Below are 46,741 nucleotides of genomic sequence, written 5' to 3' on the forward strand. Positions count from 1 at the left end.
TGTTGTTAGTTTCAAATTTCAATTCTTATTTTTGACTTTTGACTTCCGCAAGGTTTTCCTGGTGTCTATGGCGCGGTGGAACCACACTGATCCCTTCCCGAACTCAGAGGTGAAACGCTGCTGCGGCGACGATAGTTTAGGGGTAGCCCTACGTCAAAATAGCTCGATGCCAGGTTTATTATTCCAACTAAAAAACCCTTCTCTATGAAATAATAGAGAGGGGTTTTTTATCATTTATACAGGTAATTTTAATATCAAAACCACTTTATATTAAAAAAATCGTCAACCAACTTATTAAACCACCTATCCATCCCTATGATGGATTTGCCAACATCCATACTGAAAAACCTCCATATTGGTTTGATTATTAGTGTATTGATAATCATAGATATGGAAATGAACAATAACATTAATAACAAACAAACTAAGCTAATTGGGGAAATTAAGGGATAAAATAACCATACTGACGGACTATGTTCAATAGTGTTAAAACCCCGCCAGGAATAACCTTTACTAGTATCAAAAAATAAAAGATTGCGACAATCTAATCCAAGAGCAACGGTGGCACTTAAAATACACCCAACGGGACTTCCTATGACAAAATACTGTATTGAATCAGAAGTTACAGTTTTATTTTGTAAGGACATCAAAAGCAGGATTGCATTTCCTATGAATAAACCAAGTATTAGCCAATTGAAGATAAATTTCCACCGAAATCCGACTTTAACTTCATCCATTTTGTGTTCTCCTTGTGAATCATTATAATTAATTTTTAGGTGAACTTTAAGCAGGGAAGTAGAATTTTACTTTTCTTAAAATTCACCCTTTATTAGTTAGCAATAAATCAATCATTGCTTCACTAAGTTTGCCTCCTGCAAGCTGATCAACCCATTGCCATTGACCATTACAATTATTTTCTAGAAATATATATTGATAATCAGGTGTAACAATAAAATCCATAGCTGAAAAAGCTAATCCTTGATGTTTGACAAATTGAAAGATTTGTGTTTTTAATGTATCAGGAATCTTCACTAATTCCTGCTTCATTTTTGCAGGTGCTAAACCTCGAAAATCAATTTGTGAAAGTTCGTTATCCTGAGAGTACATTGCTAAGGCAAAAATTTGATCACCAATTACATTAACTCTTAATTCATAAAGTTTTTCTATGTATTCTTGAAATAAAGTAGGACATATTTTAATACTTTCTAAATTTTCTTTAACCTCATGTAAATTAACGATATGTGTATATAAAGGGAAAATATGGCCATCAATTTCAAAACTAGCCTCATCTAAACTTTTTGTACAAACTTTAGGTACTTGTTCAAAAAAATTCAGCACTTCTTGAGGATTATTAGTTACTAAAGTTTTAGGAGTTTTCATTCCTAAGTTTTGAGCTAATTTTATTTGCTGTAATTTAATTCTAGCTCGATGCAAAGAAGGTAAAGGATTAACCCAACGTGCTGTATCATGGGTGCAAAAATAAAAACCTCTTAAAAGAGCAGTACATTGTGATTTTATAAAAGCTGAAGTTCCCTCTTCTAGATGAGAAACTTCTATTTCTTTTGGTCTTCTAAACCAGACACTCAAAACTTCTTCAGAATTAAAACTACGTTGAGAGTCGAGAATTTTAACTTCAAAATTAGAACCATTTGTTGATATTTCTGTGTTTAACCATAAATCTTCTGTATTTAGTCTAATAACTCGATCTTGCAAATTACGTTGATTTAGTTTATAAATTACTAAATCAGCATGAGAATCTTGCTTGGAGGTTACAATTAAAACTATTTTTCTTGACATATAAAATTTCCTTTATTTAATTTAAGTTTTACGGATAATTGATAAATACGACTGTTGACAAATTCAGATGCTAATAAAGAGTAATTTTTAATATCTACAAATTCTTGTATTTGATCGTTAAAAGCGTGTTGTCTCAAAATTCCTTCTAATATAAATCCAGATTTTTCTAACAGTTTAAAACTGGAAGAATTAAAATCATATACCTGACAAGTAACTTTATTCATTTTCATTTCTGAAAAGATAAAGTTTAAAAATAAGTAAAGACCTACTGAACCATAGCCTTTACCTAATAAATCAGGATCTACTCCACCAAATAAAGAACATCTTCTTGTTTTATGATCATCTATCAAAATGCTGCAAAATCCTACTCTTTGATTAGTTTCCTTATGATAGAGAATCAGACGAATTAAATCAGGGTAATCACCATAAATCTTCTGATTGATGTACTGTGTTTTGTCAATCTCAGAATTATATAAATTCAAGTCAAACATTAATGACCATTCAGGAGAGAAAAAACATTTGAAATAAAAATCTTGATCTATTGTTGCTAACGATTTCCTAATTCTTAGATTTTTAAACATAATTTGTTACTGAAACCCTGTTTGTAAGAATCAGGTTGGTTATTATTATTAAATTAAAACCAACCAAAATAGATTAAAACTTAATTTTAATCAGTACCTTTATCATCATTATCTTCATCTGAATCTGATAAAGGGAACCCGGTTGTCTTAGCAACCATGCTTGTAGTAGTTGGTTCACTTGGTCCGCCCATTTCTATAAGAGATGAAACTTGAGTTTGCGGATTATAATCCCACTTATCAGGAACAGGTTCATATCCTCTTTCCTTAAAGTCAACGTGATCACGATAGAGCATTCCGATTGGTGTTGTCGTTTTCATAATAGGTTATTTTTTGTATGTACCTATACTTTATACTTTAGTGTTAAGTCTTGTACAACCGGATTTTACCGGAAGTTTTATAAAAGAATATTCAGCAAAAAACCGGAAAACCCAGAAAAAACCGGATCAAGTTCGGGTATAATTACACCAAACCTTTACCCGGTATAAAATCAATGGATGTAAATGAAGCGTTACAATTTGCTGATCAGTTAGTTTTTGAACATACTGGTAAGCACTTAGATGGTATTCAAAAGGCTGTAGTGGAGGGAACTTGGCAAAGAGACACTTATGAAGATATTGCTAAAAAATATAATTTAACCGAAAAGCATTTATCAGATGTAGGTTATAAGTTATGGTCACTTTTATCTGAATCATTAGGTGAAGATATTAAAAAAACCAATTTTCGTTCTACATTTGAAAGATTAAATATTGAATCATCTCAAAATCCAAATATTTGTATTGGTAATAATTATTATTATAGTTCGCAAACATTAAATCAACCTAATAAAGAAGATGATAAAATTAATATAAATACTGAATCTAAATTATCTGTTTACGATTTAACTTTAGCTCCTGAAATTATAAAATTTTATCAACGTGGGACAGAATTAGAAAAACTTTCTGATTGGATATTTAAGCAAAATACTCGTTTGATTTCAGTGTCAGGATTATATGGAACTGGTAAAACTACTTTAGTTAAAAAATTTATTGATTTAAACTTACATGAATTTGTAGTGGTTATTTGGAGAAGTTTAAAATATCCTCAACCTTTAGATTTATTTATTTCCGATTTATTGAATGTTTGTCAACAAGAACCTCAAGCAACTTTAGATAAACGATTAAAACAATTATTTGATATTCTTGCGAATCAAAAATGTTTAATTATTCTTGATAATTTACAAAATATATTTATTCCTGGTAAATTTGCAGGACAATACAAAGTTGAATATCAAGATTATCAAAACTTTTTTACTATGATTACAGAGGTTAAACATCAAAGTCATGTAATTGTTATTAGTCAAGAACAATGTCCAGAAATGGAATGTTTAGATGATGAATTATGTCCGATTAAGTCTTTAGAGCTATCAGGATTATATAATGTTGATATTCTCCAAAATAGAGGATTAAAAAATGAAAATACTTGGTTAAACTTAATTGATTTATATGCAGGTAACTTGATTGATTTAAAAAGTGTGAGTATCTTAATTAACAAGAATTACGATGGTCAAGTTGCTGATTTTTTAGCTGAGAATACTTTGCATATTACTAATCAGATGCAATCTCGTTTTCGGGATGTGTTTAACCATTTATCACTCCAAGAAAAAGAAATAGTGTTGCATTTAAGTAAGTTTGACATACCTATTACTAGAGACTGTTTAAAAGAGGGTTTAAATTTATCTGTTGTTGATTTTAATAATGGGTTACAGTCTTTACAACAAAGGTATTTAGTCACGAAAATAAGAAATAATACAATCTTGTTTCAATTATATTCAGTTTTTAAGGAATATGTTAAAAACTCTTCTAAAGTTGACAATCATCAATTTTAGAATAATAAGCTCTAATTTGTTAAAGCGACTTGAGGTAAAACCTGATTTAATTTACCACTACGATAGCCTTCTAAATCCAAGGTGACATAGATAAATTTCGGCTTTAGTTACCCCAGTTTTCGCCAAAGAACGCAAATTTAATAACCTGCAATCCTGATTTAACCTGGAATGGTGCGTTACGCTGTCGCTAACACACCCTACTTTTGCACTACTTTTGGGGAGGTGAAATTTGGTAAATACAATTTATGGTTGTTGACCTTTTGATGTATATTACCTAATGGCACAATTAAACTAAAATCATGGATGTTTTACTAATTACATAGGAATCCTATTTGATTTCTAAACAAGACTCAGAGAGAATAGGGTGAGGTATATCAAGTCTAACAAGGAATAATAATAAGTCAGCATTCACCAACTGCAATACGTATTAGAGTATCAGCCGTGATCATATATCAAACTCCACCAAGATTATTCCTCTATCAAACGGTAATTATCAGGAACTTTGGGAATGAATAAATTTACTTTATCTGTTATTTTGTTGAATAGTCTATTTGTTTCTATAGAAACTGCTCATGCTAAATCATTAATAAATAATTACAATAATGCAAATCTAGAAATAGAGAAAAAAATCGCTAATGCGAATGAAATTTCTCAAAAATTAAAATTACCATCGGCAAAGATAGCAGTTATTGATCAAAATAATCAGGTAAAACAACAAAATTTCGTTTGGGTATTTAGAGATTTAAAGGAGGTGGGAAAACAACCATTTCTCCAAGTTAAGACGGTAACAGAGAAACCAAAAACTAAACCTGAATCTAAATCACCGAAAGAAGATGAATTAGAGGATTTTGCAGAAGTTACGAAGGATACTCAAAAATCAGAGGGAATCTTTACTATTTATCGTCATAAGCATAAGAATAAAATCTATCTAGAAATTAAACCAGAACAACTTCAAAAAAACTTTATTGCAACTTCCACTTTAGAATCGGGAATCGGTGAAAAAGGTATTTATAGTGGAATGCCATTGCAAGACTTTTTATTCTATTTTCAAAAGGTAGATAATCAGTTACAATTTGTAGTTCGTAATGTTAATTTTCGGACTCGTGAAGGAGATCCTCAAGCTAGATCAGTAGCTAGATCATTTAGTGATTCTGTGCTGTACACTATTCCTATTAAGAGTATTAATTCACAACAAAAAACAATTCTAGTTGATTTAGGTGATTTATTACTGACAGATTTAGCAGGATTAGCTACTAATTTAGAATTAGCTGCTAGTCCTGATCAAGGTTATCTTGGTAATGCGAAAGTATTTCCTGGTAATTTAGAAATTGAGGCGATTTTCAATTTTACTAGTGCTGGTAAGGATTTGGATGTTTTAGCTGATAGTCGCGGTTTTACCTTAAAGGTGCATTATAGTTTATCGGAATTACCACAAACTAAATATCAACCTCGGTTAGCTGATGAACGGGTGGGTTATTTCCTCACAGCTTATCAAGATTTATCTAAAGATAAACGAAGAGATCCTTTTGTTCGTTATATTAATCGTTGGAATTTAGAAAAACAAGATCCTACAGCCGCAATTTCTCCACCGAAAAAACCGATTGTTTTTTGGATTGATAATGCTGTGCCTCTAGAATATCGTGAGTCTATCAAAGAGGGAGTTTTGATGTGGAATCAAGCCTTTTTGAAAGCGGGATTTAAGGATGCTATTCAAGTTGAACAAATGCCTGATAATGCTACTTGGGACCCAGCCGATATTCGCTATAATACTATCCGGTGGATTAATACGGTGGATGGTTTTTTTGCGATGGGTCCATCTCGTGTTAATCCCTTAACTGGGGAAATTTTGGATGCAGATATTCTGATTGATGGTAGTTTTGTCCGATTATTAAAAAATGATTATCGGCAAATTATTCAACCTCAAAATTCACAAACTAATACTTCTTTATCAAGATTAGTTAATAATGAAGGTTTGTGTGGACAAGGTAAGCAAAAATCGCTAAAATCATTAGGCAATTTGTCTAAATTGGCGACAGATTATGATTTATGCTACGGTATGGAGGCATCTAATCAGTTGGCTTTTGGTTATTTGGCAATGTCTATGTTAGGAAATAGTCCACCAAGTCCAAAGCAGTTAAAAGATTATATCCATCAATATTTACGTTTAATTATTACCCATGAGGTTGGTCATACTTTGGGTTTGCGGCATAATTTCCGGGGTAGTACCTTACTCTCTCCGATTGAGATGAATAATCCAGAAATTACTCGGACTAAAGGGATGACAGCATCGGTCATGGATTATATTCCTCCTAATATTGCTCCTGATGGTGTCAAGCAGGGAGATTATTTTCCCAATCAGGTGGGACCTTATGATGAATGGGCAATTGAGTATGGTTATACTCCCAGTCAAGCGATAACTACCCTGGGAGAAAGGTCGTTTTTAGCGGCAATTGCGGGACGATCTAACCAACGGGAGTTGAGTTATGCTCCTGATGAGGATTTATCTAATAGTGATCCAACTGTGAATCCTTGGGATCATAGTGGTAATGTGTTGGTTTATTCTCAGTCACAATTGGCTAATACGCGGCGGATGTGGGAACGATTAAATCAGGGATATTCTATAGATACAGAGAATGCTAGTGATGTAGAGGAGCGTTTCAATAGTATTTTGAGGAATTATTTACAGCATTTATACTATATAAGTAAGTATATTGGTGGGCAGTCTTTTTACCGAGTTAAGCCCAGTGATGCTAAGGGACAAGTACCATTTGTGCTGGTGCCGGTAGAAGAACAGCGACAAGCATTAATGATTATGCAAAAGTATGTTTTTGTGGAAGATGCTTTAAAGTTTCCCCCGGAATTACTGAATAAGTTAGTACCTTCGCGGTGGTTACATTGGGGGACTAATATTCAAGTCGGACGGTTAGATTATCCGATTCATGATTTAGTGTTGTTGGTGCAGACTGCGGTTTTACGGGATTTATTGGCAAGCGATCGCCTAACTCGGATTAAGGATCTAGAATTAAAAAGTGCATCAGGAAAATCTCTCACTTTGCCGGAATTATTTGATACTTTACAAACGGGGATTTGGTCGGAGGTTTTAAAACCTCAAGGTAAAGTGCAAATTTCTAGTTTGCGAAGAGGTTTACAACGGGAATATCTGAATGTACTGATGGGAATGGTGTTGCGAAAAGAATCTGCTCCTGAAGATGCGCGAACTTTGGCTTGGTATAAACTCAAACAGTTAAATAATCAATTAAGACGGGTGAATTCTGAAGATAAATATACTCAAGCTTTTTTATTAGAAACACGCGATCGCATTGAGAAGACTTTAAATGCACCTTTGGTAGGGAATTAATCTGCTACATAAGATCCCCTATTTCCTCTTTTACCAATTATCAATTGATATAGGAAGTAGGGGATATCAGCCTTTTATAGAAAAAAAGCGGGAAAGAGTCGTTTTTTCTTTAGCTAAAAATTTATGTTAGCATATATTAGTATGCAATGAAAAATTAAATTATTTATTAAACCTATGACAATTACACTGCAAGCAAGAGATATCAATTTACGTTATTTGATTGATAATTTTGGAATTGAATTAGTTTTTGATCCCGAATTTTTCCGGGAATGGCAAGCAGATTTAACAGAACTAACAGATTTAGATAAACAACTTTTGGATAAAGTCAAGACAGGTTATTTTAATTTATTAAATTATCCCCCATTATTAGAAGATGTGGTAAGAATGGCAATTGTAGATCCTATACTGTTTATTGGCGATTTTTATCTTGCTCCACTATATATTAAAGCAGAAGAAGCTGTAGAAATTGTTAATGAAGATGAAGGGGTGATTATCAAAGGAAAAATAGATACTTTAATCTTAAAAGATCAATTTTGGGTAATGGTGATAGAGTCAAAACAAGCGGAGTATTCGATTGAAAAGGGGTTAGCCCAAATTCTAGTTTATATGTTAGCTAATCCCCATCCAGATAAACCTTGTTTTGGCATGATTACAAGTGGTGGTGAATTTATTTTTGTGAAATTAGTCATGGGAAATCCACCTCGTTATGGTTTATCAAAAGGGTTTTTAACTCGCAACCCTGGAAATGAACTTTATGATGTTTTTCGTATTCTCAAGCGGTTAACTCATTTGGTGATGGGTTAGAATTAGTAGCAAATATAACCCAACCAAAACCCCCGCCAAAGTCTGACATGGCTACAAAAAAAGCCCACCTAAGTGGACTCATAAAAAATTAATTATTTTCAACCCACGCAGGCGGTCACTGAGCTTGTCGATAGCGTAGCGTGGCGTTAGCCATAGTGTGGATTTCGTCTGTGTAGACGCGGTTTCTAACCGCCCCAATTACTTAATGATGGTGATGGTGGTGAGTAATAGCTGATTGCGAATTAACAGCCATACCTTCAGTTGACATCAACTCTGCTATATGTGCATTTGCCCATTCAGCAACCATAGCTAAAAATTGTGGATTATCATTAACACAAGCCATTTGTAAATAATCTACATCTGGATGTTGTTTTTCTAAATCATGAATAATGTGATGCACATCTAACAAAGTTTCATGATTTTCTGTGGCAAAACCAATGGGCATAAATAGCAACGCTTTTGCACCCAATTGAATCAAATTTTGAGCAGCTACTGTAGCATTTGGTTGAGTCCATTCAATTAACGGTGTATCATGATTCAACCAACCCACAGAAATTAATGGGTAATTGTTAATTAACTTATTTCTCACTAACTCATACATGGCTTGACTTTCATCAATTCCAGATGTAAAGCCTTTAGCTTTGTGAGGACAACCATGATTCATCAAGATAATCCCAATTTGCGAAGGTAAATAACCTTTAGCCAAATCAGTATGAATTTTTTCTTCTACCAAATGCGCCATCAAATCAATATATTTTGGCTCATTGTAGAACGAAGGAATATATCTTTGGGCTTTGATCCAATGTTCATCACCATCAGCTAATTCTACCAAAGCATTATTTACTTGTTCAATAGCGATACCACTGGTAAAAATGGAATCAACAACTAATAATGGATAAATCAGAAGTTTGCTAAAGCCTTGATCTTTAATTTCGGCTAAAACTTGGTTTGGTAAAAAAGGAGCGCAAAAGTTAAAAGCTTTGAAAACTTGAACACCATTACCCCATTTATGTTGTAATTCGTGTTCAATACCCGCTCTTTGTCTTTCAAAAATGGCATTATGTGGGGAGATAAAATCATGATGTGTGTGTCCCCATTCATGACGATCAAATAATGCCAAAAGCTTGGCTAAGGGGGGATAAATCCAAGTAGGAACAGGAGCGAATTTAGCCGTCAGTAAATTTAAAGCTTGTTCGTTATAGTTAGCAAAATCTTCGTAGCTTTCGACTTCGCCATAGCCCATAAGTAATACGGCTACACGGTCTTTACTGGGTAGATGATCGTGGCTATGGGTAGCGTGCAGTTTTTCCGGGGTTGCAACCACAATGAGTTCCTCAAGATAACTGAAACAGAGAGACAAGCCTAGACAATTACTAGATTATCTCTATCAATTTGTAGCATAATATCCTATCCAGGGGGATGGGATAAAAATAAAAATAAAAATACACATCTAACTCAATACATTAAATCACATTAAGGTTTAATACAAGATTGTAATCATTAATGTGTTAATATTACTTGATTCTATGCGTCCTCTACATTTTTTCTGTCTGCCCTTAAACGTGCTAAACTATCAATGGCATCACCTAAAGCTGTCGTGAGACTTTTCCGAGTTTGAGCGTGATTTTCTTGCTCAAGTTTCAAAGCTTGTAACAGACAATCACGTTCCTGTATGACTTCTAACAATTGAACTTGTAACTCTTCTATAGAATTAAACTGGGAAATTTCTTGCTGAATAGCTGTAGTAATATCAGTTCCCGTTTCAGCATTAACACCCGAAAATTTTTGGACTTCAGCCTTTATAGATGCGATCGCTTCTTGGTGAATTTTCGCATCTGCACGCCGCTGTTCTGCTTCAGTATTATAAAGCTGTCGCCATTTTTGCGAACTTTCCCAAGCTTCATCTCGTTCCCGCTGAAATTGCGTCATCTGTTGCGTGAGAGACTGAATTTCGGTTAACCATTTTTGTGTTAGATCTTGAGTCATAGAAGGTTTTTGTAGTAGCTGGGGTTAACTTTTTTAATACAACCTATAGAGTAGTAGACTGGAAAAATTATTGATGTTTGTTGTTACTCACAACTGAATGTGATTACCACTTAAAATATGTTTAGAGATAAGTTTGCTAACAACTTGGGAATTAGTCAAGCCCGTAAGGAACAAGTATACCTGGATATATGCAGATCCGTAACCCTGGCGGATATTAGTTATTGGATTCAGGTTTTATTTGCAGCCGGTATTGCTACCTTAGGATTAGTGCTGAACAGTCCAGCCGTAATTATTGGTGCAATGCTAATTTCTCCATTAATGGGGGGTATTCTGGCTAATGGACTAGCCTTAGCTGCTGGTGATGTGATCCTAGCTATGCGAGCGCTGTTGAATCTGGTGATAAGCTGTTTCGTCGCCATTACTTTTGCAGTGTTACTCGTCTCATTACTACCATTTAAGGAAATAACTAGTGAGATTGCAGCGAGGATTCGTCCCAATATCTTAGATTTGGTAGTGGCTTTATTTTCCGGTGGAGTGGGTTCAGTAGCCATTTGTCAAGAATCAAAAGGAATAGCTACTTCTATTCCTGGTGTGGCTATTGCCGTAGCTTTGATGCCACCTTTATGTGTTGTTGGCTATGGTATTGGTGTAGCAATCAGTCTAGATTATGCTAGAGGTTTACAGGTAGCTAGTGGTGGCGGATTGCTATTTTTTACCAATTTAGTGGCGATAACTTTTTCAGCCATGCTGGTTTTTCTGTGTCTACATATTGATAGTCCTCAGGTAAGAGCAAAAGTTAGGGACTGGCGAACAACAGACAAAGAAAGTATCCGAATGCAAAGTGTTTTAGAGAACTTGCCTGCCTACAATAAGATCAAAAAGATTGGCAGTCTACCAGGAAGATTTATCTTAATTTTTAGTACCATTGCTGTAATTATTTTTCCTCTCAATCAATCTTTTATCCAACTCAGACGAGAAATTACTTTGCAGCAAAAGGAAAATCAAATTCGTAGAGAAGCAACTGAAGTGTGGCAAAAGACTTTTGCGAATTTCCCTAATGGTGAAACGAGGTCTTATCTGAGTAATATTGCTACTATCCAGCAAAACAATAAATTGATAATTCAACTGCAAATATTTAGCAGTAAGCAATATACGAATGAAGAACAAAATAGTTATATTCAAATATTAGCTGCTCGTTTGAAAAAATCACCAGAATTATTAGGACTGAAATTAATTGAAGTTCCCACAACAGCAAATGAAGTTATCCGCGAAGTAACTGAGGAAAAGAATAATACCCCAGTTATAACTATTGCTGAGTTACAAGCCAATTTTCTTCAAGAAGTGCAATCTGCCTTTAACAATATTCAACTTCCCCAGCCAGCCCAATTAATTGATTATGAATTAATTACTAATGCCGTTGAACCATTGAAGATTAGGTTATTTTATTTGAGTGAAAGAGACATTGATAGAGATGCTCAAAGTTTGATAGCGGATAATATTAGAAATAGGCTTGGTTATCAGTCTGCAAAGGTGAAAATGGAGAGAAGATCAACTTCTCTAGGAATTATCTCTTTTGAAAAAGATAAATCAGTAATAACACCAGCTAATGGCAAAATTTTAGACAGTGCTGGTGAAATTTTGCAGCAACATCCTAATTTAAATCTGGAAGTGACAGTTAACCAGGAACTAACCGAAACACAAGATATAATTCAAGAGCGATCGCAAGCCATTACAAAATATCTACAATTAAAATGGCAAGTGAGTGATGATAGGGTCAATACCCAAATAGGAGGAGAATCTCAAAGAAATGTAAAACTTAAACTTACACTAAAATCACTGATGAATCCACCATCAGAAACTTTGCTCAACCCCAGCTAAGATGTGTAATATCCGTTTTATTAGGTTCTTTCGTCACCTGACATGGCCCACACTGAAAAAAACTTTTTCGAGGACAATTGAGACAAGACTTTTAGGACTATCGGCTGAAATAGCATTTAATGCCATCTTATCACTATTTCCGGCAATTCTGGCCCTGCTAACAGCAATTGGCTTATTTGCAGAATCTTTACGAAATACGTTTATTCAACTAGCAACACAACTGAGTAGAATTGTTCCTCAAGAAGCTTGGATATTAATCCGGGATTTTGCGACTGAAGAAATTGCCAACTCTAAAAATAGTAGTTTATTTTCTCTGAGTTTTGTACTTGCTCTTTGGGCTGCCTCTGGGGCAATTAATACAGCTATGACAGCATTAGATAGGATTCAGCAAATTCCCACCAAAAAAATCCGTCCTTTTTGGCAAGCAAAACTGATATCTCTTGGCTTAACAATCGGGACTATATTATTATTAGTGGTGGCTTCTTTTCTAGTATTTATTAGTGATTTACTCTTGGGAATAGTCGTAGGTAGCAATACTTATTTAGTTTTTTTATTGCATATTTGGCAATTTTTACGTTGGCCTTTAGCATTGTGTACTGTGGCCACCGCTTTTGCTTTTGTCTATCGCTATGGACCAAGCAAATTAGAACCAAAGACACCACTAATGCCAGGGGCAATTTTAGCAGCCATTTTTTGGGCAATTGTTTCTGGACTATTTCGTCTCTATGTGAGCAATTTTGGCAATTATAATAAAGTCTATGGTGCTGTGGGGGCTGTAATTGTTTTAATGTTATGGTTATGGATGAGTGCTTTCGTTCTTCTCGTCGGACACCAATTAAATGTAACTGTCGGTGAAGACATGAACAATAACAGCAGAATTCAGGAGTCAGGAGTCAGGAGTCAGGAGTAAAATTTTTGTACTTGATTTACCGATAATGTACTTTAAGATGTGGATAGAATAGCTAATCATAATTAATGAAACGCAGATCAACACAGATAGAATGCAGATGATATGATCAATTTTATGATTATGTGCAGCTTGATATAAAATTGGTATAAAGAAATGAGATAATATAAAAGTTGATTAAACAGCAATTGCAAATTATTAATAATGCCTAATTCTTCTGAACAATTTTCTATTACACCTGATGGTTATGCACCGAGATTAAAGCGTCTACGTCAACTGAGTGGAATATTAGATAATATAATTACCATTCCCGGAACACAAATAGGAGTTGGTTTAGATCCAATTATAGGATTACTACCCATAGGTGGTGATGCTTTAGGATTAATATTTTCCTTTTATATTATCATTGAAGCCGCACAATTGGGCGTACCCACAGCCACATTAGGACGGATGGTAATGAATGTGATTGTAGATTCCTTAGTTGGATCTATTCCCATGTTAGGAGATTTGTTTGATTTTGCCTGGAGGGCGAATAATTACAATATTATTTTATTAGAAGAAGCTTTAAAATTTCCGCAGCAAAATCAAAAAGTAAATAACACATTTATCCTCATTTTTAGTATTGGCTTATTTTTACTGGCTATTGTCTTAATATCCATACCCGTGATATTAATAAGAATATTATGGCAAGTTTTTACTGGTAGTTAAATGACTTATCTATAAAATCATGAAAGATTGGTGGCAAGATAATTTTCCTCAAGGGCAGCAAAATCTCATTATTAATGATTCTCAAGGTTATCCAATTCAAATAGCCTATGGTGAAAAAGGTAACGGGAGACCGCTGATTTTATTACATGGTTTAGGCAGTTGGAGTTATAATTGGCGGCATAGTATTGAACCATTATCTCAACATTTTCGAGTAATTTGTTGTGATTTTAAATGTTTTGGTTTTTCAGAAAAGCCTGTATCTCGTCGAGAAGAAACAGGACATCAAATTATTGAATTAAAACGCATTATTCAAGGTTTATGTGATGAACCACCCATTATTGTAGCAGAATCTATAGGCGCATTAATTTCTCTCGGATTAGCTGGTAAAAATCCTGATTTAATCGGACGGTTAGTAGTAATTAACGCTCCTATTTTTACAGAAACTTTACCTCATTGGTCTATGGGTTTATTAGCACAAACACCAATAGAAATTATCCATGCAATTGATGATTTACGTCTTGCATATTGGTTTGCACCTTTAGTCAGAGAAGTCATGGGAGCAGAAAGACGCAGGGTGTTATATAATCCTTCATTATTAACAGAAGAAGATATTTATTGGATTACTTACCCATTCATTGAAATTCCGGGAACGTTGGTAAAAGTGGCTGAAGAGTTACAAATTGCTGCTCACGAAATTGAGAATTTGCGAAATAATCAGCCAAGTATGCTGAAAAATATTCAAAATAATCTCAAAAATATTGAATGTCCAACTTTGGTTTTATGGGGTGATCAAGATAGTTGGTTTCCTGTTAGTCATGGAGAAAAATTACATCAACATTTGCCTAATTCTCGCTTACAAATTTTGCAAAACTGTTATCATGATGCATCAACTGGTTCTGCTGATGTTGTGAATGCTGCAATTTTAGAATTTTTAAAAGATACCAATTTCTGTTGAATTTTGACTAATGACATAAATTGTGTTTTTACCAATTATTAATGATCAAAATTCAGGGGATTTTCCGTAGGGGCAATGCCCCCGTGCTTGCCCCACAACCTCTCTGGGCAACCACAGGGGGTTTGCCCCTACTTTTTTAACAAGCCCTAATTACTGACGCGCTTCTTAAACCTTGCACAGTAGAAATTACCTGTTGGGCAACTTGATCAATTTCCTCAACTGTATTAAATCTCCCAATCCCAAACCGCACCGAAGCATAAGCTAATTTATCTGAATGTCCCAACGCTTTCAACACATAGGAAGGAGCAACATTATTAGAAGAACAAGCAGAACCAGAGGATACAGCTACTATTGATTGTAAACCTAAAGAAAGCGCCGCACCATCTACACCTTCCACACTAATATTTAAATTTCCTGCTAATCGTTTTTGAGGATCTCCATTTATATAAATTCCCTCTACAGTAGATAATTGTTGCCACAATCTTTCTCTTAATACTGTTAACCGTTGATTTTCTGTTTCTTGTTCGGTTATGGCAATTTCTACAGCTTTACCAAAACCCACAATTTGCGGTGTATATAATGTCCCAGAACGCATTCCTCTTTCATGTCCTCCCCCATGTTGTTGGGAAGCAAGTTTCACTCTAGGATCACGTCTGCGAACATATAAAGCCCCAATTCCCTTTGGTCCATAAACTTTATGGGCTGTAAGAGACATTAAATCAATATTCATCGCTTCCACATCTAAAGGGATTTTACCAATAGCTTGGGCTGCGTCTGTGTGAAAAATAATTTGCCGTTGATGGCACATTGCCCCAATTTCAGCTATTGGTTGTAAAACCCCAATTTCATTATTTGCAGCCATCACAGATACTAAAATTGTATCATCACGCAAGGCTTTTTCTAACTGATTTAAGTCAATTAATCCATCTTTTTTTACTGGCAAAATTGTCAGATTAAAACCAAGATTTTTTAAATATTCACAAGGATCTAAAACTGCTTTATGTTCCGTGTTAATGGTCACAATATGTTGACCTTTTTGGAAATAAGCTTCAGCAATACCTTTAATAGCTAGATTATTTGCTTCTGTTGCACCACTGGTAAAAACAATTTCTTCGGGTGTGGCGTTAATTGCATTTGCTAAAATTTCCCGTGTTTGTTTAACAGCAGTTTCTGATTCCCAACCATAAACATGACTAATACTAGCCGCATTACCAAACTTTTCTGTAAAATAGGGAATCATAGCAGCCATTACCCTTTCATCAACGGGGGTAGTAGCATGACAATCGAGGTAGATAGGACGACTGGACATAATTAATTGACGATTAATTCAAAATTTGACCTAGTTTTTTTAAGATTCGGAAAACTTGATAAAGTTCGTTTTCTCGCTTCAAAAGTGTAAATTGATCAGACAAAGCATATTGAGGTTGATTGATTTGAGAAAGTTTAAGAAAAATAAAATCACTGCCATTCATTACCAATCCAAATACGGGTTTTGGAGGATGAGGATTAGCCAGCATATAAGTAAGTGCTTGAGGTATGGCTTCTAAAAGGGAAAAAGCAGTTTTTTTAGATTCAATTACCAATAACCATAATTGTTGCTGGATAACTAAAACATCAATTCTGCCTCTGATAACTTCTTCTGCATCTTCGACTGCAATTTCTATTGATGATTCACTTCTAATAAAAAAAGGTTCATCATAAAATCCAGATAAACTGAGTAAGGGAGATAAAACTACTAATTTTACTGTTTCTTCCGATAAAGGAGGACGTTTAACTAATCGGAGAAAATGAAATTTTACTCTGTCTAGATATTGTTTTTCTAAATCAGAGATTTCTGGTAAATTTTCTAACCATTCAGGAAAAAATGTTTCATTGTCGGTTTGTTCTAGACCAAATCTTGCTTCTAAGTCGGCAATGCCTATATTTTGCGCTTGGATGAATTGAACCATAATACAAATAATGGAATTGATATTCCTATTGTATAAGGTGGGAATGGTTATGTTATTTCATTAATCTAATTTGGTAAAGTAAAGTTTAAATTAATTAACATTTGGGCAATCAAATATCACGGGTATATCAACAAAGTCTGACAAATCGGACTATCAAAGTTTAAATAGCTGCTAATTCCTTAATTTTATTGAGTACAGATTCAGCATGACCTTTTGTTTTGACATTAGGCCAAACGTAGGCAATAATTTTATCAGGTGAAATCAAGAAAGTTGAACGAGCAACTCCCATGTATTCTTTACCCATAAACTTTTTTAAACGCCATGCACCATAAGCTTCTATTAATTGATGTTCAGGATCAGTTAATAGGGTAATTGATAAATTATGTTTATCTATAAATTTGCAATGAGAGGTAGCAGAATCTGGACTAACACCGATGATTTTTGCTCCTGCTGTTGTAAATTCTGAGGATAATTTTGTAAAATCTTGAGCCTCTGTAGTGCAACCAGGTGTATTATCTTTAGGATAAAAATAGAGGACTAGCCACTGATTAAGATCAGCGAGGTTGATTAGGTGATTGTTTTGATCTGGGGTGGAAAAATCTGGTGCAGGTTGTCCAATTTGGGGAATATTGCTCATAAATGAGAAGGCGATAAATTAGGGATCAGTGAAAATTATAGCAAAATTATGTACTCACATTTGATTCCATTTCCCGTCTGCGAGGAACATCATAAACCATAAAATCATGAGCCATGATTGTTTTCGGAAAAATTGCTTTTGCTTCTTTAAGTAAATCTTTTAATTCAATAGTATTACCTGGCGCATAACGAGGGCTAAAATGTGTCATAATCAGTTTGCGGACTCCTGCAATGTGTGCTGTTTGGGCTGCCATTGTAGTTGTAGAATGTAGCCTTTGAAAAGCCATTTCTGAATCTTGATGAGCAAATGTGGCTTCATGAATTAACACATCTGCATCTTCTGCTAATTGCACAGCACCGTCACAATAAACTGTATCTGTACAATAGGCAATTTTCCGCCCGATTTCTGTTGGTCCACATAATTCACTACCATTGATTACTCTTCCGTCTTCCAGAGTGACTGTTTCACCGCGCTTAAGTTGTCCATAAATTGGACCTGAAGGAATTTCTAAGGCTTTGGCTTTTTCTATATCAAAACGTCCGGTTCTGTCTTTTTCCGTGACTCGGTAGCCAAAGGCAGGAATGCGGTGATGTAAAAGACCACAGCTAACTGTAAATTCATCATTTTCATAAACTATCCCCGGCTGAACAGTATGCACTTTAATGGGGTAGGAAAAATGAGTATGAGAGTAACGAGAAGCGGCTTGTAAGTATTCGTTTAATCCCGATGGACCATAAATATCAATTTTGTCTACATTACCTGCTAAACCGCAACTAGCCAGCAATCCCATTAAGCCGAAAATATGATCACCGTGCATATGGGTGACAAAAATTCGGGATAGTTGGCTAACTTTTAAGTCACTCCGCAAAATTTGATGTTGAGTTCCTTCCCCACAGTCAAATAACCACAGTTCTGCCCGTTGCGGCAACCTCAGTGCTACGCTGGAAACGTTGCGTGATCTTGTCGGTACACCTGAACTCGTCCCTAAGAATGTAATCTGCACGGTGTTTTTTAGCTTTCCTTTGGCTCAATATAGTCCTCGATTCTCTATCTTGACACAGTATTGGCACAGTCAGCTATTGGAGAAAAAGCAAAACATCAAGAATTTTTAATTTTCCTAGTTTTTATTGCCACCAGAAAGAATTTGGTAAAGGCCAAGATAACTCGCAAAGAGTACCTTGAGGATAAAGGGAAACTCTCCTAAATTTACCGTTAATTTGTTGTGCTAAATTTTTAAATTGTTTTGTTCCCCAACCTTCTTTTAATGGGTAAATTCCTAAACCATTATCTATAATACTCAGAGTGTAAATCCCTTGATCTTCAACCCAAGAATAAGTAACTTGTAAACAGGTGATGTCGGTGGCGTGTTTACCAACATTACATAAGGCTTCTTCTAAAAATCGGCAAAGTCCTCGCTTATTTTCAATACTCAAACTGCTTTCATATATAGGCTCAAAACTATGGATTTTTAGTTTGAGGGTTTTAAAACAGGGAAAATCCCTTTCTAGTGTGTAATTATAAACTTGATAAAGAATTTCTGGTAAGGGATTTCGCAAATCTATAACTACATTATTTCCTAAGTAAAGGCTAGTATCTTGAGTTAAGGTTTCTTGTTGCCAAAGTTCGTACATTCCGCGTAACTCTTGATTCAATTCTTCAAGTTCTTGTTCTATTAAAGGTAGCAAATTATGAATGGGTAAATCTTTTCTTTTAACGAGACGTAAAACTTTAGCTAGAGTTTGTAATGGTCCATTATGAATTGTCTCAAATGTAGTTTTAATCATGGTCTGTCGGGATTGAATGCCAGATTGAACGATCTGGCTATATTGATATAAAGCTATAAAAATAAGACAATTTATCACCATAACGATAATTGCTGGCATGAGGTAAAATAAGTTATGCCAAATTGACAAAAAATGACTACTTAAGACGATAGTAATAATGGTGAAAATAATTATGATGATGCCGACTATTTTTCCTAGAAAAATAAAATAAATTTCTTCTTTTAGTTTTTTCCAAAATTGAGTTTGCATAAGCTTGTATTCCATTGTCAAAACTTTAATTATGGAAAACACATTTTTGATTTTACTAATTTTATTTAATCAATTAATCCTTCTTTTCTAGCTTTGATTTCTGTTTGAATGCGAATATTTTTACCTTCTTCAGGGTAAATATTTAAAACGTCTTGTAACTTACTCCAATAATGACGCACCATGCGTTCAGATATGCACATATTTTCAGCGATCGCTTTATCTTGTAATCCTTCTTCAAAAGCTAAGTTTAGCACTTTTAACCACTCTGGTTTTACCTCTAAACCTGAGTGAATTCCTTTGATATCTTTTGTGTGAGTTAATCCCTGTAATGCCCAATCCACTCTAGTTAACATTTCTTGAGTAGAAAGACTTTTATCCGCAATTGTAAAGCCACCTTGATGATTATCAATAAAAGGACGAATACGTATTAATGTTCTGGCATGGACGCTTTGAATGACGAAATTTAGGTGTAAATAATTGTTCATTAAAACCTTCAGGAGTTGAATACCTGTATCAACTTTCGCTGTCATTTCTAGTTTTTCTGGTATAGAAAGATCCATAATTAGTAAATTAGGTTGGCAGATTAGAACTTGCTCAACAGCATAACTAGCATTTATAGCAGTATTAAATTCAGCACTAGGATAGTTTTTTCTTAATATTTCCACAGTTCCGTTTAACACTGATTCATGATCATCAATTACCAAGAATTTTAAACCCGACTTTTCTGAGAAAGATTGTTTCATATTTAATCATTGTCCCAATAGTTACACCATTAATAAATTGTGGTGACTATCTACGACTATTAACTAGTTTTACTAGATTCTATTACCTATAATTCATTGGCTATGAGGGGTCATACCCCCCACCCCTAAAAAAATCTTAGAAAACGCTGAAATTACTATGTTGATTGATCACCATAAAAATTGTCTTTATTTAACAATAATTTAGGATTAATCATAGTTTTGACAGTTATAGGATCTGGTACTATGAGAGCTATTAAGTAATTAGGTTGGAAGAAATAAATTCAATTGTATGAACAAATGTAAACCACATAAAACACATACGAAAATAGTTATTGGTGTTTTTCATACTTCGTGATATACAAAAAATTGTTTCTATCAACCTACTTAATAGAAAATACTTACCAATAAAAGTGCCAAATTGATATGAGATTCTTATGAAAGTATGAGCATTTACCTGATATTAAGAACTTAAAGCTATCGTAAAGGTATTCTAATTCTGGTAAATGGGAATAAAAAATAAGAGTAGATATATCAGGATAAGAAATTTTGACAGCTAACAACCCGATACTACCTATTTGTTTGAGAGTAATATGAATATAAATAGGGGGTATAATTTCTGATTCTGGTAAAGTTATTTTCAGTAATTCTTCTAAAACTCTGATAATGATCCAACTACATTTAGGTTCTTCAAGTCGCCAGTAATTAGGCATATTAATCTGGAAATCCAGATAGGGAGAGGAGTTGATCCAAGGTTCTAATAAATACTCAATAGATAAAGGTAAGCTATCTTGAATAGATATGGGACATAGGCGATCGCTTAATTGTACTAAGGAGTGATGAAATTTATCAATTTTTTTAATATAATCTTGAATTTTTGTACCTGATAAATTATGGTTATTTATAGCTAGTAAATCTAGATTACGCCGGATTGTAAAAGATTCTTGTAATAGATCATCACGAATTTGTTCAGATTCCAGAAATAATTTCAGAAATTCTCTATAAAACCACCACTGTAATGCTTGCTGAATTTTTTGATCAACTGTCATAAACTGTGTCATGGTTATGACTTCACTAAATTAACTATTTTTCTTACAACAAGTTGACAGAGATTTTCCATAGAATGTCTTTAATTTTGCTAGATATAGTGATTTAATATAAATTGAATAGCCACTTATACATCAGTAATTAATCTAGCTTTTCTCAATATAAATTGCAATGCTGTTTCTTCCCTAGAAATAATTTCGGCTGTAGCGTTCATTCCTGATTGCAGCACACACTGATGACCATTATATCCAAATGAATTGCTTTCGGGTTGAATTGTGGCTTCAAAGTAGCTAATCCCCGAATAATTTTTAGTATTTGTGTCTTTGCTCTGAGGTGTAATTACATCTGGAGCAATTGTTTTCACAATCCCTTTCGCAATTCCATAATCAGGATATGGACAAGCATCAACACGAAGCTGGACTTTTTGATTAACAGCAATTTTGTTAATTTCTGTGGTTGGAATCATCGCTTTAATAACTAAAGGAGCATTATCGGGGACAATTTCAGCAACAGATTCACCAGCGCGGACAAATTGACCAGAATTTCGTAAATTGAGTTTAAAGATAATTCCCTTACTTGTAGCTAGCATCATACTATTTTTGCGCTGATTTTCGACTTGTTGAATTTCTTTTTGTGATTGTTTTATTTGGGTTTGTAGTTCCACCAATCGCTGAATTAATCCTTCTCTTTCTTTATTTAGAGCCGCTATATTAGCTTCACCTTTAGCAGCTTCTTGAGCAATACGTTTTTCTGCTATCTTTACCATTGCTCTAGTTGGATTAACAGCAGCTTGATGGGATTTAATTTTTATTTGGGCAAGATCAACAGACTTTTGTGCAGATTGTAATGTTAAGTTTGCCTGTTTGACAACTAGCTGCTTTTGCTCAAATTCCCGCGTACCGATTGCGCCAATTTTTGATAATTGTTCATAACGATCTCGATCTACTTTGGCAAATTCTAAATCAGCTTCGGCTTTTTGTAAATCTACTAATTCCTTTTGAATATTTACTTGTGCTGTTATTAACTCACTTTCAGTATTAATTTGTCGTTCTCGATATTCCCTTTGATTTCTTAATAAATCCTCTTTGGCAGAATTAATAATATTTTCTATTACTTTTTTTTCCGCCATGATTTGATTATTTAAAGTCCGATTTTGAGCATAAATTTGGACTATTTGTAATTGACCTTGTTTGATATTTTCTTCTAATTGGCTTTTTTTAATTAGCAATTGCTCAGTATCTAAAAAAGCAATTACTTCCCCTTGTTGAACAATTTGATTTTCTTGGACTAAAATATTTTTAATAGTCCCGTCTGTCTTTGATTGCACCACACGAGTTTCACCTATGGGACGAATAATAGCAGCAGCTTTCACTGTGACATTATATTTCACCCATGAGGACAAAGAAACACAAGCAATAACAGTCCCAATGAGAAATGCACCTACTAAAGATGTCCAAGGACTTATAGATGGTAGCGACTCATCATTGCTGATTAGAGAATTACCAAATTCTTGATTATGTGTGTAAAGCATATAAAAATCCTCAATGATAAATAATGACTAAGGAATAAAAAAATCTAAATTATCTCCTGGTTTAGTGCGTAAATCTGGCAAATAACCTGTTAATTTTAACTTACCTTGATCTATTAAAACAATCCAATCGGCACGATTAATGACGTGAGGACGGTGAGTAATTAAAATCGTTGTTTTCCCTTGACGATATTTAAATAATTGGTTTAAAACTTGAGCTTCACTAACTGGATCAAGTCCACCTGTAGATTCATCTAAAATCAAAATTGGTGGCTCTGTCACAATGGCTCTAGCTATGGCTAATCTTTGTCTTTGTCCCCCAGAAATATTCGCACCAAATTCGCCTAAAATAGTTTGATATGTTTCAGGCAATTTATTTATAAACTCATCAGCACCAGAAATTTTACAAGCTCTAACAATATCCTCAAATGTCACATAGGGCGCTCCTAATCGGAAATTCTCGATAATAGAACGACTCCAAAAATGAGCATCTTGGGGAACAAGTACCACTTGTTGACGTAAACATTCTAAAGAAAGGTCTTGAAGGTTATAAAGTCCAATCTGAATATTGCCAGATTGCAAAGGATATAATCCAGCTATTAATTTAGATAGGGTGCTTTTACCACATCCAGATTTACCAATTAAAGCAACTACTTTACCACCAGGAATTGTTAAAGAAAAATCTTCTAAAAGATCAATTCTTCCAGCATAGTGAAAGTTTAAATTGGTGCAAATAATATCAGCATTTTCCGAAATTTTAGCAAAAGGCTTTTTGCCATCATTTTCATTTTCTGGAGTAGCATCAATAACTTCTGTTAAGCGTTGTGTGGCAGTTTTGGCACGGGTAAATTCTTCAACAAAGCCGATAACTGTACCGATTAAACCCAAGAAGTTACCATTCATGGAGTTAAATGCTAGTAATTTACCAATACTGAGATTTTCAGCGGGTTCAATTACCAAGTAACCCCCAAACCAAAGTAAAATAACACCGCCAATAGCGGAAATAAACCCAGAAAAGGTATTATTAATGATGCCAATTTGGATGGTACGAAATGTGAGATTGGCAAGACGAATAAATCGGCTTTCTAATTCGTCTAAAAATTGTGGTGCTGAAGTAGTTGTTTTGAGAGTTAATGCTCCTTTGAATGTTTCCACTAAAACTCCTTGAGTTTCTGCTTCTTGAACTAAAAGCTCACGAGTTTTTTGTTGTAAAGTTGGCTGGAAAATAATTGTAGATAAGGTCATTAACACGGAGATTAATAAGGCGACTCCGGTTAATTTCCAGCTATAAAAAATCATGAATCCTAGAGAGATTAAGGCAATAAAAAATCGGCTAGGTAAGGTAACAACTAATTGAGCAACTAATTGATTAATCTGTTCAATATCTTGTAAGCGACTAACTATTTCACCGCTGCGTCGAGCTTCGTAATAACTTAAAGGGAGACGCAGAATTTGTCTACCAAAGTCTAAAACTAGCCCTAGTTGTAACCGTTGAGCAAAGTTAGCAATTAAGTTAGATTGGACAAAGGAAAGGCTATTAGAAATAAAGTTCATGACTACTACAGAAATCGCTACGGTAGTCAGTAATTTTGTGTCACCTCTCACTAATACATCATCGGTGAGAATTTGTAGTAAGAAAGGGGAAGCTAAAGATAATAAACCTAAGATTAAATTTAAAGGTAATGCTTGAGCTAAAATGGCGCGATAAATCCAAACTCGGCGAAAGAAACGCCAAAAGCCACCAGTTTTATCACTTTCTTGTTCAAAGAAGCGAATAGGGTCTGGTTCTAGTAGGAGAATTAGCCAGTCTTTCCAACCATCAATTAAATCTTTTCTAGAAAGATGACGAATCCCAATTCCGGGGTCTGCAATCAGAAAATTCTGTCCTTTTTTACCATATAAAACAACCCAATGATTTCCTTTCCAGTGAATAATTGCTGGTAAGGGAGCTTCATTGATTCGATCAAGTATTTCTGCTGATGTTTTAACTGGATTAGCTTTAAAACCCAGAGTTTCTGCACCCCTTTTTAATCCTAATAATGTAGTTCCAGATTGTCCAGTTCCGACGGCTTCACGAATGCGATTAAGGGTAAATGTATGACCGTAATATTTAGATATTGTGGCTAAACAAGCTGCTCCACAGTCTTCTTCACTATGTTGTTTAACGAGTTGGAGTTTCATAAGCAAAGAACCATAGAAAAGAATAAAAATATATTATTTAATTTTTATTTTATTTAATTGGTGGTTGAATATATGGCGAAGGGCGGGGAAACCCCGCCCCTACGGATTGTCCTAGAAAAAACTAAATATTCTCGATAAAAAGCTATTACCTCGTCTTCGCTTATTACGACGACTACCACCAAACAATGAGGATAAAATAAAGGTTGTTTGAGAAAATTGATATTCAGTTTCACTTCTTGAATATCCGCTCAAGTTTCCTTGGGAAATATTCACTTCATTACTTCCTCTAGTGTATATATTTGTATTTTGGTAGAACATATAAAACATTTCAAAGGGTGAAGATGATCTACCACCAGATATAGACTCCTGTTGATTTTCTGATAAGTTTATGAATAAATCTGATTTTTTTGTTTTTAGATGATCAGACATGGTAAAACCTCTTATCTTTGCTGCAAAAATAATTTTATTGGTAAAATATTAGGAAACAAATACAAGTATTAAAGAATAGATTTGTGCATCATTTTTATAGCATGAACACACAAATCATTTTCTTTTAATACTTTCAGTAGTGGGTTTTAAAGCTTTGTTAAGACAAAAGCAAACACAATTTTCGCTGCTTACTTATACCTTACCACTACTTATTATCAGATGGAAAATCGGATGTTAAAAGCTGTATGCTTAAAATACATTTATTGATTTTCTACTGTTTAGTTAAAAGGGAGAGAGGGGAAAGCAGGTATAACTGCGGCAGGAAGGTTGTAACCAACACTACCAAAAGACCCATTATTTGTTTGATCTACCAACAATAGATTATCTGTTGTGCTACCATCTTTAGTAGAGATGCTTCGTGATCCGATAGCTAAATTCAACTTCTGAAATATCGACCCGCTGTTAGATTGCCCGACAAGTCCACCAGATACGATCGCTTGTTGTTCAATAGATACTTCGGTAAATAAATTAGACATGACTCAATTCTCCTTGATTTGTATTATCGCTTGGGGTTGTTTACTGCTCGGTTGCCGTTTAACCTCTCGCTTGTTAATAGAATATCGAGGAGTGATTAGTTAATTCATTGTCATTTTCTGCCAACTTAATTACCAGATTTAGAACTAAATATTGCCGAAAAATACACGCCAATTTGGCTCAATTATGATGACAAAATCGAAAGTTTCTGTTATTTTATATTTCAGTCCGATTCAGTTAAAAAATTAGAGGTTGAGTTAAAATGTGGAGATTGGAAGTAGGTTTCCCTGTGGGTTAGGGGACAAAATAACAGAACGTTATTATACAAGTTTAAAATAATTGTTAAATGCTAAATCCTGCTTAATATATAGCGATAATCACGCTTGGTGCAATATCATCGAGGGCGCAGGCCCTGCGCCCCTACAGGCTTGATGATTTGCTGACTGTATCTTAATTCAAGTGCATACCGCTATAGTCGTTTGCAAATCCTTGAGGGACAAAATCTAACTTTAAACACAGATACCCAGCTTGGTTGAATTTTCTAGTTGTGGTGGAAGGGGTTTCAAACTTCCCATACTTGGCTGTAAAATAGAGGGAAGATGCTGTGGTGCAATACCTGTAATAAATATGTCGTTAACAATAGATGGTGGATTATTTATCTATGATTTCATAGATCATCACGCAATTTTATGTGTGTCGGTTGATGCTGAATTTAAGGAAATCCGTAACCGTTATTTAAAAATTGCGCGGACATTGCACCCAGATAGTTGTCTGAAGATGAATGAGTCGGATAAGGAGATGGCTAATCAATTGTTAGCAAAGCTGGTTAATCCAGCTTATGAGAAGTTTTCTGTGGAGCGCAATCGGGCTGAGTATTTGTTTATTCTGTCACAAATGGGGAAGAGATTTGCCCAAGAACCAGGAGCAATTAGACTGAAGACAGAATCGGGACGACAATTGTTAGCTGCGCCTAATGCGAGTATGGCATATAAGCAAGCGATCGCTAAAATTTCCCAAACTCAATTTAGTGATTTGCCACAATCACTCAAAATCATTGCGGAAATTAGTGAACTAAATCTAGTTTATCTAATGCGGATGGCTGGAGCGTCAATGAATAAGTCCGCACCTAGTCAACCTCAACAAAGTTCTGCCCCAAATTTACCACCTACTCCCACCTCCCCACCAAAAGAAGAGTCAATCGTAGAACAATACCTGCGTCGCGCTCAAGTTTTATTAGAAAAAAACCAATTGTCCCCAGCCAAAGTAGAATTACAAGATGCCTTAAAGTTAGAACCGCGAAATAGTCATTGCCATAGTTTGATTGCAATGGTATATTTGCGGCAAAATCAACTGAAAATGGCAAAAGTTCACTTTGATAACGCCCTGAAGTTAAATCCCAATGAAAAAATCGCTTTGGAATGGAAACCCAAGGTAGATCAAGCTTTAGGAATTACAACCAGTGGTTCTCAAGGGACTTCCGCTTCTAAAACTGAAGAGAAGCAACCAGATAAGTCTGGAAAAAGTGGTTTGTTTGGCGGTATGTTTGGTGGGAAGAAAAAATAATGGTGTATCAACCAGCAGCGGGAGCAAGGGATCTATTACCTTTAGATGTGGCGCAAAAACGCTGGATTGAAGATAGATTAGAACAGGTGTTTCAACGGTGGGGATATCACAGGATTATTACCTCAACTTTGGAACGAATGGATACTCTGATGGCTGGTGAAGCTATTGTGCGTCAGATGGTGATTCAACTCCAAAATAGTCAAAATGAAGAATTGGGGTTGCGTCCAGAATTAACTGCCTCTATCGCTCGCACAGTGGTAACTCGCATGGCAGATGCGACCTATCCCCAGCGACTATATTACAATGCTAATGTTTTTCGCCGCAATTGGGAAGGCCGCCATAATCGTCAGCAAGAGTATTATCAAGCTGGGGTGGAGTTACTGGGTGCAGGGGGATTATTAGCCAATGCGGAAGTGTTGCTGCTGGTAGCAGATTGTTTAACAGCATTGGATTTAAAAGATTGGCGGTTAATTTTGGGGGAAGCGGGAATTACTCGTTCTTTGCTGAATGCTTTTCCCCCAGAAATCAGAAATCAAGTCCGCAATGCGATCGCTAATTTGGATCGCGTGACTATTGATACCTTGCCTCTGAGCGAAGAACTCCGCCACCGCGCTAAAACTATGTTGGATTTGCGGGGTGATAGTCAAGATGTTTTACAAAAAGTTAGTAGTTTACATCTAGAACCAGATCAGCACGAGGCCATAAATAACCTCAAATCCCTAGTAGAATTACTAGATGGTAAATTTCCTTTAATTCTTGATTTAAGCCTAATTCAAACCATTGACTACTACACGGGTCTGGTTTTTGAAGTAGTGAGTGAGACAAGTTCTCAAGCACAGATTTTAGGAAGTGGTGGTCGTTATGACCAATTATTAGGTTTATATCATCCCCAGAAGGAAAATATTCCTGGTATCGGCTTTGAATTGAATATTGATGATTTATACCAAATTCTCCTATTAAATCAGCAATTACCCCAGGATATTCCCGCTAGTCATTGGTTAGTAGTTCCAGAAACCCCCGGCGCTGAAGCTGCGGCTTTTGCCTATGCTGATAAATTACGTAACTCCACTGATTTGGTGAGAGTAGAAATAGACTTGGGAGGTAGGGACGCAGAGGCGATTCGTCAATATGCAAGCGATCGCTCCATTACCCAAATAGCTTGGATTAAAGCTGACGGTTCACACACCATCGAACCCGGAATCATCACGTAGGGGCGCAGGGCCTGCGCCCAAAATATTAATAACTAACAAAAAAGAGGAATCGGAAAAAATGCCACATACCATTGTTACAGACGTTTGTGAAGGTGTTGCTGACTGCGAAACTGCTTGTCCTGTAGCTTGTATTCATCCAGGTCCAGGGAAAAATGTCAAAGGCACAGATTGGTACTGGATTGACTTTGCCACCTGTATTGATTGTGGCATTTGTTTACAAGTTTGCCCAGTTGCAGGAGCGATTTTACCAGAAGAAAAACCAGAATTACAAAAAATAGTAAATTAGGTGACAGGTGACAGGTGACAGTGGCAAAGAAAATCACCAAATTACCTGTTACCTGTTCCCCGTTCCCTGTTCCCTGTTCCCTCATATAACAAATGACTAATAACTATTTATTAAAAGTAGAAAATGTCCACGCTGGATATATTAAAGATGTAGATATTTTGCAAGGTGTCAACTTTCATATTGCACCAGGAGAATTAGTCACAGTAATTGGTCCCAATGGTGCAGGTAAATCCACTTTAGTAAAAACTATTTTTGGACTTTTGACACCCCATACCGGAACTATTACCTTTAAAGATCAGAATTTGATTGGTTTAAAATCAAATCAAATTGTCGCACAGGGTATGTCCTATGTTCCTCAAATTGCTAACGTTTTCCCGTCCTTAACCATAGATGAAAACTTAGAAATGGGGGCTTTTGTTAGGAATATCCCATTGAAACCTCTTAAAGATAAAATATACACCATGTTTCCTCGATTGAGCGATCGCCGTCGTCAAAGTGCAGGAACTCTTTCTGGTGGAGAAAGACAAATGTTAGCAATGGGGAAAGCATTAATGTTAGAACCCAGTTTACTCCTATTAGATGAACCCTCCGCCGCATTATCTCCCATTTTGGTAACTCAAGTATTTGAACAAATTAAACAAATTAAACAATCAGGGACTGCGATAGTTTTAGTCGAACAAAATGCCCGGAAAGCATTAGAAATGGCAGATCGTGGTTATGTGTTAGAATCAGGCAGAGATGCGATCTCAGGACCCGGTAGAGAATTATTAAATGATCCAAAAGTGGGAGAATTGTATTTGGGTGCTGGGAAGGGACATTAAAAACAAGAAAAACAAGATCCCCGACTTCTTTAAGAAGTCGGGGATCTGAAACCTAAAACTATACTATTAAGGAATATGACAACACAAACAATATCATCACCGGAAATATATCAAGGCCAATTTGGGGAGTTTACAATTACTCAGAGCGATCGCCAAAGTGTGATAATTTATCGCACAGGATTAACCATAGCAGCCCTGTGTTTTGCCATTGGTAGCGGTTTAGTCCTATTTTATCCCCAACCTGTGGCAATTGCCGCCCTGACCCCTCTCTACACCTGTTTTAGTATTGCCCTGGGAGTCAGTTTATTAACTATTCATATTTATATGGCATTTTTGCACCGCATTCTCCAACTTTTTTGGATAATTGGTAGCATTTCCGCCTTTATTTTTGGACATGGTGACAGTCAAGCTTTTGCCATAACTATTTATAATCAACCCCTCACCATATTAGGAATTGGTTTTACCTTTGCAGCTTTGACCGGAATTTTTTTCAAAGAAGGTTTTTGTTTCAATCGTTTAGAAACTAAAATATTAACACCTCTCGTTCCCTTACTATTATTAGGACACTTAACCGGAATTTTATCAACTCAAGCAGAACAAGTTTTATTAGGGATTTGGGCAATTTTCTTTTTAATATTTGCCGTGAGAAAAATTATCCAACCTATTCCTCCCGATATTGGTGATAAATCTGTATTTGATTATTTAAAAAATCAACATTTAGCAAAAGTTTAACCATATTCATCCGCGTCCATCTGCGTTTATCTGCGTTCAATCATTCTAAAAATCTTAATTTCGTATGTCAACTACAGAAGAACGTAAATATTGGTTAGCATGGTCACAAATTTCCGGTATTGGACCCATATTACTGCAAAGATTACAACAGCATTTTGGTAACTTAGAAACAGCTTGGAAAGCTAGTCCTAGTGAATTACGAAAAGTTGAAGGTTTAGGATTTCAAACATTAGAAAAAATAGTTCAACAAAAATCCCGTTTAAACCCCGAACAACTACTTACTCAACACCAACAAGCAAACCCCCACTTCTGGACACCAGCAGACCCACAATATCCCCAACTACTGCGAGAAATTCCCAGTCCACCGCCATTATTGTACTATCGGGGAGAAGTTGACTTACAGGAAAATTCAGGACAAAAACCCCTAGTAGGAATTGTCGGAACTCGTCAACCCACAGAATATGGAATTAAATGGACTCGTCAAATTAGTACCGCATTAGCAAAAAATGGTTTTACCGTTGTTTCCGGTATGGCCGAAGGAATAGACACCGAAAGTCATTCAGCAGCAATGAAAGCGGGAGGAAGAACAATAGCAGTAGTAGGAACAGGAGTAGATGTTATTTATCCCTATAAAAATCAAGGTTTATATAAACAGATTTTGACATCTGGAATAGTAATTAGTGAATATCCTGCAAAAACCACACCCAACCGCACCCATTTTCCCCGTCGAAATCGCATCATTGCCGGTCTAAGTCGCGCAGTATTAGTCATAGAAGCACCAATAAAATCCGGTGCTTTAATTACAGCTACTTATGCTAATGAATTTAGTCGAGATGTTTACGCATTACCAGGAAGAATTGATGATCAACCATCACAAGGTTGTTTAAAATTAATTAGTCAAGGTGCAGGTTTAATTAATCAAGAACTTAGTGAATTATTAACCATGTTGGGTGCAATTCCCCAAATAGATATAGAAATACCCATAGTTGAATCTCCTCCTTTACCTGACTTAGCACCAGAATTACAACAAATAATAAATATCTTAGCTATTGATGTTTTATCGTTTGATTTTATAATTCAAAAAACAGGGATGAATGCGGCTTTAGTTTCCAGTTCTTTATTACAATTAGAACTCATGGGTTTAGTTACCCAACTCCCCGGAATGCGATATCAAAAATGTTAAAACTCTGATTTCTGTATTTCTTTCTTCCTTTGCGCCTTTGCGTGTTAGCGAAGCGGGGCGAAGCGAGGCGAAGCCTGGCTAATTCATACTCTAATTATACAACGCCAATTTTTGCTTGTAGTCTAGCAAAAACTACCTCACCATCTGTTACTTGTCCATTCTTAATCTGTTGAGTTCCTACAGCTATTTTTTCCCGTAGTTCCTCTAGTCTTCTTTCTCTGTCCAGCAGCAAACTAAAAGCCTCATTTACTGCATCTTCTATATTTTTAAATCTTCCCGTTTCAATATAAGCTTGTATTAATTCCTCTGTTTCAGATTTAATTTGAATATTCATGATGTATTCTCCATCTAATAGATAGCCTTAACGCTGTTCTAACAACAAAGCCACATTTTCTGCAACACCGAATTTTGAATTATTTTTTGAATTAATTATTGTGGTGGATAATATTGCGGAGTTATTACAGGAGGCGGATAACTGCCTACAGGCATATTATTAACCATACCATTAGGCATAGCAGGATTCATTATCGGTTGTTGAACTGGTGGCTGAATAAAGGGTGGAACGGGTGGTTGATAATTAGAAATTGGTGGAGTTATGGGTTGAGTAACTGGTTGAGTAACTGGTTGGTTATTTGTCGGATTGCTAGGTGTGACTGTAGCTTGGCTAAAATGTTGATAAGCAGCACTAGAAATAGAACTAATTAATTTTGCTGCGCGAGGATCATTATTGGGACGTTTCACCATAATAGCGGCGATATAACGTTTACCCGTCGGGACATCTATTAAACCCGCATCTGCTAACATTGTACCAATATCACCGGTTTTGTGATAAGCATTTGCGCCTTTTCCTAAGCCGGCAGGTAAAAGATTATCTCGTTCAGTGCGATTCATGATATTAAGCATTAAATCACGCGATCGCATACTCACAATATTACCTTGATTCACCATCGAGATTAAATTCCCCAATTCCCTTGGACTAGTAGTATTAGTCCCCTCTAAATCCGGGAGAGGATTACGAATCATCGTCGTTGTCAGTCCCCAACTACGAAAACGTCCATTTAACTCCTCCTGTCCCCCTAATTTAGCAACCAGCATATTTGTAGCCGTATTGTCGCTAATTGTAATCATCTTCGTCGCCACATCAAGAGCCGTATATTTGCTGCCTGGAGTTTGATATTGCATATTTCCCGAACCCCCGGCAATCATCTCTTTTTGCATAGTTAACATTTCATCCAGGCGGATTTTACCAGCATCCACATCCTGGAAAAAAGCAATCAAAATCGGGATTTTAATCGTGCTGGCCGCAGCAAAACTGGCATTACTATTAATATCTATATAACCACCACTATCTAAGTCTAATAAAAACACTCCTGAAATCAGATCAGAATTAGCGGTGGTGAGAGTTTGTAAAGAATTTTTTAAAGAAGTAATTTCTTGAGACAGATATAAGCTTGTATTAGGAGTTTGAGATGTTTTTTGAGTAGTAGTAGTTTGAGATACTAACGCAACTGAACCAAGGCGATTAGCAGGGTCTAAAACTGACAAAAACGTACCCACAATCGCACCTACACCCACACCCACAATCAACAACCGCAAGGCATATAACATAGTTCTAGCCATAGGTTTTAAGCGAGTCTTGCGTGACCCTCTTCTTTCAATTCTCGGCTTCTCCATGCGTACCGTCTTTAACCTCACATTTGCTGGCGGAGAGATTTGAGTATTTTTCTTAACTGTAGGCACTGGTTTAACACCTGGAGGCATCATCTTGCGTGATGCTGGTCTTCGCCCCCCAGGTAAGATAGGAGCAGGACTGCTATGATTATTTAGACGAGCCAATGTTGCAGTTTCTCTTGGACTAGAAACTGGCTGTTGATTAATAACTTTTTTCTGTCCTGTCTTGGGGACTGGACGTTTACGCCGGCGACGCTGTACAGGTTGCCTTCGTGATATGGGTATAAGTTTGTCACTAGTTTCTGGCATAGCTACTCCTTTTCACCTTCCACCCAGATTGTAAATTTATGCACCTTGATACTCAGTTTACCTTTGGAAAGTAGCATTTTTGGATCTAGTCTACTTCATATTTATCTCTTTGGGTAATCAGTTAGGTATATGATAACCCGAATCGGCGTTTTTAATATCCCAGCTAATCAACAGCGAAAAGGTTTACATGACATTGTGTAAATTAAAATTGTTGTTCAGATAATTAACACTATTTAGGGGTTGCTGAATAAAACTGGAATCCTTATATATAAATATTTTCAGGAATATTAGAGACTTAAGACTATTCTTACTTCCTTCTAATTCTTCCTCCTGACTCCTGACTCCTGACTCCTGACTATATATCTAAAATTAATATTACCCGGACTCATAGCCAATAGCCAGAAGTAATTAAATATTCCTGGTACTTGATTATTATGTAAAATCTTTAGTGATTATTAATCATGCATCAAAGTTCTGGTCGTTGGGGTTTGGGTCTAAGTTTATCATTGGTAACTGTCTTTTTGTGGGGAGTTTTACCTCTAGCTTTGACGGTAACGCTACAACAGCTAGATGTCTACACCGTTATCTGGTTTCGCTTTTTAACTTCCTTTGTCTTACTGGCAATTTATTTGTTGTTTCAGCAACAATTACCAACCTTAGAACAATTACGTGCTACTTCTTGGCAATTATTAGTAGTTGCTACTATATTTTTAGCTGCTAACTATTTTCTATTTATGCAAGGTTTAGCATTGACCGCCCCAGCTAATGCTGAAGTGATAATTCAATTATCTAGTGTGTTATTAAGTTTCGGTGGATTAGTAATTTTTCACGAACGTTATACATTGTATCAATGGTTGGGTGTAGCTGTACTAACTTTGGGTTTTGCACTATTTTTTCATGCCCAATTAGCTAATCTCATCACAGCCAAAGGTGAATATTTACTAGGTAGCGGCTTGATTGTGTTCGGGGCAGTAGCATGGGCTATCTATGCCTTATCACAAAAACAGTTATTACAATCGTTATCTTCAGCAAAAATTATGTTGATTATTTACGGTGGCTGTGCTTTATTATTCACACCATTGGCAAAAATCAATACAATTTTCACTCTTGATATTTTCTATTTTTCAACTTTGATATTTTGCGCTTTAAATACTTTCATCGCCTATGGTGCTTTTGCTGAATCCTTGGTACATTGGCAAGCATCACGAGTGGGTGCTGTATTAGCTTTAGCTCCGATTATTACTTTAGTTTCCGGTTGGCTGATGTCAGTAATTGCTCCTAATATTATTTCTCCAGAAAATATTTCTTTAGTAGGTATTAGCGGTGCATTTTTAGTCGTCCTTGGTTCTATATCTATCGCATTAAGTAAATCTAATTAATAGGATTAATTGGCATTATTTAGATTTTATTAATGAGGAAAAACACATAATAAATACTGATGTAGATAATTCCTATATTTATTATGATCATAAAAGAAGTCTTAGTAATTAACAGCAAACTAATCGCAAACGGTCTGAAATTTTGTTTGCGTAGTCTGTGATAGGCACTATTGAAAATAGTTTAACAGGGTGTTTGAATCACTACCAAAATTTGAGCCTCGCTCAACAACATCACCACAAAAGTTAAGCGATGAATATGTTTGGTAATTGGGGCAGCACCCTGAAAAAAAATTCTCTAACACTGATTTTGTCAATATTGCTGCCAACATTTGGGATAAGTAACCCGGTTATGGCCGCAGAACAAATTCATGCTTCCTATTCAGCACTAGAAATTTCTATCCCTATTACTGCCTTAGAAAGCTATGCCAAGTATGGGATAATTAATGCAGATTTAGCTGGGTATTATCAATATATTCCTAAACGTAAACTGCAAGAATTCAGGAAAATTTTAGTTCAACCACTCAGAATTAGTCCGGCTGTAACTGCCCAATTTCTTGATACCCAACAAGGGAAATTCATCTTACAAAGATTAGCAGAATTAATTAAACCTAAATCTCATTATTCAAAATTTGTATCTGGGTCTTTACGCACAGCTTTAATTGCCGCTGCTGCTGAACCGGAAGGGTTAAATTTATTAAATTTATTACGTAAATATCCTCAAGATAATATCAATATTGATGTGGCTTCCAGCCTAAAAGTTGCTGGTGAGTTGGAGAAAATGATCAGCGACACGGAAACCACTATTTCCGTATTAATCCAAGCATCAAAATTAGAAGCTGATCAAATTTCTTATTCTAATTTTTCTCAATTACCAAAATTGTCACATTCAGAAATTTTATCAACTCAGAAACAAACAATTAAGTTCTTTGATGTAATCCGTAATCGGCATTTAACCACAGATATATATATTCCTAATATCCAAAATCCTGCACCTGTAATTGTGATTTCTCATGGCTTAGGTTTGGATAGTAGTAACTTTCGTTATTTAGCACATCATTTAGTTAATCATGGTTTTGCTGTGGTGATTCCCAATCATCCTGGTAGTGATGCTAAACAATTAAAATCTTTAATTAAGGGTAATAGCAATCAAGTTACACAGCCAAATGAATTTAAAGATAGACCTTTAGATATCAAGTATATTTTAGATCAATTAGAGTCAGATTCCCAATTTCAGCAGCGGCTGAACTTACAACAAGTGGGAGTATTTGGTCAGTCTTTAGGAGGTTATACTGCCTTAGCTTTAGCGGGGGCAAAAATTAACTTTTCCCAACTACAAGCAGACTGTAATGCCGAGAAATTGAGAAATACTTGGAATATGTCTTTACTGTTGCAATGTCGGGCTTTGGAATTGCCCAACCAGTCAGGACAAGATTACAATTTACAAGATACCAGAATTAAAGCCGCGATCGCTGTTAATCCGATCACCAGTTCTATTTTCGGACAAGCCGGGTTAAGCCAAATTCATACCCCAGTCATGATTGTTGGTAGCAGCGAAGACACAGTTGCCCCAACTTTATATGAGCAAATTGTCCCTTTTTCTTGGATTATTCATCCCGAAAAATACTTGGTTATGCTACTTGGTGGTACTCATTTTTCCACCATTGGTAACAGTAATCCTGGCAGTACCCAAATGGCACTACCAACAGATATGGTAGGTGATGCTTCCCAAGCCCATGATTACATGAATGCGTTAAGTTTACCCTTTTTTCAAACTTATATAGCCGGAAAACCAGAATATCTATCTTATCTTAACGCCGCCTACGCTCAAAGTATTTCTAGTCAGTCTCTCGGTTTAAATCTTGTCCAGTCCCTTGATCATCTTAAATTAGCACCAATTTTAGGTAATCTTCAAGACAGCAAACCTGTTAAAAAAAGACTTTCTCATACTATTGTCCATTTTGGATTTTGGCTGCTAGGTATTGGTATTTCTCTATTACATTTATTAGCATTTTTCTAATTGATTTCACCCGGATTTTTCTTGGAAGTCGGCGATCGCCAATTTGTGTGAAAATACAAAAATCTCAACCCTAAAATCTAAACTTGTGCAAGGCTTTCTCAATTTACACAAACCACTTGACTGGACTTCTCATGACTGCGTAGCCAAAGTCCGAAAACTACTGAAGATGAAACGAATCGGACACGCAGGAACTTTAGATCCTAAAGCTACCGGAGTATTACCGATAGCCTTGGGTAAAGCCACCAGATTATTACAATATTTACCGGGAGAAAAGGCTTATCAAGCCACTGTCCGGCTAGGAATACAAACTACTACAGATGATTTGGAAGGGGAAATTATTACCTCTACACCCTGTCCGGGATTAGATATAGAACATATCAAAACCTCCCTTTCCCAGTTTATCGGTAAAATTGAGCAAATCCCCCCCAGTTACAGCGCCATTCAAGTTGATGGCAAACGCCTCTATGATTTAGCGCGAAAAGGGGAAATAGTCGAAGTTCCGGTGCGAACAGTCGAAATTTCCCAAATTCAGGTGTTAGACTGGCGAGACGGAGATTTTCCCGAATTAGATATAGCCATATCTTGTGGGACGGGAACATATATTCGGGCGATCGCTCGTGATTTAGGTACAATACTCAATACAGGTGGCACTCTATCCGCCCTCATTCGCACACAAAGCAGTAGTTTCCAGTTTCAAACCAGTCTCAGCTTCACAGATTTAGCCACCCAAATCGAAAACAGCACATTTCAACCTATATCCGCAGACACACCATTACAACATCTCAAAGCCGTAAATTTAGCCCCAGAATCAGCGAAAAAATGGTGTCAAGGTCAAAAAATTCCCCTCAATCTGGCTATTGACAACTTTGTGCGAGTTTATGAAACAGAAACCAATTTTTTAGGAATCGGGAAATTAGAAAATGATTTATTAGTCCCGCAAATGGTGTTTTATGAATATCTAAATTAAAAATCAAGCAATTATCAATTAAAGATGTAACTGCTGTCAGGAGTTGTCAATTCAATGTCTAAAGTCCAGGTGACTTCACCTGAGTTCGACATAAGATAATTTGCGGAAAACTCGCCCCAAGTATGAATCTCAAACCCTTATTCTTTCGCTCTTAAAAATCATAACTCCGTTCGCGTAGCGTCTTTAGAAGGAGAAACTCCGAACTCCGAACTCCTAACACCGAACTCAGGTGACTTAGATTCAGGAAGACTAACCAGAAAAGGTTTCCTGATAAGTTCATAATTCTCCAGATAAATTCACAGCAAATTCATAAAAATAGCATAATTTATCCTGTACATGACTGTTTTTCGGGAATTACTCTAATATACATTCGGGCGCATATAACCGTTGTGAGGAGTAAATTTTGAAAAAAGCAAAATTTTTATGTATGTTATTACGCCCAAATTGGCTAAAGTTCATAGGTACAACTTTATTAGGCTATATATGGGCTACCACCGCTCTTTCAGTTACCCCTGGTTATGCAACAGAGGAAATAATTTCTAAAACCCATAGCAGTAAAGAATTAATAACTAATCAAGCTGACTTAAAGACTAACTTACCGGATCTCCAAGAGGTATTAGCGAAAAACGTAGAGTCAGGGCGGAAAATTGAATCTCTGCTTGATCAAAAACAATCACGGATCACTGCTCAAACAGACACTTCAGTCCCAACTGATAACCGTCAAATTGATACTGATAAATTACGCCAAAATTTATTAGTTGACCCTCTTGTTAAAGTAATTCCACCCAAACGTACCTATTCTCCTTCACTTACCTTTGCTACACCAAGCGCCTTTGGAGCTACCTGGGGTGATGTGTTTTTCGGGGCATCCGCAGCCACCACTGGTAAAGCTAGAACTCAACCAGACGGGAGTATCAGCATGGGTTTTGGGTTAGGAGATGCCCGAAAACTAATCGGTCTAGAACTTGGCTACAACATTGGTAGTATCAAAAATTTTGGCTACAACGGAACTTTTGACCTCAAAGCTAACCGCGTTGTCTATGCGAAAGGTAACACTCAAATAGCTGCGGCGGTAGGCTGGAAGTCTTTTGCACAGCACGTTAAGGGAGAAACAGTGAGACCTTCTGGTGTCTATGGTGTCGTCACAACCTACTCCCTATTAAAGCCTAACGATACTGTTAATAAAATGCCCATCTCCTTTTCCGTAGGAGCCGGTGGTGGCGATTTCCGCACAGGTGATGCAACTACAGGTGTATTTGCGGGAGTTGGCGTACAAGTTCGTCCCCAAATCGGTATGGGTATGGGCTGGAGTGGGGTTGGTTTCAACGTTGGAGCTTCTTTTGTGCCTATACCGACCATTCCCTTAACAGTCAATACTGTGGTCGCGGATCTTACTAATACTAGCCAAGGCGGTACTGTATTTGTTCTCAGTGTAGGTTATGGGTTCAATTTCTTACCTAAATAAACACTTCAATTTTGAGAAAATCACCATGTTAAAAATCAGAACTTTTATTCTTGCTATCACTCTCACTCCCCTACTGGCAATTAATTGGCAGCAAGCAGGCCAATCCCAAACTTCACCCAGTGTGGGGACAGCCGGCAGTATGAGTGGCGCTCCTGGACCAATTAATACGAGTCCTAGTGTGGGGACAGCCGGGGGTATGAGTGGCGGTGGCAACACTAGCACCAGTGGGAATACTATTTCTAATCCCAATCCTAGTGTAGGTAACGCTGGCGGTCAAAGTGGTGCTGGTAACGGGACAGGTAACAATGGCAATCCCGATGATAACACCAGTCCTAGTGTAGGTAACGCTGGTGGTCAGAGTGGTGCTGGCAACGGGACAGGTAACAATGGCAATCCCGATGATAATACCAGTCCTAGTGTAGGTAACGCTGGCGGTCAAAGTGGTGCTGGTAACGGGACAGGTAACAATGGCAATCCCGATGATAACACCAGTCCTAGTGTAGGTAACGCTGGTGGTCAGAGTGGTGCTGGCAACGGGACAGGTAACAATGGCAATCCCGGTGATAATTCCAATCCTAGTGTAGGTAACGCTGGCGGTCAGAGTGGTGCTGGCAGCGGGACAGGTAACAATGCCAACAATGGTGGCGATACTGGCACAGAGAACAATGGTGGCGATACCGATACTGCTAACAATGGTGGCGATACTGGCACAGAGAACAATGGTGGCGATACTGATACAGGCAATAATAATGAAGAAGACAATGACAATCCTTCAGGCCCAGTAGAGAATCTTGCACCTAGAGCATCTTCTATTCGCATCGTCCGCACACCACGTGGCAATATCATTAGAATTAAAATAGAGGCTCAAAAACAAATAAATGAAGTTGCTCTTAACCTATTAAATAGCAACAATTCTGGAGTTTTAGTAGCCCTCGTGCAAGGTGGATCAACTGGACAGATTGCATCTGATAACTTGATCAATTTCTTAAATAGTGCAGGTGTTAATACAGATTTAGGAAATAATTTGAGAGAAATTCTCAGTAGGATTGTTAGCAATCAAGGAAATGTGGATGTAGATATTAACCAGTTGAATAATGCTATTAATACCTACAACCAAATTATCCAAGAAGGTAGTCCGGTGACTTTGCAAGCACTTTCACAAAACCGAGATTTTGTGGAAATTGGTAGGGTGCTAAAAGAATTGAGAAAAGCGGTCAACTAATCTCAAGCCCAATTAATTACACAGTAACAAAAAATAACGGGGAGACACAAGGGCTTCTCCGTTATTTTTTGTAAATTTGAGAAAGTTACATAAAAAAGTTAAGTTGATAATAGGCGAAGACAACGGGGAAATAAAAGTGAGTCCTGGATTTGATTACGATTTAGTGATTATCGGCGCTGGTGTAGGCGGACATGGTGCTGCTTTACACGCTATCAGTTGCGGTCTGAAAACGGCGATTATTGAAGCTGGAGATATGGGAGGAACTTGTGTTAACAGGGGTTGTATTCCTTCTAAGGCATTACTGGCTGCTTCAGGAAAGGTGAGGGAATTACGTAATGCCCATCATCTCAAGTCTTTGGGAATACAGATTGGTAATGTGGAGTTTGAACGGCAAGCGATCGCTGATCATGCTAACAATCTCGTTGCCAAAATTCAAGGAGACTTAACCAACAGTCTCAAGCGCCTGGGAGTTGAGATTATTCGAGGTTGGGGTAAGGTGTCTGGTACACAAAAAGTTACCATCACCACAGACAAAGGTGAGAAAACCATCACAGCCCAAGATATTATCCTTTCTCCTGGTTCTGTTCCCTTCGTTCCCCCCGGAATTGAAGTAGACAGCAAAACCGTATTTACCAGTGACCAAGGCGTTAAATTAGAAACTCTACCCAAGTGGGTGGCGATTATTGGTAGCGGTTACATTGGCTTAGAATTTTCTGATGTTTACTCGGCTTTAGGTTGTGAAATCACGTTAATTGAAGCCCTGAGTGAGTTAATGCCAGGATTTGATCGGGATATTGCTAAACTGGCTGAACGGGTCTTAATTAACCCCCGTGATATTGAAACCAAAGTCGGTATCTACGCTAAAAAAATTATTCCTGGTTCACCAGTAATCATTGAGTTGGCTGACTTTGAAACTAAAGAAGATTTAGAAGTTCTGGAAGTTGATGCTTGTTTGGTCGCTACCGGTCGCGTTCCAGCTACACAAAATCTTGGCTTAGATTCTGTGGGAGTCGCTCTTGATCGCCGTAATTTTATTCCTGTAAATGATAATATGGCGGTATTATCGGACGGGGAAGTTGTCCCCCATCTCTGGGCTATTGGTGATGCTACCGGCAAAATGATGTTGGCTCATGCGGCATCTGCTCAAGGTATTATTGCTGTAGAAAATATGATGGGTCGTCACAAAACTGTTGACTACCGCAGCATTCCCGCCGCCGCTTTTACCCATCCAGAGGTTAGTTATGTGGGTTTGACTGAAACAGCCGCCGATGCTTTGGGTTTAACTGAAGGTTTTGAAGTCGCCACCACTAAGAGTTACTTTAAAGGTAATTCCAAGGCTTTGGCAGAAAATGATACTGATGGAATGACAAAGGTAATTTATCGCAAAGATACTGGCGAGGTTTTAGGTGTACATATCTTTGGTCCCCACGCCTCAGATTTAATTCACGAAGCCGCCGCCGCTGTTGCTAATCGTCAATCTATCCAAACTCTTGCTTACTTGGTTCACGCTCATCCAACACTTTCAGAAGTTCTAGATGAAGCTTACAAACGGGCATTAGTAAGTTAATAGAAAAATTAAGGAGTTACAGGTGATAGGTAATGGGGAAGAGAAAAATGTTCTTTCTTCTTCATTCTTCTTTCCGAACTCCTGACTCCTAACAAAGGGCGCAGGCCCTGCGCCCCTACCTCCTGATTCCTTAAAAAATATGCAAATCCGTCGTCGTTCACCTAGCACAGTTATTAATATTTCTATACTTCAATATCAATCTGCTATAGAAGGGGCTGCACCAAATAATATTTTAGAAGAAATTGTTTGGCAGAAAGAAACAGAAGTTGAGAAAATGCGAGAAAGGCTACCTTTAAAGGAATTGCAAACACAAGCCCTGTCTGCACCACCAACTCGTGATTTTGTGGCTGCTTTACGTCAAGGTAAAACTAATCCGGCTTTGATTGCTGAGGTTAAAAAAGCTTCTCCCAGTAAAGGTGTATTTAGGGAGGATTTTGACCCAGTAGCGATCGCACAATCTTATCAAAAAGGTGGCGCTAGTTGTCTTTCTGTTCTCACAGATGTTAAATTTTTTCAAGGTAGTTTTGAAAATCTATCCTTAGTCCGTTCCGCAGTAGATTTACCTTTACTGTGCAAGGATTTTATTATCTATCCTTACCAAATGTATTGGGCGCGAATTCATGGAGCAGACGCAGTTTTATTAATAGCAGCCATTCTTAATGATCAAGATTTGCAATACTTTATCAAAATTGCTAATAACTTGAAAATGACAACTTTAATAGAAGTGCATAATTTAGAAGAACTAGATCGAGTTTTAGCTTTAGATGGTGTTTCTTTAATCGGGATTAATAATCGCAATTTAGAAGATTTTTCTGTTGATTTACAAACAACTTGTCAATTACTCACAGCTAGAGGTGAACAGTTACAAGCAAAAAACATTCTTGTAGTCAGCGAATCAGGATTGCATCACCCAGAGGATTTAAGTGTAGTTAAAAAAGCAGGTGCATCCGCTGTACTGATTGGTGAATCCTTGGTCAAACAACCAGATCCTCAATTAGCAATAGCCAATCTCTTTGCTTAATCACAGTCTTAAATACCATATAAAACAAGAGTTTACATCCGCATTTTTCCCTGCTATCTCCTGCTTAATTAACTGCAATTATTTATTTCTTGTGTAAGAATTAATTTGGGTTTAACAAAACTTTAACTAAGTTAAAAATTAAACATCCCTAAGTTTCAACTTCATCATAAACTACATGGAGCCAATTCCTTTACCTTCTCCTATCCATTACGAACTTATACTTCAAATTTTAGAAAGACAAACCATGACTTCTCTAGGTCAAAACCAAGACCTACGCAATCAAGTTAATCAACTGATTATTACCCTGCGAAAAGCTGCATCCCAACAAAAACGGCTAGAAGAAACTTTTGAATCTTCTTCCTTAGTAATTGATCACCGTTGGTCTATTAACCATTTTGGTGATAAAGTAGATTGCTCATGATCAATGTCTATTTCCATTTAGACAAAACTCAGCCCTGCAAAAGCGGGGTTAATTAAACAGTTTTCACTTTTTATCGCCAAATCCGTAGGGGCGCAGGGCCTGCGCCCTCCAGTGTGTTTCATAAGAACGAGAATTGCTGTAACTGACATTCCTACGAAAAATTTGAGTAGGTTTTTTTGTGTTTTTATCCCCTAGAGGGGTTAATTTGGATTGTATTGAAATTTTCAACTAGGACACAAACATGGACGATAAATTGATGCTGATGATTCCTGGTCCGACCCCAGTTCCAGAAGCAGCTTTACTAGCATTAGCTAAACATCCCATTGGCCACCGCAGTGGTGAATTTAGTAGCATGATGGGAGAGGTGACAGAAAACCTGAAATGGCTACATCAAACCACCAGTGATGTATTAATGCTAAATGTCAGTGGTACTGGGGCTGTAGAAGCGGGAATAATTAATTTTCTTTCTCCAGGCGATCGCATATTAGTCGGTTCTAATGGTAAATTCGGTGAACGTTGGGTAGAAGTTGGTCAAGCCTTTGGCTTAAATGTAGAAGCAGTCACCGCAGAATGGGGACAACCCTTAGACCCAGCCCAATTTGCAGCCAAACTCCAAGCTGATACCAACAAAGAAATCAAAGCCGTCATTATCACCCACAGCGAAACCTCAACCGGTGTCATTAATGATCTAGAAGCCATCAACCGCCACGTCAAAGAACATGGAGAGGCTTTAATTATTGTTGATGCTGTCACCAGTTTAGGGGCTTATAACGTCCCTGTAGACGCTTGGGGTTTAGATGTAGTTGCTTCTGGTTCACAAAAAGGTTATATGATTCCCCCCGGTTTAGGATTTGTCTCCGTCAGTCCTAAAGCCTGGGAAGCCTACAAAACCGCAAAATTGCCCAAGTATTATTTAGATTTAGGGAAATATCGGAAAGCCACCGCTAAAAATACCACTCCCTTTACCCCTCCCGTCAACTTAATGGTGGCACTACATACCACCTTGGGAATGATGAAAAAGGAAGGATTGGAATCCATCTTTACCCGTCATGAACGCCAAAAAAATGCTACTCGTGCAGCAATGAAAGCATTAAATTTATCATTGTTTGCCGCAGATGAATGTGCCAGTCCTGCCATTACCGCTGTAGCTACTCCAGGCATCGAAACCGATAAAATTCGTTCTTTAATGAAAAAACGGTTTGATATTGCTTTAGCAGGTGGACAAGACCATCTGAGTAATAAAATTTTCCGCATAGGTCACTTAGGTTTTGTGTGCGATAGAGACATTCTTAGCTGTATCGCCTCCCTAGAAGTTGTCCTTCCACAAGTTGGTCATGAAAACTTCACCCCCGGCGCTGGTATAGCAGCAGCAGCAAAAGTTTTTGGACAATAATTATTAAGCAGGTAATGGGTAATGGGTAATGGGTAATGGGTAATGGGTAATGGGTAAATTCTTCTCCCCTGCTCCCCTGCCCCTCTGCTCCCCTGCTCACCGGTCTTTTCCCTACGCTGTTTCCAGCCAATCATAAATTTGTTCCAACTGTTCCAACGTAATTAACCCATATTGCCAAAGAGTCATAGTTAAAGAACCAGGATCTTGATCACGGTTACGTAATGCTACAGCGAGGGAAGCAGCGGAAATTGCCAAATCTTCCTGGAGAAAATTAATTAGTCGAGAATATCTTGATGGTGCCATTTGTATCTCACCTCCTTGAGTAGAATTGATGATCATAGATTGTTTATCGAATTTTGTGGGTATTGTGTAGCCAGTATTTTATGTGTCACCTGGCTGTAAGTAGCTCAAAGATTCAAGGTTGTATAAAAAAATATATTCTTCCAAGTAACCCTTTTGTAAAGCATTAATCTACCTGAATCTACTAGTAGACCAAGGTACTGACAATCACGGAGCAATTCCTACTACAGCGACTTGTGTATCCCATCAGGATAATATTTAGGTAATATTTCAACCATGATGTTAGTGTCACCATTAACACCCTCTAGTTTTTTGTTTTGATTTAAGTAACAAAGATTTTATAATTTATACTCACCTATTGGCGACTATTTACACTTGCGCCAAAAGAGAGATTTTTGTTACTTAATTTTAAAGTCGTGATTTTAACTGGAAAAACTAAAATTTGATGTTATGCAGGCTACTGATAAATATTAACCTCTTTACTATTATTTATGCCAGGTTTGGTAGTATTTTTTCAAAAAATATTTTGTCCCAGATAAAAATGCAGCGTCAAGACTTATGCTATTTTTACATACAATCGTTGCTATAGCAGAAATCAGAAGTTAAAAGTTAAAAGCCTCTTGTAGTATAGCTCTTACCAGAGATTTTGTATCTTATTCAAGTGCATAGAGCGATAGTCAATATTGATTCTATTTATCGAATAGTCCCAGGAGTTAGAAAATCTATTTTGATCTGATCTCCTTTCTTTAAACCTAGTTCTTTCGCTCGTCCTGACCTAAGTTCAATTACTTGATCTATCAGGACATTAGGACCATAGGTAGGACAAGGTTCTATGTCACAAGGAGGAGCAGATGCTTGGATGTACTGAACCACACCCTTCCGAAGAAATACCATATCTAACGCAACAGGTACATTCTTCATCCAAAATTGTACTGGTTGTGCGATCGGAAAAAGAAACAGCATTCCTTGGTTATCGGGCAAAGCCTTTCTATACATCAACCCCATCTGTTGTTGTTCTTGTGTTCGTGCTACTTCTAACTGAATTTTTATATTTTCAGGGAGAGTAGCTTCAGCAGAAATTGGTAGATTTTGTCCAAGATTTACTGGTGTTTGGGTTGATGATTCTGGTGTTACGGCCGGAGATTGAGCCGTGGTTAGTGATGAACAGCCCATGAGTAGGATACTAAGCAATACTGAACATAAACTAAGCCAAGAAATCATAACTCGTATAGGGAGTAGGGGGAGTGGGGGAAGTGGGGGAAAACAACTAGCACTTAGTTTTGGAGATTCACCTTTG

42 protein-coding genes and 1 rRNA gene are annotated in these 46,741 nt (G+C 36.7%); 23 read left to right on the forward strand and 20 right to left on the reverse strand.

Features of this window, described 5'->3' with window-relative positions:
• Positions 1-57: 57 nt before the first annotated feature.
• Positions 58-175: ribosomal RNA gene (gene rrf, locus FJR05_RS17810) — 5S ribosomal RNA — on the forward strand.
• Between the two features lie 644 nt (positions 176-819).
• Here the strand turns inward: rrf and FJR05_RS17815 are convergent.
• From FJR05_RS17815 to FJR05_RS17825, 3 genes are all read right to left on the reverse strand, one after another.
• Positions 820-1,797, reverse strand: coding sequence for an MvdC/MvdD family ATP grasp protein (locus FJR05_RS17815; RefSeq protein WP_168645349.1), 978 nt, complete (start codon positions 1,795-1,797; stop codon positions 820-822).
• Positions 1,782-2,378 carry a GNAT family N-acetyltransferase gene (locus FJR05_RS17820; RefSeq protein WP_168645350.1) on the reverse strand — a complete coding sequence of 199 codons (597 nt, stop codon included), beginning with the start codon at positions 2,376-2,378 and terminating at the stop codon, positions 1,782-1,784. The genes FJR05_RS17815 and FJR05_RS17820 overlap by 16 nt, the downstream gene beginning before the upstream one ends.
• Before the next feature lie 86 nt (positions 2,379-2,464).
• The gene (locus FJR05_RS17825) at positions 2,465-2,695 is read right to left on the reverse strand and encodes a hypothetical protein (protein WP_168645351.1); all 231 of its coding nucleotides are present in this window, start codon (positions 2,693-2,695) and stop codon (positions 2,465-2,467) included.
• A gap of 173 nt (positions 2,696-2,868) precedes the next feature.
• On the opposite strand from FJR05_RS17825, the gene FJR05_RS17830 reads away from it, so the two are divergent.
• The 3 genes from FJR05_RS17830 (at position 2,869) to FJR05_RS17840 (ending at position 8,404) form a co-directional block, all read left to right on the forward strand.
• Positions 2,869-4,242: a hypothetical protein gene (locus FJR05_RS17830; RefSeq protein ID WP_168645352.1), complete on the forward strand. Its 1,374-nt coding sequence runs from the start codon at positions 2,869-2,871 to the stop codon at positions 4,240-4,242.
• Between the two features lie 508 nt (positions 4,243-4,750).
• Complete coding sequence (locus FJR05_RS17835; protein ID WP_168645353.1) at positions 4,751-7,600, forward strand: zinc-dependent metalloprotease; 2,850 nt, start codon at positions 4,751-4,753, stop codon at positions 7,598-7,600.
• Between the two features lie 174 nt (positions 7,601-7,774).
• A complete protein-coding gene (locus FJR05_RS17840) occupies positions 7,775-8,404 on the forward strand; it encodes a restriction endonuclease subunit R (RefSeq protein ID WP_168645354.1) in 630 nt (209 codons plus the stop codon).
• Between the two features lie 202 nt (positions 8,405-8,606).
• Here FJR05_RS17840 and FJR05_RS17845 read toward each other — a convergent pair whose 3' ends face one another.
• Together FJR05_RS17845 and FJR05_RS17850 are read right to left on the reverse strand one after the other, a co-directional pair.
• Entirely contained in the window at positions 8,607-9,728 is a 1,122-nt protein-coding gene (locus FJR05_RS17845) for a ferrochelatase (RefSeq protein WP_168645355.1), read from the reverse strand.
• A 200-nt stretch (positions 9,729-9,928) separates the two neighbouring features.
• Positions 9,929-10,390 (reverse strand): hypothetical protein, encoded by a 462-nt coding sequence (locus FJR05_RS17850; protein ID WP_168645356.1) that lies wholly within the window; start codon positions 10,388-10,390, stop codon positions 9,929-9,931.
• A 117-nt stretch (positions 10,391-10,507) separates the two neighbouring features.
• Here FJR05_RS17850 and FJR05_RS17855 point away from each other — a divergent pair, with 117 nt between their 5' ends.
• The 4 genes from FJR05_RS17855 to FJR05_RS17870 all read left to right on the forward strand — a co-directional run bounded on the left by FJR05_RS17855 (position 10,508) and on the right by FJR05_RS17870 (position 14,838).
• A complete protein-coding gene (locus FJR05_RS17855; RefSeq protein WP_168645357.1) occupies positions 10,508-12,268 on the forward strand; it encodes a DUF389 domain-containing protein in 1,761 nt (586 codons plus the stop codon).
• Between the two features lies 1 nt (position 12,269).
• Positions 12,270-13,178, forward strand: a complete 909-nt coding sequence (locus FJR05_RS17860; RefSeq protein ID WP_168645358.1) for a YihY/virulence factor BrkB family protein — start codon at positions 12,270-12,272, stop codon at positions 13,176-13,178.
• A 201-nt stretch (positions 13,179-13,379) separates the two neighbouring features.
• Positions 13,380-13,883, forward strand: a complete 504-nt coding sequence (locus FJR05_RS17865) for a DUF4112 domain-containing protein (protein ID WP_168645359.1) — start codon at positions 13,380-13,382, stop codon at positions 13,881-13,883.
• Positions 13,884-13,902: 19 nt separating this feature from the next.
• Positions 13,903-14,838 (forward strand): alpha/beta fold hydrolase, encoded by a 936-nt coding sequence (locus FJR05_RS17870; protein ID WP_168645360.1) that lies wholly within the window; start codon positions 13,903-13,905, stop codon positions 14,836-14,838.
• A 136-nt stretch (positions 14,839-14,974) separates the two neighbouring features.
• Here FJR05_RS17870 and FJR05_RS17875 read toward each other — a convergent pair whose 3' ends face one another.
• From FJR05_RS17875 to FJR05_RS17925, 11 genes are all read right to left on the reverse strand, one after another.
• On the reverse strand, positions 14,975-16,147 hold the full coding sequence (locus FJR05_RS17875; protein WP_168645361.1) for an IscS subfamily cysteine desulfurase: 1,173 nt from the start codon (positions 16,145-16,147) through the stop codon (positions 14,975-14,977).
• 13 nt (positions 16,148-16,160) lie between these two features.
• Positions 16,161-16,787, reverse strand: a complete 627-nt coding sequence (locus FJR05_RS17880) for a type I restriction endonuclease (protein ID WP_168645362.1) — start codon at positions 16,785-16,787, stop codon at positions 16,161-16,163.
• 160 nt (positions 16,788-16,947) lie between these two features.
• Positions 16,948-17,424: a thioredoxin-dependent thiol peroxidase gene (gene bcp, locus FJR05_RS17885; protein WP_168645363.1), complete on the reverse strand. Its 477-nt coding sequence runs from the start codon at positions 17,422-17,424 to the stop codon at positions 16,948-16,950.
• Positions 17,425-17,470: 46 nt separating this feature from the next.
• Positions 17,471-18,427 (reverse strand): ribonuclease Z, encoded by a 957-nt coding sequence (locus FJR05_RS17890; protein WP_168645364.1) that lies wholly within the window; start codon positions 18,425-18,427, stop codon positions 17,471-17,473.
• A 121-nt stretch (positions 18,428-18,548) separates the two neighbouring features.
• Entirely contained in the window at positions 18,549-19,457 is a 909-nt protein-coding gene (locus tag FJR05_RS17895; protein ID WP_168645365.1) for a sensor histidine kinase, read from the reverse strand.
• Positions 19,458-19,522: 65 nt separating this feature from the next.
• Positions 19,523-20,200, reverse strand: coding sequence for a response regulator transcription factor (locus tag FJR05_RS17900; RefSeq protein ID WP_168645366.1), 678 nt, complete (start codon positions 20,198-20,200; stop codon positions 19,523-19,525).
• Positions 20,201-20,598: 398 nt separating this feature from the next.
• Positions 20,599-21,258: a hypothetical protein gene (locus tag FJR05_RS17905; protein WP_168645367.1), complete on the reverse strand. Its 660-nt coding sequence runs from the start codon at positions 21,256-21,258 to the stop codon at positions 20,599-20,601.
• 113 nt (positions 21,259-21,371) lie between these two features.
• Positions 21,372-22,775 (reverse strand): HlyD family secretion protein, encoded by a 1,404-nt coding sequence (locus FJR05_RS17910; RefSeq protein ID WP_168645368.1) that lies wholly within the window; start codon positions 22,773-22,775, stop codon positions 21,372-21,374.
• Positions 22,776-22,802: 27 nt separating this feature from the next.
• Positions 22,803-24,953 carry a peptidase domain-containing ABC transporter gene (locus FJR05_RS17915; protein WP_168645369.1) on the reverse strand — a complete coding sequence of 717 codons (2,151 nt, stop codon included), beginning with the start codon at positions 24,951-24,953 and terminating at the stop codon, positions 22,803-22,805.
• Between the two features lie 111 nt (positions 24,954-25,064).
• Entirely contained in the window at positions 25,065-25,382 is a 318-nt protein-coding gene (locus FJR05_RS17920; RefSeq protein WP_168645370.1) for a hypothetical protein, read from the reverse strand.
• A gap of 278 nt (positions 25,383-25,660) precedes the next feature.
• Positions 25,661-25,918: a CTB family bacteriocin gene (locus tag FJR05_RS17925; RefSeq protein ID WP_168645371.1), complete on the reverse strand. Its 258-nt coding sequence runs from the start codon at positions 25,916-25,918 to the stop codon at positions 25,661-25,663.
• A gap of 625 nt (positions 25,919-26,543) precedes the next feature.
• Here FJR05_RS17925 and FJR05_RS17930 point away from each other — a divergent pair.
• The 6 genes from FJR05_RS17930 (at position 26,544) to dprA (ending at position 31,712) form a co-directional block, all read left to right on the forward strand.
• The gene (locus FJR05_RS17930; RefSeq protein ID WP_168645372.1) at positions 26,544-27,479 is read left to right on the forward strand and encodes a J domain-containing protein; all 936 of its coding nucleotides are present in this window, start codon (positions 26,544-26,546) and stop codon (positions 27,477-27,479) included.
• Positions 27,479-28,690, forward strand: a complete 1,212-nt coding sequence (locus FJR05_RS17935; protein WP_168645373.1) for an ATP phosphoribosyltransferase regulatory subunit — start codon at positions 27,479-27,481, stop codon at positions 28,688-28,690. Before FJR05_RS17930 ends, FJR05_RS17935 begins: the two co-directional genes overlap by 1 nt.
• 58 nt (positions 28,691-28,748) lie before the next feature.
• On the forward strand, positions 28,749-28,976 hold the full coding sequence (locus tag FJR05_RS17940) for a 4Fe-4S dicluster domain-containing protein (protein WP_168645374.1): 228 nt from the start codon (positions 28,749-28,751) through the stop codon (positions 28,974-28,976).
• Between the two features lie 92 nt (positions 28,977-29,068).
• Positions 29,069-29,797, forward strand: coding sequence for an ABC transporter ATP-binding protein (locus FJR05_RS17945; protein WP_168645375.1), 729 nt, complete (start codon positions 29,069-29,071; stop codon positions 29,795-29,797).
• Between the two features lie 75 nt (positions 29,798-29,872).
• Complete coding sequence (locus FJR05_RS17950) at positions 29,873-30,529, forward strand: DUF2301 domain-containing membrane protein (protein ID WP_168645376.1); 657 nt, start codon at positions 29,873-29,875, stop codon at positions 30,527-30,529.
• Positions 30,530-30,593: 64 nt separating this feature from the next.
• Positions 30,594-31,712 carry a DNA-processing protein DprA gene (dprA, locus tag FJR05_RS17955; RefSeq protein WP_168645377.1) on the forward strand — a complete coding sequence of 373 codons (1,119 nt, stop codon included), beginning with the start codon at positions 30,594-30,596 and terminating at the stop codon, positions 31,710-31,712.
• 94 nt (positions 31,713-31,806) lie between these two features.
• Here the strand turns inward: dprA and FJR05_RS17960 are convergent, their stop codons facing one another.
• Both FJR05_RS17960 and FJR05_RS17965 read right to left on the reverse strand, forming a co-directional pair.
• Positions 31,807-32,046 (reverse strand): type II toxin-antitoxin system ParD family antitoxin, encoded by a 240-nt coding sequence (locus tag FJR05_RS17960; RefSeq protein ID WP_168645378.1) that lies wholly within the window; start codon positions 32,044-32,046, stop codon positions 31,807-31,809.
• 95 nt (positions 32,047-32,141) lie between these two features.
• Positions 32,142-33,692, reverse strand: coding sequence for a serine hydrolase (locus FJR05_RS17965; protein WP_168645379.1), 1,551 nt, complete (start codon positions 33,690-33,692; stop codon positions 32,142-32,144).
• A 461-nt stretch (positions 33,693-34,153) separates the two neighbouring features.
• Here FJR05_RS17965 and FJR05_RS17970 point away from each other — a divergent pair, with 461 nt between their 5' ends.
• From FJR05_RS17970 to FJR05_RS18010, 9 genes are all read left to right on the forward strand, one after another.
• Positions 34,154-35,071 (forward strand): DMT family transporter, encoded by a 918-nt coding sequence (locus tag FJR05_RS17970; protein ID WP_168645380.1) that lies wholly within the window; start codon positions 34,154-34,156, stop codon positions 35,069-35,071.
• Between the two features lie 250 nt (positions 35,072-35,321).
• On the forward strand, positions 35,322-37,088 hold the full coding sequence (locus tag FJR05_RS17975; RefSeq protein ID WP_168645381.1) for an alpha/beta hydrolase: 1,767 nt from the start codon (positions 35,322-35,324) through the stop codon (positions 37,086-37,088).
• 85 nt (positions 37,089-37,173) lie between these two features.
• Positions 37,174-38,055, forward strand: a complete 882-nt coding sequence (truB, locus tag FJR05_RS17980; RefSeq protein WP_168645382.1) for a tRNA pseudouridine(55) synthase TruB — start codon at positions 37,174-37,176, stop codon at positions 38,053-38,055.
• 403 nt (positions 38,056-38,458) lie between these two features.
• Positions 38,459-39,520 carry a hypothetical protein gene (locus FJR05_RS17985; RefSeq protein ID WP_168645383.1) on the forward strand — a complete coding sequence of 354 codons (1,062 nt, stop codon included), beginning with the start codon at positions 38,459-38,461 and terminating at the stop codon, positions 39,518-39,520.
• Between the two features lie 25 nt (positions 39,521-39,545).
• Positions 39,546-40,742 (forward strand): hypothetical protein, encoded by a 1,197-nt coding sequence (locus FJR05_RS17990; RefSeq protein WP_168645384.1) that lies wholly within the window; start codon positions 39,546-39,548, stop codon positions 40,740-40,742.
• A gap of 136 nt (positions 40,743-40,878) precedes the next feature.
• A complete protein-coding gene (gene lpdA, locus FJR05_RS17995; protein WP_168645385.1) occupies positions 40,879-42,309 on the forward strand; it encodes a dihydrolipoyl dehydrogenase in 1,431 nt (476 codons plus the stop codon).
• Positions 42,310-42,448: 139 nt separating this feature from the next.
• Positions 42,449-43,330 carry an indole-3-glycerol phosphate synthase TrpC gene (trpC, locus tag FJR05_RS18000; protein WP_168645386.1) on the forward strand — a complete coding sequence of 294 codons (882 nt, stop codon included), beginning with the start codon at positions 42,449-42,451 and terminating at the stop codon, positions 43,328-43,330.
• Between the two features lie 175 nt (positions 43,331-43,505).
• The gene (locus FJR05_RS18005) at positions 43,506-43,751 is read left to right on the forward strand and encodes a DUF5340 domain-containing protein (RefSeq protein ID WP_168645387.1); all 246 of its coding nucleotides are present in this window, start codon (positions 43,506-43,508) and stop codon (positions 43,749-43,751) included.
• Between the two features lie 241 nt (positions 43,752-43,992).
• A complete protein-coding gene (locus FJR05_RS18010; RefSeq protein ID WP_168645388.1) occupies positions 43,993-45,144 on the forward strand; it encodes an alanine--glyoxylate aminotransferase family protein in 1,152 nt (383 codons plus the stop codon).
• A 111-nt stretch (positions 45,145-45,255) separates the two neighbouring features.
• Here the strand turns inward: FJR05_RS18010 and FJR05_RS18015 are convergent, their stop codons facing one another.
• Both FJR05_RS18015 and FJR05_RS18020 read right to left on the reverse strand, forming a co-directional pair.
• Positions 45,256-45,483: a DUF2949 domain-containing protein gene (locus FJR05_RS18015; RefSeq protein ID WP_096667039.1), complete on the reverse strand. Its 228-nt coding sequence runs from the start codon at positions 45,481-45,483 to the stop codon at positions 45,256-45,258.
• A 654-nt stretch (positions 45,484-46,137) separates the two neighbouring features.
• On the reverse strand, positions 46,138-46,665 hold the full coding sequence (locus tag FJR05_RS18020; RefSeq protein WP_168645389.1) for a DUF192 domain-containing protein: 528 nt from the start codon (positions 46,663-46,665) through the stop codon (positions 46,138-46,140).
• Positions 46,666-46,741 lie beyond the last annotated feature (76 nt).

Origin of the sequence: Dolichospermum sp. UHCC 0259 (assembly GCF_009711935.1) — a bacterium.
Taxonomy (GTDB): Bacteria; Cyanobacteriota; Cyanobacteriia; order Cyanobacteriales; family Nostocaceae; genus Dolichospermum.

What these genes read in the sequence shown, in the direction of transcription:
- FJR05_RS17815 (WP_168645349.1), bottom strand. Translation starts at nt 1,797, where the DNA reads ATGTCAAGAAAAATAGTTTTAATTGTAACCTCCAAGCAAGATTCTCAT.
- FJR05_RS17820 (WP_168645350.1), bottom strand. Translation starts at nt 2,378, where the DNA reads ATGTTTAAAAATCTAAGAATTAGGAAATCGTTAGCAACAATAGATCAA.
- FJR05_RS17825 (WP_168645351.1), bottom strand. Translation starts at nt 2,695, where the DNA reads ATGAAAACGACAACACCAATCGGAATGCTCTATCGTGATCACGTTGAC.
- FJR05_RS17830 (WP_168645352.1), top strand. Translation starts at nt 2,869, where the DNA reads ATGGATGTAAATGAAGCGTTACAATTTGCTGATCAGTTAGTTTTTGAA.
- FJR05_RS17835 (WP_168645353.1), top strand. Translation starts at nt 4,751, where the DNA reads ATGAATAAATTTACTTTATCTGTTATTTTGTTGAATAGTCTATTTGTT.
- FJR05_RS17840 (WP_168645354.1), top strand. Translation starts at nt 7,775, where the DNA reads ATGACAATTACACTGCAAGCAAGAGATATCAATTTACGTTATTTGATT.
- FJR05_RS17850 (WP_168645356.1), bottom strand. Translation starts at nt 10,390, where the DNA reads ATGACTCAAGATCTAACACAAAAATGGTTAACCGAAATTCAGTCTCTC.
- FJR05_RS17855 (WP_168645357.1), top strand. Translation starts at nt 10,508, where the DNA reads ATGTTTAGAGATAAGTTTGCTAACAACTTGGGAATTAGTCAAGCCCGT.
- FJR05_RS17860 (WP_168645358.1), top strand. Translation starts at nt 12,270, where the DNA reads ATGTGTAATATCCGTTTTATTAGGTTCTTTCGTCACCTGACATGGCCC.
- FJR05_RS17865 (WP_168645359.1), top strand. Translation starts at nt 13,380, where the DNA reads ATGCCTAATTCTTCTGAACAATTTTCTATTACACCTGATGGTTATGCA.
- FJR05_RS17870 (WP_168645360.1), top strand. Translation starts at nt 13,903, where the DNA reads ATGAAAGATTGGTGGCAAGATAATTTTCCTCAAGGGCAGCAAAATCTC.
- FJR05_RS17875 (WP_168645361.1), bottom strand. Translation starts at nt 16,147, where the DNA reads ATGTCCAGTCGTCCTATCTACCTCGATTGTCATGCTACTACCCCCGTT.
- FJR05_RS17880 (WP_168645362.1), bottom strand. Translation starts at nt 16,787, where the DNA reads ATGGTTCAATTCATCCAAGCGCAAAATATAGGCATTGCCGACTTAGAA.
- bcp (WP_168645363.1), bottom strand. Translation starts at nt 17,424, where the DNA reads ATGAGCAATATTCCCCAAATTGGACAACCTGCACCAGATTTTTCCACC.
- FJR05_RS17895 (WP_168645365.1), bottom strand. Translation starts at nt 19,457, where the DNA reads ATGCAAACTCAATTTTGGAAAAAACTAAAAGAAGAAATTTATTTTATT.
- FJR05_RS17900 (WP_168645366.1), bottom strand. Translation starts at nt 20,200, where the DNA reads ATGAAACAATCTTTCTCAGAAAAGTCGGGTTTAAAATTCTTGGTAATT.
- FJR05_RS17905 (WP_168645367.1), bottom strand. Translation starts at nt 21,258, where the DNA reads ATGACACAGTTTATGACAGTTGATCAAAAAATTCAGCAAGCATTACAG.
- FJR05_RS17910 (WP_168645368.1), bottom strand. Translation starts at nt 22,775, where the DNA reads ATGCTTTACACACATAATCAAGAATTTGGTAATTCTCTAATCAGCAAT.
- FJR05_RS17915 (WP_168645369.1), bottom strand. Translation starts at nt 24,953, where the DNA reads ATGAAACTCCAACTCGTTAAACAACATAGTGAAGAAGACTGTGGAGCA.
- FJR05_RS17920 (WP_168645370.1), bottom strand. Translation starts at nt 25,382, where the DNA reads ATGTCTGATCATCTAAAAACAAAAAAATCAGATTTATTCATAAACTTA.
- FJR05_RS17925 (WP_168645371.1), bottom strand. Translation starts at nt 25,918, where the DNA reads ATGTCTAATTTATTTACCGAAGTATCTATTGAACAACAAGCGATCGTA.
- FJR05_RS17930 (WP_168645372.1), top strand. Translation starts at nt 26,544, where the DNA reads ATGTCGTTAACAATAGATGGTGGATTATTTATCTATGATTTCATAGAT.
- FJR05_RS17935 (WP_168645373.1), top strand. Translation starts at nt 27,479, where the DNA reads ATGGTGTATCAACCAGCAGCGGGAGCAAGGGATCTATTACCTTTAGAT.
- FJR05_RS17940 (WP_168645374.1), top strand. Translation starts at nt 28,749, where the DNA reads ATGCCACATACCATTGTTACAGACGTTTGTGAAGGTGTTGCTGACTGC.
- FJR05_RS17945 (WP_168645375.1), top strand. Translation starts at nt 29,069, where the DNA reads ATGACTAATAACTATTTATTAAAAGTAGAAAATGTCCACGCTGGATAT.
- FJR05_RS17950 (WP_168645376.1), top strand. Translation starts at nt 29,873, where the DNA reads ATGACAACACAAACAATATCATCACCGGAAATATATCAAGGCCAATTT.
- dprA (WP_168645377.1), top strand. Translation starts at nt 30,594, where the DNA reads ATGTCAACTACAGAAGAACGTAAATATTGGTTAGCATGGTCACAAATT.
- FJR05_RS17960 (WP_168645378.1), bottom strand. Translation starts at nt 32,046, where the DNA reads ATGAATATTCAAATTAAATCTGAAACAGAGGAATTAATACAAGCTTAT.
- FJR05_RS17965 (WP_168645379.1), bottom strand. Translation starts at nt 33,692, where the DNA reads ATGCCAGAAACTAGTGACAAACTTATACCCATATCACGAAGGCAACCT.
- FJR05_RS17970 (WP_168645380.1), top strand. Translation starts at nt 34,154, where the DNA reads ATGCATCAAAGTTCTGGTCGTTGGGGTTTGGGTCTAAGTTTATCATTG.
- FJR05_RS17975 (WP_168645381.1), top strand. Translation starts at nt 35,322, where the DNA reads ATGAATATGTTTGGTAATTGGGGCAGCACCCTGAAAAAAAATTCTCTA.
- FJR05_RS17990 (WP_168645384.1), top strand. Translation starts at nt 39,546, where the DNA reads ATGTTAAAAATCAGAACTTTTATTCTTGCTATCACTCTCACTCCCCTA.
- trpC (WP_168645386.1), top strand. Translation starts at nt 42,449, where the DNA reads ATGCAAATCCGTCGTCGTTCACCTAGCACAGTTATTAATATTTCTATA.
- FJR05_RS18005 (WP_168645387.1), top strand. Translation starts at nt 43,506, where the DNA reads ATGGAGCCAATTCCTTTACCTTCTCCTATCCATTACGAACTTATACTT.
- FJR05_RS18010 (WP_168645388.1), top strand. Translation starts at nt 43,993, where the DNA reads ATGGACGATAAATTGATGCTGATGATTCCTGGTCCGACCCCAGTTCCA.
- FJR05_RS18015 (WP_096667039.1), bottom strand. Translation starts at nt 45,483, where the DNA reads ATGATCATCAATTCTACTCAAGGAGGTGAGATACAAATGGCACCATCA.
- FJR05_RS18020 (WP_168645389.1), bottom strand. Translation starts at nt 46,665, where the DNA reads ATGATTTCTTGGCTTAGTTTATGTTCAGTATTGCTTAGTATCCTACTC.